The sequence below is a fragment of the Sediminibacterium sp. GW821-FHT12F12 genome, assembly GCF_058806635.1.
In genome coordinates this window covers 57,672-114,912 of the sequence record NZ_JBXAPW010000006.1, presented here as the reverse complement: position 1 = coordinate 114,912, position 57,241 = coordinate 57,672, and the positions used below count along the sequence as shown (strand labels likewise).

The 57,241-nt window shown below is 44.2% G+C and carries 58 protein-coding genes (2 of these 58 only partly in view); 28 read left to right on the top strand and 30 right to left on the bottom strand.

Features of this window, described 5'->3' with window-relative positions; genetic code table 11:
• A protein-coding gene (yajC, locus tag AC1RNB_RS10875) for a preprotein translocase subunit YajC (RefSeq protein WP_493082699.1) crosses the window boundary here: on the bottom strand, positions 1-266 show its 5' portion. 52 nt of this gene lie to the left of the window's left edge; the window shows 266 of its 318 coding nt (coding positions 1-266); the start codon lies at positions 264-266; its stop codon lies beyond the left edge, outside the window.
• A gap of 137 nt (positions 267-403) precedes the next feature.
• Positions 404-1,327 (bottom strand): transcription antitermination factor NusB, encoded by a 924-nt coding sequence (nusB, locus tag AC1RNB_RS10870; protein WP_493082698.1) that lies wholly within the window; start codon positions 1,325-1,327, stop codon positions 404-406.
• Positions 1,328-1,646: 319 nt separating this feature from the next.
• Here nusB and AC1RNB_RS10865 point away from each other — a divergent pair, with 319 nt between their 5' ends.
• From AC1RNB_RS10865 to groL, 4 genes are all read left to right on the top strand, one after another.
• Positions 1,647-2,075: a hypothetical protein gene (locus tag AC1RNB_RS10865; RefSeq protein WP_493082697.1), complete on the top strand. Its 429-nt coding sequence runs from the start codon at positions 1,647-1,649 to the stop codon at positions 2,073-2,075.
• Positions 2,076-2,098: 23 nt separating this feature from the next.
• Positions 2,099-2,602: a globin family protein gene (locus AC1RNB_RS10860; protein WP_493082696.1), complete on the top strand. Its 504-nt coding sequence runs from the start codon at positions 2,099-2,101 to the stop codon at positions 2,600-2,602.
• A gap of 366 nt (positions 2,603-2,968) precedes the next feature.
• On the top strand, positions 2,969-3,250 hold the full coding sequence (locus AC1RNB_RS10855; protein WP_490836091.1) for a co-chaperone GroES: 282 nt from the start codon (positions 2,969-2,971) through the stop codon (positions 3,248-3,250).
• 90 nt (positions 3,251-3,340) lie between these two features.
• On the top strand, positions 3,341-4,975 hold the full coding sequence (gene groL, locus AC1RNB_RS10850; RefSeq protein ID WP_493082695.1) for a chaperonin GroEL: 1,635 nt from the start codon (positions 3,341-3,343) through the stop codon (positions 4,973-4,975).
• A 72-nt stretch (positions 4,976-5,047) separates the two neighbouring features.
• Here the strand turns inward: groL and AC1RNB_RS10845 are convergent, their stop codons facing one another.
• The 3 genes from AC1RNB_RS10845 to AC1RNB_RS10835 form a co-directional block, all read right to left on the bottom strand.
• The gene (locus AC1RNB_RS10845; RefSeq protein WP_493082694.1) at positions 5,048-5,755 is read right to left on the bottom strand and encodes a lysoplasmalogenase family protein; all 708 of its coding nucleotides are present in this window, start codon (positions 5,753-5,755) and stop codon (positions 5,048-5,050) included.
• Between the two features lie 6 nt (positions 5,756-5,761).
• On the bottom strand, positions 5,762-6,445 hold the full coding sequence (locus tag AC1RNB_RS10840; protein WP_493082693.1) for a lysoplasmalogenase family protein: 684 nt from the start codon (positions 6,443-6,445) through the stop codon (positions 5,762-5,764).
• A gap of 67 nt (positions 6,446-6,512) precedes the next feature.
• On the bottom strand, positions 6,513-7,199 hold the full coding sequence (locus AC1RNB_RS10835) for a lysoplasmalogenase (RefSeq protein ID WP_493082692.1): 687 nt from the start codon (positions 7,197-7,199) through the stop codon (positions 6,513-6,515).
• Positions 7,200-7,307: 108 nt separating this feature from the next.
• Here AC1RNB_RS10835 and AC1RNB_RS10830 point away from each other — a divergent pair, with 108 nt between their 5' ends.
• The 3 genes from AC1RNB_RS10830 (at position 7,308) to secDF (ending at position 11,392) form a co-directional block, all read left to right on the top strand.
• Positions 7,308-7,643 carry a hypothetical protein gene (locus AC1RNB_RS10830; RefSeq protein ID WP_493082691.1) on the top strand — a complete coding sequence of 112 codons (336 nt, stop codon included), beginning with the start codon at positions 7,308-7,310 and terminating at the stop codon, positions 7,641-7,643.
• 267 nt (positions 7,644-7,910) lie between these two features.
• On the top strand, positions 7,911-8,150 hold the full coding sequence (locus AC1RNB_RS10825) for an FKBP-type peptidyl-prolyl cis-trans isomerase (RefSeq protein WP_493082801.1): 240 nt from the start codon (positions 7,911-7,913) through the stop codon (positions 8,148-8,150).
• 143 nt (positions 8,151-8,293) lie between these two features.
• Positions 8,294-11,392 carry a protein translocase subunit SecDF gene (gene secDF / locus AC1RNB_RS10820; protein WP_493082690.1) on the top strand — a complete coding sequence of 1,033 codons (3,099 nt, stop codon included), beginning with the start codon at positions 8,294-8,296 and terminating at the stop codon, positions 11,390-11,392.
• 151 nt (positions 11,393-11,543) lie between these two features.
• Here secDF and AC1RNB_RS10815 read toward each other — a convergent pair whose 3' ends face one another.
• Positions 11,544-11,891: a HesB/IscA family protein gene (locus AC1RNB_RS10815; protein WP_493082689.1), complete on the bottom strand. Its 348-nt coding sequence runs from the start codon at positions 11,889-11,891 to the stop codon at positions 11,544-11,546.
• Positions 11,892-12,040: 149 nt separating this feature from the next.
• On the opposite strand from AC1RNB_RS10815, the gene AC1RNB_RS10810 reads away from it, so the two are divergent.
• Both AC1RNB_RS10810 and AC1RNB_RS10805 read left to right on the top strand, forming a co-directional pair.
• Positions 12,041-12,550, top strand: a complete 510-nt coding sequence (locus AC1RNB_RS10810) for a DUF7935 family protein (protein WP_493082688.1) — start codon at positions 12,041-12,043, stop codon at positions 12,548-12,550.
• 70 nt (positions 12,551-12,620) lie between these two features.
• The gene (locus AC1RNB_RS10805; protein ID WP_493082687.1) at positions 12,621-14,186 is read left to right on the top strand and encodes an acyl-CoA mutase large subunit family protein; all 1,566 of its coding nucleotides are present in this window, start codon (positions 12,621-12,623) and stop codon (positions 14,184-14,186) included.
• Positions 14,187-14,290: 104 nt separating this feature from the next.
• Here AC1RNB_RS10805 and AC1RNB_RS10800 read toward each other — a convergent pair whose 3' ends face one another.
• Positions 14,291-14,722, bottom strand: a complete 432-nt coding sequence (locus AC1RNB_RS10800; RefSeq protein WP_493082686.1) for a YqaE/Pmp3 family membrane protein — start codon at positions 14,720-14,722, stop codon at positions 14,291-14,293.
• 215 nt (positions 14,723-14,937) lie between these two features.
• Here AC1RNB_RS10800 and AC1RNB_RS10795 point away from each other — a divergent pair, with 215 nt between their 5' ends.
• From AC1RNB_RS10795 to AC1RNB_RS10785, 3 genes are read left to right on the top strand one after another with little or no spacing between them, the layout of a single operon-like run.
• On the top strand, positions 14,938-16,455 hold the full coding sequence (locus AC1RNB_RS10795; RefSeq protein ID WP_493082685.1) for a serine hydrolase: 1,518 nt from the start codon (positions 14,938-14,940) through the stop codon (positions 16,453-16,455).
• A gap of 30 nt (positions 16,456-16,485) precedes the next feature.
• Entirely contained in the window at positions 16,486-17,769 is a 1,284-nt protein-coding gene (locus AC1RNB_RS10790; RefSeq protein ID WP_493082684.1) for an amidohydrolase, read from the top strand.
• A 46-nt stretch (positions 17,770-17,815) separates the two neighbouring features.
• Positions 17,816-19,738, top strand: coding sequence for a S9 family peptidase (locus tag AC1RNB_RS10785; protein ID WP_493082683.1), 1,923 nt, complete (start codon positions 17,816-17,818; stop codon positions 19,736-19,738).
• A 692-nt stretch (positions 19,739-20,430) separates the two neighbouring features.
• Here the strand turns inward: AC1RNB_RS10785 and AC1RNB_RS10780 are convergent.
• From AC1RNB_RS10780 to AC1RNB_RS10770, 3 genes are all read right to left on the bottom strand, one after another.
• A complete protein-coding gene (locus tag AC1RNB_RS10780) occupies positions 20,431-21,105 on the bottom strand; it encodes a YggS family pyridoxal phosphate-dependent enzyme (protein WP_493082682.1) in 675 nt (224 codons plus the stop codon).
• A gap of 102 nt (positions 21,106-21,207) precedes the next feature.
• Positions 21,208-22,311, bottom strand: coding sequence for a hypothetical protein (locus tag AC1RNB_RS10775; RefSeq protein ID WP_493082681.1), 1,104 nt, complete (start codon positions 22,309-22,311; stop codon positions 21,208-21,210).
• A 229-nt stretch (positions 22,312-22,540) separates the two neighbouring features.
• Positions 22,541-23,695, bottom strand: a complete 1,155-nt coding sequence (locus AC1RNB_RS10770; RefSeq protein ID WP_493082680.1) for an acyl-CoA dehydrogenase — start codon at positions 23,693-23,695, stop codon at positions 22,541-22,543.
• A gap of 277 nt (positions 23,696-23,972) precedes the next feature.
• On the opposite strand from AC1RNB_RS10770, the gene AC1RNB_RS10765 reads away from it, so the two are divergent.
• From AC1RNB_RS10765 to AC1RNB_RS10735, 7 genes are all read left to right on the top strand, one after another.
• A complete protein-coding gene (locus tag AC1RNB_RS10765; protein WP_493082679.1) occupies positions 23,973-24,758 on the top strand; it encodes a carboxylesterase family protein in 786 nt (261 codons plus the stop codon).
• A 30-nt stretch (positions 24,759-24,788) separates the two neighbouring features.
• A complete protein-coding gene (locus AC1RNB_RS10760) occupies positions 24,789-25,373 on the top strand; it encodes a hypothetical protein (RefSeq protein WP_493082678.1) in 585 nt (194 codons plus the stop codon).
• Positions 25,374-25,508: 135 nt separating this feature from the next.
• Positions 25,509-25,934: a hypothetical protein gene (locus AC1RNB_RS10755; protein ID WP_493082677.1), complete on the top strand. Its 426-nt coding sequence runs from the start codon at positions 25,509-25,511 to the stop codon at positions 25,932-25,934.
• A gap of 260 nt (positions 25,935-26,194) precedes the next feature.
• Positions 26,195-26,731, top strand: coding sequence for a GNAT family N-acetyltransferase (locus AC1RNB_RS10750; RefSeq protein WP_493082676.1), 537 nt, complete (start codon positions 26,195-26,197; stop codon positions 26,729-26,731).
• A 205-nt stretch (positions 26,732-26,936) separates the two neighbouring features.
• Positions 26,937-27,332 (top strand): hypothetical protein, encoded by a 396-nt coding sequence (locus AC1RNB_RS10745; RefSeq protein ID WP_493082675.1) that lies wholly within the window; start codon positions 26,937-26,939, stop codon positions 27,330-27,332.
• 533 nt (positions 27,333-27,865) lie between these two features.
• A complete protein-coding gene (locus AC1RNB_RS10740; protein WP_493082674.1) occupies positions 27,866-28,393 on the top strand; it encodes a hypothetical protein in 528 nt (175 codons plus the stop codon).
• Between the two features lie 249 nt (positions 28,394-28,642).
• Positions 28,643-29,197: a hypothetical protein gene (locus AC1RNB_RS10735; protein WP_493082673.1), complete on the top strand. Its 555-nt coding sequence runs from the start codon at positions 28,643-28,645 to the stop codon at positions 29,195-29,197.
• A gap of 184 nt (positions 29,198-29,381) precedes the next feature.
• On the opposite strand, the gene AC1RNB_RS10730 is transcribed toward AC1RNB_RS10735, so the two are convergent.
• Entirely contained in the window at positions 29,382-29,777 is a 396-nt protein-coding gene (locus tag AC1RNB_RS10730) for a hypothetical protein (RefSeq protein ID WP_493082672.1), read from the bottom strand.
• A 115-nt stretch (positions 29,778-29,892) separates the two neighbouring features.
• Between AC1RNB_RS10730 and AC1RNB_RS10725 the strand changes: the two genes are divergently transcribed.
• The 3 genes from AC1RNB_RS10725 to AC1RNB_RS10715 all read left to right on the top strand — a co-directional run bounded on the left by AC1RNB_RS10725 (position 29,893) and on the right by AC1RNB_RS10715 (position 32,526).
• Positions 29,893-30,975, top strand: coding sequence for an acyltransferase family protein (locus AC1RNB_RS10725; RefSeq protein ID WP_493082671.1), 1,083 nt, complete (start codon positions 29,893-29,895; stop codon positions 30,973-30,975).
• Between the two features lie 80 nt (positions 30,976-31,055).
• Entirely contained in the window at positions 31,056-31,460 is a 405-nt protein-coding gene (locus AC1RNB_RS10720; RefSeq protein WP_493082670.1) for a Dabb family protein, read from the top strand.
• Positions 31,461-31,503: 43 nt separating this feature from the next.
• Positions 31,504-32,526, top strand: coding sequence for a sugar phosphate isomerase/epimerase family protein (locus AC1RNB_RS10715; protein ID WP_493082669.1), 1,023 nt, complete (start codon positions 31,504-31,506; stop codon positions 32,524-32,526).
• 22 nt (positions 32,527-32,548) lie between these two features.
• Here AC1RNB_RS10715 and AC1RNB_RS10710 read toward each other — a convergent pair whose 3' ends face one another.
• From AC1RNB_RS10710 to AC1RNB_RS10690, 5 genes are all read right to left on the bottom strand, one after another.
• Positions 32,549-33,211, bottom strand: a complete 663-nt coding sequence (locus AC1RNB_RS10710) for a LamG domain-containing protein (protein ID WP_493082668.1) — start codon at positions 33,209-33,211, stop codon at positions 32,549-32,551.
• 157 nt (positions 33,212-33,368) lie between these two features.
• Positions 33,369-34,313: a DUF5777 family beta-barrel protein gene (locus AC1RNB_RS10705; RefSeq protein ID WP_493082667.1), complete on the bottom strand. Its 945-nt coding sequence runs from the start codon at positions 34,311-34,313 to the stop codon at positions 33,369-33,371.
• 18 nt (positions 34,314-34,331) lie between these two features.
• On the bottom strand, positions 34,332-34,886 hold the full coding sequence (locus tag AC1RNB_RS10700; RefSeq protein WP_493082666.1) for a YceI family protein: 555 nt from the start codon (positions 34,884-34,886) through the stop codon (positions 34,332-34,334).
• Positions 34,887-34,922: 36 nt separating this feature from the next.
• Complete coding sequence (locus AC1RNB_RS10695; protein WP_493082665.1) at positions 34,923-35,543, bottom strand: hypothetical protein; 621 nt, start codon at positions 35,541-35,543, stop codon at positions 34,923-34,925.
• Between the two features lie 24 nt (positions 35,544-35,567).
• Positions 35,568-36,752 carry a hypothetical protein gene (locus tag AC1RNB_RS10690; RefSeq protein ID WP_493082664.1) on the bottom strand — a complete coding sequence of 395 codons (1,185 nt, stop codon included), beginning with the start codon at positions 36,750-36,752 and terminating at the stop codon, positions 35,568-35,570.
• A gap of 232 nt (positions 36,753-36,984) precedes the next feature.
• On the opposite strand from AC1RNB_RS10690, the gene AC1RNB_RS10685 reads away from it, so the two are divergent.
• Complete coding sequence (locus AC1RNB_RS10685) at positions 36,985-37,422, top strand: OB-fold protein (protein ID WP_493082663.1); 438 nt, start codon at positions 36,985-36,987, stop codon at positions 37,420-37,422.
• 70 nt (positions 37,423-37,492) lie between these two features.
• On the opposite strand, the gene AC1RNB_RS10680 is transcribed toward AC1RNB_RS10685, so the two are convergent.
• Positions 37,493-39,847 carry a M1 family metallopeptidase gene (locus AC1RNB_RS10680; RefSeq protein ID WP_493082662.1) on the bottom strand — a complete coding sequence of 785 codons (2,355 nt, stop codon included), beginning with the start codon at positions 39,845-39,847 and terminating at the stop codon, positions 37,493-37,495.
• A 194-nt stretch (positions 39,848-40,041) separates the two neighbouring features.
• On the opposite strand from AC1RNB_RS10680, the gene AC1RNB_RS10675 reads away from it, so the two are divergent.
• Positions 40,042-41,322, top strand: coding sequence for an acetyl-CoA hydrolase/transferase family protein (locus tag AC1RNB_RS10675; RefSeq protein ID WP_493082661.1), 1,281 nt, complete (start codon positions 40,042-40,044; stop codon positions 41,320-41,322).
• 131 nt (positions 41,323-41,453) lie between these two features.
• On the opposite strand, the gene AC1RNB_RS10670 is transcribed toward AC1RNB_RS10675, so the two are convergent.
• The 4 genes from AC1RNB_RS10670 to AC1RNB_RS10655 form a co-directional block, all read right to left on the bottom strand.
• Complete coding sequence (locus AC1RNB_RS10670; protein ID WP_493082660.1) at positions 41,454-41,921, bottom strand: hypothetical protein; 468 nt, start codon at positions 41,919-41,921, stop codon at positions 41,454-41,456.
• Between the two features lie 139 nt (positions 41,922-42,060).
• On the bottom strand, positions 42,061-42,849 hold the full coding sequence (locus tag AC1RNB_RS10665; protein WP_493082659.1) for a hypothetical protein: 789 nt from the start codon (positions 42,847-42,849) through the stop codon (positions 42,061-42,063).
• The gene (locus AC1RNB_RS10660) at positions 42,821-44,155 is read right to left on the bottom strand and encodes a C10 family peptidase (protein ID WP_493082658.1); all 1,335 of its coding nucleotides are present in this window, start codon (positions 44,153-44,155) and stop codon (positions 42,821-42,823) included. The genes AC1RNB_RS10665 and AC1RNB_RS10660 overlap by 29 nt, the downstream gene beginning before the upstream one ends.
• A gap of 439 nt (positions 44,156-44,594) precedes the next feature.
• Complete coding sequence (locus AC1RNB_RS10655; protein WP_493082657.1) at positions 44,595-45,389, bottom strand: N-acetylmuramoyl-L-alanine amidase; 795 nt, start codon at positions 45,387-45,389, stop codon at positions 44,595-44,597.
• Positions 45,390-45,507: 118 nt separating this feature from the next.
• Between AC1RNB_RS10655 and AC1RNB_RS10650 the strand changes: the two genes are divergently transcribed.
• From AC1RNB_RS10650 to AC1RNB_RS10635, 4 genes are read left to right on the top strand one after another with little or no spacing between them, the layout of a single operon-like run.
• Positions 45,508-46,116, top strand: coding sequence for an HD domain-containing protein (locus tag AC1RNB_RS10650; protein WP_493082656.1), 609 nt, complete (start codon positions 45,508-45,510; stop codon positions 46,114-46,116).
• A 10-nt stretch (positions 46,117-46,126) separates the two neighbouring features.
• Complete coding sequence (locus AC1RNB_RS10645; protein WP_493082655.1) at positions 46,127-47,470, top strand: M24 family metallopeptidase; 1,344 nt, start codon at positions 46,127-46,129, stop codon at positions 47,468-47,470.
• Positions 47,471-47,490: 20 nt separating this feature from the next.
• Complete coding sequence (locus AC1RNB_RS10640; RefSeq protein WP_493082654.1) at positions 47,491-48,084, top strand: methyltransferase domain-containing protein; 594 nt, start codon at positions 47,491-47,493, stop codon at positions 48,082-48,084.
• 37 nt (positions 48,085-48,121) lie between these two features.
• Positions 48,122-48,559, top strand: a complete 438-nt coding sequence (locus AC1RNB_RS10635; RefSeq protein WP_493082653.1) for a QcrA and Rieske domain-containing protein — start codon at positions 48,122-48,124, stop codon at positions 48,557-48,559.
• A gap of 34 nt (positions 48,560-48,593) precedes the next feature.
• Here AC1RNB_RS10635 and AC1RNB_RS10630 read toward each other — a convergent pair whose 3' ends face one another.
• The 9 genes from AC1RNB_RS10630 to AC1RNB_RS10590 form a co-directional block, all read right to left on the bottom strand.
• A complete protein-coding gene (locus tag AC1RNB_RS10630; RefSeq protein WP_493082652.1) occupies positions 48,594-49,634 on the bottom strand; it encodes an agmatine deiminase family protein in 1,041 nt (346 codons plus the stop codon).
• Between the two features lie 100 nt (positions 49,635-49,734).
• Positions 49,735-50,610: a carbon-nitrogen hydrolase gene (locus tag AC1RNB_RS10625; protein ID WP_493082651.1), complete on the bottom strand. Its 876-nt coding sequence runs from the start codon at positions 50,608-50,610 to the stop codon at positions 49,735-49,737.
• Positions 50,611-50,639: 29 nt separating this feature from the next.
• Positions 50,640-51,368, bottom strand: coding sequence for a bacillithiol biosynthesis deacetylase BshB1 (gene bshB1 / locus AC1RNB_RS10620; protein ID WP_493082650.1), 729 nt, complete (start codon positions 51,366-51,368; stop codon positions 50,640-50,642).
• A gap of 108 nt (positions 51,369-51,476) precedes the next feature.
• Positions 51,477-52,268: a hypothetical protein gene (locus AC1RNB_RS10615; RefSeq protein WP_493082649.1), complete on the bottom strand. Its 792-nt coding sequence runs from the start codon at positions 52,266-52,268 to the stop codon at positions 51,477-51,479.
• 149 nt (positions 52,269-52,417) lie between these two features.
• A complete protein-coding gene (locus AC1RNB_RS10610; RefSeq protein WP_493082648.1) occupies positions 52,418-52,669 on the bottom strand; it encodes a type B 50S ribosomal protein L31 in 252 nt (83 codons plus the stop codon).
• Positions 52,670-52,796: 127 nt separating this feature from the next.
• Positions 52,797-53,288 carry a YajQ family cyclic di-GMP-binding protein gene (locus AC1RNB_RS10605; RefSeq protein ID WP_493082647.1) on the bottom strand — a complete coding sequence of 164 codons (492 nt, stop codon included), beginning with the start codon at positions 53,286-53,288 and terminating at the stop codon, positions 52,797-52,799.
• Between the two features lie 262 nt (positions 53,289-53,550).
• On the bottom strand, positions 53,551-56,016 hold the full coding sequence (locus tag AC1RNB_RS10600; protein ID WP_493082646.1) for a TonB-dependent receptor domain-containing protein: 2,466 nt from the start codon (positions 56,014-56,016) through the stop codon (positions 53,551-53,553).
• A gap of 284 nt (positions 56,017-56,300) precedes the next feature.
• Complete coding sequence (locus AC1RNB_RS10595; RefSeq protein ID WP_493082645.1) at positions 56,301-57,029, bottom strand: TylF/MycF/NovP-related O-methyltransferase; 729 nt, start codon at positions 57,027-57,029, stop codon at positions 56,301-56,303.
• A 43-nt stretch (positions 57,030-57,072) separates the two neighbouring features.
• A protein-coding gene (locus AC1RNB_RS10590; RefSeq protein WP_493082644.1) for a prolipoprotein diacylglyceryl transferase crosses the window boundary here: on the bottom strand, positions 57,073-57,241 show its final stretch. Its footprint extends 992 nt past the window's final position; only the last 169 of its 1,161 coding nucleotides appear in the window; its start codon lies off the right edge, out of view; it ends in the stop codon at positions 57,073-57,075.

Genomic DNA, 57,241 nt, shown 5'->3' with positions numbered 1-57,241 from the left:
TTCAGGTAACTGCCCGGACTTACTTCCAGCTGCATGGTATTGTCTTCGTTGATCTTGTTGATCGTTCCGTGAATACCGGCAATGGTTACCACTTTATCACCTTTCTGCATATTCTCTACAAATTTTTTCTGCTCTTTTGCCTTTTTAGCCTGTGGACGGATCATAAATAACCAGAATACCAGGATGATACCACCCATCAGAACCAGTTGCACCATTCCGCCACCGCTACCGGCAGCCTGCAGTAAAACAAAATTTAAATTAGTCATTACAGTTGTTTTTTAATGTTTGAAACGAAGCCTGCATTATAAAAGTGTTGACTTTTCCGGCAGGAACGTAAAGATAAGTGTATGATCAGTTTGATTGTATGATTTTCTCGTAACAAAATGTAAAATCGGGGTACTGCCTATTTTTTGAAGCTGATCTTATGGATTTTACCGGCTTCCATCATTTCTTTATGGATATTGTCCAGGATCCCGTTCACAAACTGTCCGCTTTGCGGGGTACTGTAATCCTTGGCCAGGTCTATGTATTCGTTGATGGTTACTTTGGTAGGGATGGTCTCAAAATACAGCAATTCGCAAACCCCCATCCGCATCAGCACCATGTCCAGCTGGGCAATCCGTTCAGCGTCCCAGTTCTTCAGTTTGGGTTTGATGAGCTCGGCACAATATTCTTTTTTCTCCAGGGTAGTGGTTAACAGCGAGCGGGCAAACTGCCATTTCTCCGGACTCAGCATTTCCTGCAGGTTATAACTGCCGGGTTTCTGGATATAGTTCTGCATCAGCTGGTCCATCATATCCGCATCATCGTCCCAGTTATTAAACAGTTCTTCCAGGTGAGCAATAAAGGCTTCATTGGGCAGCATCAGCTGGGTAAAAATCAGTTTGATGATCTCTTTCTCTTTGGCTTTATCCCTGCTTTGCTGAGAGATATATTCTTTGTATTTGTCTGTATGTGTCAGGTCTTCATAGATCTTTTTCAGGAGGTCCTTATCAAGCAGTTTTTCGGGAAGATCCGTTTCAACGGCTTTTTGGAAAGAAGGATTTTCAAGGATCTGCCACAAAAATTCGTTACCTGCTATCTTGATATTTACATTCAGGTCTTCTTCTGAGGGAAGGTTGCGGGAAGCCCTTTTCTGTGCACTGGTTTCAGCATAACGGGCCACTTCTGTCAGAAAATACAACAGGTACACAAACAGTTCCCTGCTTTTATCCAATTGTTTCTGTAATTCTTCTACGGGTTTCTTAAAGGCGATCGGGCTATCGGCGGCTTCGATCATATACAGTAACTGCATCACTTTCACACGTATATTTCTTCTACTGATCATCTGATAAGAACTTATTTGAGGGAGGCAAAGATATTGTTTTCGGCGGCTGGTACAAAATGAAAATACCCGTCCGTTCCCGGACGGGTCTCAACCTTGATACAACCTTACACAAAGCCATAGGCTTCCGGAAATCATATCATATTGAGTATATGCAGTATAAACGGGATGATATCCTGATCTATCTGTACTTACGTTGAACCCGCAACATCGGATTGCAGCCGGAAAATTTCCATCGCAAAAATAATTTCTGCCAAAGCCAATCCGAACATCGCCTGCCCTCGTTTATCTATCACATCATTCACAACTGAAATCCTTTTTTATGAAAAGAAAACTGATCACAAAGGTTCTTGTGTACAGCGGGGCAACGCTGCTGCTGTTAACCGGGGTATTGGCGATACATGTCTACCTCGTTACACGCCCCAAAGCACCAGATGCCGGTACCCGCATCATGGCAAGGATCGATATCCGGAAAGATATCAATGCAGCAGAAGCTGCACGTGTTACAACCTGGTTGTACCAGCAGCCCGGAGTAGACAGGGTATTGTGTAACGAAGCTTCTGACATTGTTGTATTTACTTACTCTCCCCTGCAAACCAATGCCGACCGGCTTACCGGCGATCTGGGCAGGAAACTGCAATTACCGGTAGAAAGGATAAAACCTTCTGCGGCAGAAATGAAATCAGGTTGTCCTGTGCCCAATGGTTCGCGCGGTTACAGGCTGATGGCTTACCTGAAACAGGTTTTTTAATCGTCACACATAAAATCAAATACATGAAAAAAGCAAGCATGCTAACACTGGGTCTTATTGCGATAATGACCAGTTTTATCCTCAGCTCCTGTAGCAAAAATGAGGATGCCATGACCGTAGTGAAAGCCACCCTTTATGATTCGCTGGGTGGTACTACGATGGTAACAGATCCCGCCAACAATTCCACCAAAATTGAACAGGGGCGTCTGGGCATCCGTTCGGTAGTAGACAGTACCATTTTTGTGATCGCCGCCGATCCGAAACTGAACGGATTTTTTAAGGTATTGCTGGCTGAGGTAACGGCAGGCAATACCAGTGGTTTTGCCGCTCTGAGCAAGGACCTGACAGACTTTTTCTGTGTAGCCACCGGAGCCAAAAATTTCACTTACAGCGGATTGGATATGATAGCCGCCCATGATCCTGCCAAAAACAGCCGCATGAACGGGAAGTCATCCAGCGCCGATTTTGACCAGTTTATTGCCACCTGGTGGTGGGAGCCAATAAAAACAAGTTGCCATCTAACCTGATCAATTCTGTTGGTGCACTGGTGAATACACTGCGTTCGCAGGTGGTGCAGCGTTAACCGATACTGGTACTATTTTAACTGCCAGGCCATCATCCCGCATGGATGATGGCTTTTTATGGGTATCTGCTACCCTACCTGCGGCACAATATGGGAAGGGGCATAGCAGGATACCGACTACAGGAACCATGCAATTTTGACACAGGATGTCAGAAACTTACCCCATCTTTGCCGCCGTTTCTGACAGTCTTTACGAGTGCCACCCCGGTTTGAGCCCGGATGCTGAAAATTTGACCTGAATTACCCGCATGGCACAATAATCGATGACAGGACGGTATTATTACTCAAATAAATTAAAAACCCATAACGTATGGCAAAAAAACTCAACGTTACTCCTCTGCACGACAGAGTAATTGTTAAGCCTGCCGCTGCTGAAGAAAAAACTGCAGGCGGAATCATTATCCCTGATACTGCAAAAGAGAAACCACAACGTGGTACCATTGTAGCAGCCGGTGCCGGTAAAAAAGATGAGCCCGTAACTGTAAAAGTTGGCGATACTGTATTGTATGGTAAATACGCCGGAACTGAGATCCAGATCGAAGGTCAGGACCTGCTGATCATGAGAGAGAGCGATATCCTCGCGATCGTTTAATTGAACAATTTGTACCCGGCTGTTCCTTAACTGAACCAGCCAATCAGATTTTCAAATTCTCAAATTCACAAATTTTCAAATTCTAATACAATGGCTAAACAGATTTTCTTCGATATCGAAGCAAGAAATAAGATGAAAAAAGGCGTTGACACTTTAGCCAACGCAGTAAAAGTAACCCTCGGACCCAAAGGACGTAACGTGGTTATTGAAAAGAAATTCGGTGCACCCCAGGTAACCAAAGATGGTGTAACTGTAGCAAAAGAAATTGAACTGGAAGATCCAATTGAAAACATGGGTGCCCAGATGGTGAAAGAAGTAGCTTCCAAAACTGCTGATATAGCTGGTGATGGTACTACTACTGCTACCGTTCTGGCCCAGGCCATTATTGGCGAAGGACTGAAAAACGTTGCTGCCGGCGCCAATCCAATGGATCTGAAGCGTGGTATCGACAAAGCGGTTGCCAAAGTGATTGACAGCCTGAAAGCACAATCACAGACCATTGGCAACGATTCCAAGAAAATTGAGCAGGTAGCTACCATCTCTGCCAACAGCGACAGTGAGATCGGCAAACTGATTGCCACCGCTATGAGCAAAGTAGGTAAAGAAGGTGTGATTACTGTAGAAGAAGCCAAAGGAACTGATACCACCGTTGACGTGGTAGAAGGTATGCAGTTTGACCGCGGTTATATCTCTCCTTATTTCGTTACCAACAGCGAAAAAATGGAAGTGGAACTGCAGAACCCTTACATCCTGATCTACGACAAGAAGATCAGCGCTATGAAAGACATTCTCCATATCCTGGAGAAAGTGGCCCAGAGCGGTCGTCCGTTGCTGATTATTGCCGAAGACCTGGAAGGTGAAGCACTGGCTACACTGGTAGTAAACAAATTACGTGGTACCCTGAAAGTAGCTGCTGTAAAAGCACCTGGTTTTGGCGACCGCAGAAAAGAAATGCTGACCGATATCGCGATCCTGACAGCAGGTACCGTGGTTAGCGAAGAACAAGGTTTCAAATTAGAGAATGCTGACCTGAGTTACTTAGGACAGGCGGCTTCTGTAACCATTGATAAAGACAACACGATCGTAGTAGGCGGAAAAGGTAAAAAAGCAGACATTGTTGCCCGTGTAAACCAGATCAAAGCCCAGATCGAAAACACTACTTCTGATTATGACCGCGAAAAATTACAGGAGCGTCTTGCTAAATTAAGCGGTGGTGTGGCTGTACTGTACGTAGGTGCTGCTACAGAAGTGGAAATGAAAGAGAAAAAAGACCGTGTTGACGATGCACTGCACGCAACAAGGGCGGCTGTTGAAGAAGGTATTGTACCAGGTGGTGGTGTTGCCTATATCCGCGCTGTAGAGAGCCTGGAGAAACTGAAAGGTGCCAACGAAGACGAAACTACCGGTATCCAGATCGTGAAAAGAGCGATCGAAGAGCCACTGCGCCAGATCGTGGTAAACAGCGGTATCGAAGGTTCTATCGTGGTACAGAAGATCAAAGAAGGTAAAGCCGACTTTGGTTTCAATGCCCGCACAGAAGTGTACGAGAACCTGTTCAAAGCAGGTGTAATTGACCCAACCAAAGTGAGCCGTGTAGCATTGGAAAATGCAGCATCTATCGCCGCCATGTTGTTAACAACTGAGTGTGTGATTGCTGACAAACCAAAGCCTGAAGCACCGCATACACATGGCGCGCCTGATATGGGCGGCATGGGTGGATATTAATCCCGCTTTGCGTAAAAATACAATCCCCGCTTCTTGCAAAAGAGCGGGGATTTTTTATTGTTATTATCGGTTTCAGAGATATGCTTTCTCCATTCCCTTAACCATCAGGAACTGTGCTATTGCATATGCTATACTACTGTAGATAAACCCATCCGAAGGCCCACCCAAGTGAAACAGATTGAGGGCAAAAATGATATTCTGTATGATGAAAATGATGGTGCCGGGCAGCAGGTATTTCACTGCTATCCGATAATAATGCTCACTGCCGGCAGCATGTATGGCAAAAGCTGTCATCATAATTAAAGTAGACATATACAGGATTAACGGTAGTTTATACGCACCTATCTCTGCTTCAAGAATGCTTACAAAAGCATATCCCATAACGGCCAGTACAACAATGGCAGCCAGAAAAGCCAGCGGCTTTTTCAGCCCCCCCCTGTTCAGGTTGTAAAAAGAGATACTGTAGCAGGTATTCATCAGCATAAAAGCCACCAGGCTGCAGGTAAAAAAGAGTTCATTATTGACCACTATCTGCAGCACATCGCCAAAAAAGGCAAAGAGAAGGCCTATGTAAAAGACAAATTTCCCCGCCGGTGAATTGATGTGCGGGTCTTTGAGAAAAAGATACAATAGCAACAAAGGCGCCGGCAAAGAACTCGTAATGGCCACATAAGGAAGATCGTAATAGAGAAACAGGCAATTGACGAAGATGGCCAGAAAATAAAACAGGATTACATATTTGCGAAGCCCCCACATTATATTCTGTCTGGTTCTGTTCATGAAGGATCAAAGATATATTTTCTGCATTCCCTTTACGATGAGGTATTGGGCCAGCCCATAGGTTAACATCACAATCACGAAAATATCTTTATCGCGGTCGTAGTGAAATTTATTGACAGCAACCAGTACATTCTCCACCAGAAAAACCAGTACCCCCGGAATCAGGTAACTGATGGCTGCTCTCCGGTAGCGCATATTTCCGGCCACGTTTACGGCAAAAGCTACCATTACAGAGAGGGTGAACATATAGGCAAGCACAGGAATTTTATAGCTACCCATCTCAGCTTCGAGAAACTGATAAAAAGCATGTGCAATAAAAGCCAGAAAAGCCAGCGTAATAGTCAGTGGCAGGATACTGCTTTTGCTTAACCGGTTCATTTGCAAAAAAGAGAAACTGTATAACAGATTCATCAGCATAAAGGCGATCATACCACTTAAAAAGAAGGTATCGTTGATAAGTATCAGCATCACATCTCCGAAAAAAGCCAGGATCAGTCCTACATAATAAATAAACTTGCCTTTGGGATAACCGATATTATTGTCGTGAAGCAGCAGGTGTAAAAAAAGTAAAGGCGTGAGCATGGGTTTGGTAACCGCTACGTAGGGCAGCTGTAAATACTGGAATACGCAATGCAAAAGCAAAACGAGCCAGAAAATGGTCAATGTTCTTTTTTCGAAAAAAGCCTGCATAATGAATACCTCTTACCCGGATAATATATGAAAATAACCAGAATGTGTGAATTTTCCACGCATCTGTTTATGGAGCTGAGACGGTATTCTCATTTTTTACTGCCACAAAACCCTTCACCAGCAGGTATTGGGCCATGCCATAGGTAAGCATCACGGCGATATCGATAGTGCCGGTATGCAGCAGAAACTTGTTTAGTGCCAGTAATCCGTCTGAGAGTACAAACAGGGCCGCACCTGGGATAAAACAGCGGATAGATGTTTGGATCAAACCCGGATGTACCAGCGTTTGCGTGGCCATTACCGCCATCAGGCTGATGATGGCCATATATACGAGGATCGGGATCCGGAAACTACCCAGTTGATCGGCCAGCAGAAAATATACCCCTCCGGAAATAACCGCCAATACTACCAGGGCCAATACCAGGCTCACCGGTTTGCCGGGATGACCTGTTTGGAGTCGGTAGAAGAAAAGGATATTACAGACATGTGTTCCGATAAAAGCCAGCATCCCCAGTAAAAAAAAGATTTCGCCGGAACGGGTCAGCAACAGATCGCCCATAAATGAGCAGAATAGTCCAATGTATACCACCACACTGGTTTTACCGGGTTCTGCGGCAAGATAAAGGATCAGTAGCGGAAGCAATAAAAGTTTAGTTATCAGTCTGGGGGTACTCATTCCCAAATAGATACAAACCAAATGCAGAAACAGTATCAGGAGGAAAACCGGCAGGCCATATTTCTTGATCAGTACCATAGTTTGCACTTTCAGGGTAAGTATACAGATACGTTTTATCAAACGTATTTACTGACTGATTTATTACCCTCCTCAACATTATAATACCGGAAGGATTACTTTTGCCGCATGTTGAGTCCGGAAAATGAAGCGTTTCTGCGCTGGTGGAGCGAACATGGCGAAATGGAGAAAACCAGCCTCCGTCCCTTCCTGGTGGGCTTATCCATCGGTTTTTCTATAGGTGTGGGGGTAATCCTGCTCATGGAAAGCGGCTGGTATACCCGGGCCAATATGGAGGCTAATTCACGCTTAAGTTCGGTTGTTTTTGTGCTGGCTATCATGATCCTCTCAGTTTTCATGGCTTTTGTATACCGGAAATTCAGGTGGGAAATGCAGGAACAACGCTACCAGGAGTTACTCATTTTAAAAAATAAAGCCGAAAAAGAGGTGCAGAAGCAGCCTTAAGGCCTGAAATCAAGTCTATTAAAAAAAATGTGCATGAAAAAAATTGTTCTCTCGGTTCTGGTTCTTTCTTTAGTGTTGCTGAATTATTCCTGTGGTAAAAATGATACCAGCGGCTGCCAGCCGGCCACCATCGCTTCTGAAAAAGCGCAGATGGTGGCGTATTGTACCGCCAACAATATCAATTATAGTGAACATAGCAGTGGATTATTATACGAGATCGTTAGTCCAGGCAGTGGCCTTGCCCCCATCAGCACTTCTGTGGTGGCGGTGGTATATACCGGTAAATTATTGAATGGCACCACTTTTGATGCAACTGCCAACCCGATTTCCCTTTCGCTCCAGAATGTGATTGATGGCTGGAAAATCGGAATCCCTCTGATCAAAAAGGGTGGCCGCATCAAGCTGATCATCCCTTCCGCACTGGCGTATAGCTGTACAGGTTCCGGTAATGCCATCCCTCCCAACGCCCCTTTGTTTTTTGATGTGACATTGCAAGACGTTAGATAAAGATCATCCTCATATCATGAAAAAAGGCCGGTAGTCTGCTACCAGCCTTTTTTGTGAAAAACCAATCTCAGCAACGGATAGTATATTTCATTCCCATTCCCCTATCTTTGCCGCTCTAAAAAAATTTGTAAACCGTTACTAATATGCAACTGAAAGGTTTAGTGCGATTTTTTGCGATTGCCTTGATACTCATCTGTCTGTATCAATTGTCATTCACCTGGTTTGTCAAAAACCATGAAAGTGAAATGGAAAAAAAGGCCGATTCCTGGCTGAGAACTTTCCCCACTCCTGCTGCCAAATACCCCGGTAACAAAGAGTTACAGGCTGCTTATGCAGACACACTGAGTGATCTGAAAAAAGACAGGCTAAAGCGCTTGCTGGATAGTACCAAGGACGCAAAACTGGCTTTTGGCCTCACTACCTACCGTAGTGCCAAAGAGAAAGAACTGATGCTGGGTCTTGACCTACAGGGCGGTATGAGTGTAACTATGGAAGTTGGGCTGGATGGCCTGATCAAATCCCTGGCCAACTATACCAAGGATCCTATGTTCAACAAAGCCCTGGAACAGGCAGTTGCCCGTAAAGCCAATACCAGTGCCGATCTGATCTCCCTTTTCCGTGAGGAAATGACGAAAGTGAAGCCCGGCGCCAAACTGGCCCCTTATTTTGCGGCCCGTAGCGGAACACCTCCCAAAGTAAAAATAGACGACAGCGATGATAAAGTAGCTTCTTATCTGAAAGACCAGGCCAATATCGCTTTCAATACTACATACCGTATCCTGCGTACAAGGATCGACCGTTTTGGTGTGGCTTCGCCCAATATCAACCCCGATCCGGTAAAAGGGTATATCAATATTGAACTGGCCGGTGTAAATGATAAAGAAAGGGTTCGTGCCTTCCTGCAATCAACTGCCAACCTCCAGTTCTTTGAAGTATATACTTTCGAAAGCAAAGAATTGCAGAACGGTATCCTGGCTGCTGACAAAGCAGTAGAAGACTACCTGAACGGTGTAAAAACAACCGATACTACCAAAGCAGTTGTTGATACAGCTAAAACGACTACCACAGCGGCTAAAACCGATACCGGTAAAACAGCTACCCTGTCTGCCATTGCCGGTAATACCAAACCTGCTGCCAAAGCCGATTCGGCCAAGATCAACGCCAATAAAAACCCAATTGGTCGCCTGATTCAGTTCAGCCAGCCTTATGCCGGTCAGGATGGTAAAGCGGTATACCCTGCTTCTATCGGTTATATCCCTTCTAAGGATACCGGTACCCTGAATGATTACCTACGCCTGGATGTGGTGAAGAACAAGTTCCCTTCCAACCTCGTATTCATGTACGGTAAAGCGGAACTGGATGATCCTAAATTGAAAGATATCCTGACCTTATATGCCATCAAGACCCTGGACAACGGCCAGGCAGAACTGGGTGGTGAAGGCATCAGTGCTTCTCAGGATTATGACGAGAGAGGCCGTATTGCCATTAAAATGAATATGGACAAAGCCGGTACTGCCGGTTGGGCAAGAATGACCACCCGCAATGTGGGTAAACCCATTGCTGTTGTACTGGATAATTTTGTGTACTCAGCTCCGAATGTAAACGAGCCCATCACTACCGGTAATTCACAGATTGCCGGTAGTTATACCATTAAAGAAGCACAGGATCTGGCCGAAATCCTCGAAAGCGGTAAACTGCCTGCTCCTGCCAAAATCATCCAGGAACAACAGGTAGGACCTACTCTCGGTAAAGAATCGATCAAAGGTGGAGCGATGTCGTTCCTGGTATCCTTTATCGTGATCTTTGCGCTGATGCTGTTGTACTTTAACACAGGTGGATGGGTAGCAAATATCGCACTGATCCTCAACCTGCTGTTTACCATCGGTATCCTGAGTGCCTTAGGCTTTACGCTGACGGCCCCCGGTATTGCGGGTCTGGTACTGACCATCGGTCTGGCGGTAGATACCAACGTAATTATTTTTGAGCGTATCAAAGAAGAACTTACCAAAGGGAAAAGCTACCAGAATGCCGTTAACGATGGTTACAGACGTTCACTGTCTCCTGTATTGGATGCACACGTTACTACCCTTTTAACAGCGATCATCCTGGCTTATTTCGGATTAGGACCTGTACTTGGATTTGCTACCACGCAGATCATTGGTATCCTGTTGTCTTTGTTCTGCGGTATCCTGGTATCAAGACTGATCACCGACTGGTACATGAACAAGAACCGTCACTTTGAATATTTTACTGGTCTGTCCAAAAAGATCTTCAAACACGCAGCTTTCAAATTCATTGAATACAGAAAGTATGCTTACGGTATTTCTGTGATCATCTTCTTACTGGGTCTGAGTACGCTGATTCGAAAAGACGCATTTGATGAGGGTGTAGAATTCTCCGGTGGACGTAGTTATACCATCAAGTTCGATAAACCGGTGAATGAAGACCAGATCCGGGATGAACTGAAAACGGAGTTCGGCGAAGCGGTGATCATCAAAACCGTGGATGTAAAGAACCAGATCAATATCACTACTTCTTACAAGATCAAAGAAACCGGTACCAATATTGACTCACTGGTGGAGAAGAAACTGTATACCGGATTAAAGAACCACCTGCCAGCAGGTCTGAGCTTCATTGATTTTGAAAAAACATACAAACAGAGTTCACAAACCGTATTACCTACAATCTCTGACGATCTGAAGAAAGGTGCAACCAAAGCGGTGATCTTCGGTATCATCGTGATCTGTCTGTATATCTTTATCCGTTTCCGCGACTGGCGTTATTCACTGGGAACGATCTTCTCTTTGTTACATGATGTATTTGTAACCCTGATCGTATTCAGTTATGCACGTACCATTGTTCCTTTCCCATTAGAGATTGACCAGCATTTTATTGCGGCGATATTGACGGTGATCGGTTTCTCAATGAACGATACGGTGATCGTATACGACAGGATCCGGGAAGACAGCAGCCTGATGAAAGGCTCGGATAATGCAGCCGTGATTAACCGTGCGATCAATGAAACACTGAGTCGTACCATCATGACTTCCTTAACCGTATTTCTGACCATCCTGATCCTCTTCATCTTTGGTGGAGAAGTAACCCGCGGTTTCGCTTTCGCGATGCTGATTGGTGTGGTAACAGGTACCTACTCTTCCATTTTTGTAGCGGCGCCTGTACTGGTAGATTTTGCCAAACACCGTCCGCTGGGAAGAAAGTCTTCGGTAGAAAACAAGAAGTAAGATCCCTCTTATATAAAAAAGCCCGCAATCACATTGCGGGCTTTTTGTTTGAGGATTATTCATGCACGTGTAGCCGGTGGTTATACTATCTATAACAAAAGCCCCGCAAAGCAGGGCTTTTAAAAAGTTCTTACAGCTAATCTACCAGTAATTATACAGCGAAACTGGTGCCACAGCCACAGGTTTTGCTCGCATTGGGATTATTGAAGGTAAAACCACGGCTGTTTAATCCACCCTGCCAGTCTATTTCCATGCCGTAGAGGTACAATCCATGGCTCTTATTCATCACACAGGCAATTCCTTCAATCTCAAATGTCTGGTCTTCGGGTTCGGGTTTGTCAAAACCCAGCACATAGGTCATACCGCTGCAACCACCACCCTTTACGCCCACACGAAGGCACTGGGTGGTATCAAATCCATCCTCGTTCATTAAACGCCTGAGCTCGGTTATGGCACTGGCCGTTAGGCTTACCGGGGTTAATTGGGTCATCGTTTCCATGGGCTTCATTTGTACAGCAAAGTTACGGATAAATGCAGGTGTGCCCACAGCGCCCGTTTTCGATAGCGGAAAATTCCCTCCGGTCGGATAGTCCTTAAAACAAAGAGGCGCTGCCGCTGTTTACCTTATTTTTGTAAAAAATCGGTAGCATGGATTCTAAGTACCTGGTATTGGCGGGCGTTGTAGCAGTGGGTTGTCTTGCTTATTTCTATTTTCTCAGGCCCAAACCGGCTGATACGCATACTGCGGAAAAACTACCTAAAACAAATACAGGTTCCGTTGCGCTTCAATTACAGGCCTATGAAAGGCTTACGCTGCTGGTAGACAGGATCGCGATTCCCCAGCTGGTGAGCCGGATCAGTTATGAGGGTTTATCTGCCCGCGATATGCAACTGGTACTCACCCGTTCCATCAGGGATGAGTTCGATTATAATATTACCCAGCAGATCTATGTAACACCCGAAACCTGGAACGCGGTAAGAAGCCTGAAAGAAAAAAACCTGCTCATCATTAACCAGGTAGCCGCTTTGTTACCTCCTACTGCTTCAGGATTGGAGCTGAACCGGGCTTTACTGGAATACCTGATGCACGATGACAAAGCGAATATGCATGAACTGGTGAGTGAGGCTTTGAGTTTTGAAGCCAAGAAGTTATTGTAGGGAGTTGTTTACTTGTTTATGGGTTTACTGGGTCACCACATTTTTTGTTGCTTAATTTAACGATTGCCGGATGAGTGAAAAAAAAGTATTTACCGATAGTGGGATAGAGATCAGGAAAGTGTATTATGCCCAGCCACCAACAACAACTGCCGCACCGGAACAGCCGGGGCAGTTTCCATACACAAGAGGTGTACAGCCTGATATGTATCGGGGCAAACGCTGGACGATGCGCCAGTACGCCGGATTTTCTACCGCGGAAGAAAGCAATAAACGGTATCATTATCTGTTATCGCAGGGCGTGATGGGGTTGAGTGTGGCTTTTGATCTGCCCACACAGATCGGGTACGATAGCGACCATGCACTGGCAGAGGGAGAAGTGGGTAAAGTAGGTGTAGCCATTGATAGTCTGGAAGACATGGAGTTGTTGTTCAAAGATATTAAACTGGAAGACGTAAGCACTTCCATGACCATTAATGCCACGGGTTTTATCCTGCTGGCTTTTTATGTGGCCCTTGCCAAAAAACAGGGGGCTGATCTTTCGAAGATCAACGGTACCATCCAGAACGATATTTTAAAGGAATACGCAGCCAGAGGAACGTATATCTACCCACCCAAACCATCGATGCGGATCATCACAGATATTTTTGAATGGTGCAGCAAAGAATTACCCAAATGGAATACCATTTCCATCTCCGGTTACCATATCCGCGAAGCGGGCAGTACGGCGGTACAGGAAATTGCTTTTACGCTGAGCAATGGAAAGGCCTATGTGCAGGCCGCTCTGGCAAAAGGATTAGACATCAATGTTTTCGGCAAACGTCTCTCCTTTTTCTTCAATGCGCATAATAACTTATTTGAGGAAGTGGCCAAGTTCCGTGCTGCCAGGCGTATGTGGGCCACCATGATGAAGGAACTGGGTGCTACCGATGAGAAAGCCATGATGCTGCGCTTTCACACACAAACGGGTGGTGCTACTTTAACGGCACAACAACCGCTCAACAATATCTCCCGTGTTACCATACAAACCCTGGCGGCTGTATTGGGTGGTACGCAGAGTCTGCATACCAACGGATACGACGAAGCGCTGAGTCTGCCTACCGAAGAAGCGGCCCGGATCGCTTTACGTACTCAACAGATAGTTGCTTTTGAGAGCGGTGCCCCTGATACGGTTGATCCGCTCGCAGGAAGTTATTTCATTGAATCACTGACGAATGAAGTGGAGCAGAAAGCCCGGGAACTGGTAAACAGGATTGATGCCATGGGTGGTAGTGTAAGTGCGATTGAATCCGGTTTTATGCAGGATGAAATTGCACGCAGTGCCTACGAATACCAACGGGCCATTGAAAGCGGGGAAAAGATCATTGTGGGTGTCAACAAATTCACCATTGATAAAGAAAGCCCGATACCCGGCTTTAAGATAGACGACAGTATCAGAACCCTTCAATCGGAAAAACTACAGCAATTGCGGGCCAAACGCTCTGCAGCAAAGGCAGAAAACTGCCTGGAGAAAATTGCCCTCGCCGCCAAAGAAGGAACCAACCTGATGCCCCCCGTAATCGAAGCTGTAGAAAATTACTGCACTCTCGGCGAGATCGCAGATGTACTGCGGAAAGTATTTGGAGAATACAGAGGATAATTAACAATTAAAAATTAGCAATTAAAATTACTTCGAGGAAATACCTATTACAGTTCACCTTAGTATTTTTAATTGCTAATTTTTAATTGTTAATTGCTAATTACTTAGGTTAATACTACGAACAAGGCATAGATCACACCCGGTAACCAGAACAGTAAGGTTAATAACAGACTGAGCCAGAATTTACCATTAATCGTTCCTTCATGCAGGTAAACGGCCAGCGGTGGTAACAGGATGGCCAGAATAACCAGTAAGATGGTGCTGGTACTGGGTTCGGCGGCGGCTGTACCGGCTTTTTTCGCGGCTTTATATTCTTTGAGTACTTTTTTCACTTCGGCCATCCGCATTTTCTTCTCTACCCTTGATAAACTCCTGAATTCACGCAGCGCATCGGTAGCCACCACATCATCCAGCATCATTTCCTTGATCACGGAAGAGTCGGCCTTGCTTTTAACAACAGGTTCTGTAATAGAAGCTTTCAGCGACATAGTACCGAACAATCCGAGTGACAGCAGCAGTAAAGTAATTTTTCTCATAAATGTTTTTTTGATAGGGTTAAAACCGGGTAATTTAACGTACCCACAACATAAAGGTCATGGGAAAAGAGCAGTTACACTTACAGTACGCTGCCTATTACTTACATAAATTACATATCAGCTAAAAACAGGTGTAAAACAAGGTATAAATATATGCATACCGGCTGTAAATCAATATCACCAAATTAGTACCTTCCCTATTCAAACTACTGCTCATGAAAATGTTTTTTTCCGTTTGCTGCCTGGTGATGCTGTTAACAACCGCGGGTCATACACAAAATAACCCGTTTGTGAGTGATAGTCTCACCGCGTATATCGAAAAAGGGATGAAAGACTGGCAGATCCCCGGTTTGGCCATTGCCATCGTAAAAGACGGAAAAGTAGTGTTGATGAAAGGTTTTGGCGAAAGGAATATACAAACCCATGAAAAAGTGGATGAGAACACTCTATTCATGATTGCGAGTAACAGCAAACTGTTTACCGGTACGGCCCTTTCTCAATTGGCCTACAACAAAAAACTCACGCTTAACGACAAGATCACCCGGTATTTCCCGGATTTTCAATTGTATGACAAGAATGCAACGGAGCAGGTTACTATCAAAGACATGCTAAGTCACCATATCGGCACCAAAACCTTCCAGGGTGATTTTACTTTCTGGGATGGCAATCTGAGCCGAAGCCAGATCATTGACCGGATGAGGTTACTTAAGCCTACCGGTTTGTTCCGCCAGGATTTTGGGTATTGTAACAGTTGTTTTCTTACTGCGGGAGAGATCATCCCCAAAGTAAGTGGCAAACCCTGGGAAGTGTATGTGTACGACAGTATTGTACTGCCGCTGGGCATGAAGAACACTCATATGCTCACTTCCGGTATGCCGCAACGGGCCAATGTTTCCAAACCTTATTCAACTTCTTTTACCGGCGAACTGCATGAACTGCCCTACGACCAGGTAGATAACCTGGGGCCGGCCGGCAGTATGATCAGTAATGTAAAAGACATGGCACGCTGGTTACAGCTGCAACTGGATAGCGGCAGATATGAAGGCAAACGCATCCTGCCCTGGCCCGTGATCAGGGCCACCAGGGATATGACAACGGTTATCTCCAGTCGTAAAAGCGGCTCCTTCCCTACCCATTATACCGGTTATGGCCTCGGCGTATTTATGACCGATTATAACGGCAAACAGGTATTCTGGCACACAGGCGGTGCCTTTGGTTTTGTAACCAATACCTGTTTTGTGCCAGAAGAGAACCTCGGTATCACCATTCTTACCAATAACGATAACCAGAACTTTTTTGAGGCATTACGCTACCAGATCCTGGATGCCTATCTGGGTGTGCCGTATGTGAACAGGAGTTTGCAGCAGCTGCCGGGTCATATCAAAGAAACGGCAGAAGCCGTAAAAACTCTGGCAGCTATGCAGGCACGGGTCAGGGGAACTGCACCGGAACAGGCTATTGCTGCGTATACAGGCAGTTATGTAAATGAGGTATATGGAAACATCGACATTACATCAATGGGCGATGAGTTACAGATCAAATTCAACAGTCATAATAATTTAACTGCCTTTATGCGTTATATGGATAAGGGTGAATGGATGTTGGTATACAGCAACCCTGCCTTTGGCGTGTTCCCTGCAAAATTCCGCATCGAAAACAAAAAAGTAATTTCTGTGGATATCAAAGCCAGCGATTTTGTGGAGTTTGATTCCTATGTGTTTACCAAAAAATAATTTTCGTTTTATTTATACCAATCAAGAAACATGAAAAAATTGATCCCATTTTGTTTGCTCTTCACGGTGGCAGCATCGGCACAGAACCTGCCAGCCAATTACGAACAACTGGTAAAAGAACAATCGCCCAAAGTTGTAGAATGGCGCAGGTATTTTCACCAGTTTCCGGAACTCTCGAACAGAGAATTCAATACCGCCAAAAAGATCGAAGCTACCCTGAAACAACTCGGCATCGAAACACGGATAGCAGCACGTACAGGTGTTGTAGGTGTGTTAAAAGGCGGTAAACCCGGGCCGGTAGTGGCATTACGTGCCGATACAGATGGACTGCCCGTAACAGAAAGAAACCCACTTCCTTTTAAATCCAATGCCACCGCAGAATATAACGGACAACAAGTAGGTGTGATGCATGCCTGCGGACACGACTCGCACATTGCCATGTTATTAGGTGCTGCAGAGATCCTGTCGAAGATGAAAAAAGATATCCCGGGTACAGTTGTCTTCCTGTTTCAGCCTGCCGAAGAAGGTCCTCCCGGTACGGAAGAAGGTGGTGCACCTTTGATGGTTAAGGAAGGGGCACTCGATAATCCGAAAGTAGATGCAGTATTTGGTATGCATATTGAGGCCGGTCTGGATCTCGGTAAAATCTATTACAAACCGGAAGCTTTTATGGCTTCTTCCGACTGGTTCACCATCAAAGTAAAAGGCAGGCAAACGCATGGCGCCAATCCCTGGCTGGGCATTGATCCGATTGTGGTAAGTTCGGCGATTGTGCAGAATTTGCAGACCATCGTCAGCCGCCAGTCTGAACTGCCCAAAGCACCCGTAATTCTGACCGTAGGCAAAATACATGCCGGTGTGCGTCCCAATATTATTCCGGAAGAAGCCATCATGGAAGGAACCATCCGCACACTGGACAGTAAAATGCAGAAAGAGGTGCACGACCGCATACGCAAAATGGCAAAGAGCATTGCAGAAGCGTATGGTGCCACTGCCGAAGTAAGTATTGATACCAAAACACTGGTTACCTATAACGATCCCAAACTGGTAGCCCAAACCCTGCCCTCTTTACAAAAAGCTGCCGGCGAAGGCAATGTAGTATTACACCGTTGGGAAACCGGTGCAGAAGATTTTTCTTATTATGGACAGAAAGCACCGTCCTTCTTTTTCTATCTAGGTGCCCGCGATGCCAGGTTCACCGCAGAAAATGCCCCCGGCCATCACACCCCCGATTTTCTCATCGACGACAGCAAACTGGACATAGGCGTAAAAGCCTTCTGCCAACTTGTTTTCGACTATGCAAAAACCAAATAAAATATTCTATCATTCTATCATGCTATCATTCACTCATTTTATTCATATGAAACGCATCATAACCATCTTCCTGCTAAGCTCTATCGTAACCGCAGCGCTCGCCCAAACCTCCCCCCTCTCTCCCGAACAACTCTGGAAACTGGGGCGTGTTACCGGCTTAGGTATTTCCAAAGACGATCAGTATATCATTTACCAGGTAAGTACGCCCAATGCTACGGAGAATAAAAGTTCGCGTAAATTTTTTGCAGTGGCTACCAGTGGTGGTGAATCTTTTGAGATCCCCAATACAGACAGTTTTCTGGTAAACAGCAAAATCTCTTCCAACAAAAAATTCCTGGCGGAAACGAGAAATGTGGAAGTGACGAAAGTAACGGGGGCTGCCTTACATCCCGATCTGAAAAAATCGAATGTATATATTTATAACTCGCTCAACTACCGTCACTGGGATACCTGGGAAGATGGGAAATTTGACCATGTATTTGTGGCACCCATTATTAACGGAAAACCCGATCTGAAAAAAGCCAGTGATATCCAGTTCAATGAGCCTTTTGATTGTCCTACCAAACCCTTTGGCGGCGACGAGGATTTTGTATGGAACCCGGATGGCAGACACCTGGTATATGTAGCCAAGAAAAAAGCCGGGACAGAATATGCCCTCAGCACTAATACAGACCTGTACGAATATGATGCCCAGACCGGCAAAACCCGCAACCTTACCGAAAGTAATAAAGGATATGATGTGAGTCCGGCATTTAACAGCAAAGGACAACTGGCCTGGCTGCAGATGAAAAGGGATGGTTACGAAGCTGATAAACAGGACATCATTGTATCTGATGGCAAAACACAGGTAAACCTGACCGCCCAGCGCGATGATATTCATGTAGAAAGTTTTCTCTGGAGCCGCAGAGGAGATAGTATTTATTTTATTGCACCTGTTAATGGAACGTTGCAGCTGTTTCGCGTAAATGATGCGCTGGTAACAAAAACTTCTCCTGTTATTACACAGTTAACCAACGGTGATTTTGATGTGAGTGCCATTATTGCCGAAACGGAGAATGCATTGATTGTGGCACGTAATGATATGAACCGGGCTACTGAACTGTATCAACTGAAACTGACCAGTGGCAAAATGGTACAGTTTACCCATGTAAATGATGCTGCGTATGCCAAAATAAAAAAAGTAAAAACGGAGCGCAGGTTTGTAACTACTACCGACAATAAACAGATGCTGGTATGGGTGGTATATCCTCCGGGATTTGATCCGGCAAAAAAATACCCTACCCTGCTCTATTGCCAGGGTGGCCCGCAATCGCCTTTAACACAATCCTATTCTTTCCGCTGGAATTTTCAGTTGATGGCTTCGCAGGGATACATTATTGTTGCACCAGCACGGCGGGGTATGCCGGGTTTTGGCACAGAATGGAATGAACAGGTGAGTAAAGACTGGGGTGGACAGGTGATCCAGGATTACCTCAGCGCCATTGATGCTGTTGCCAAAGAACCCTTTGTAAATAAGGATCGTTTAGGGGCCATTGGTGCCAGCTTCGGCGGTTTCTCTGTATTTGCCCTGGCCAGCCAGCACGAGGGCCGTTTTAAGACCTTTATTTCGCACGATGGGGTATTTGATTTCAAAAGCATGTACGGCACCACCGACGAAATGTTTTTCGAGAACTGGGAAAAGGGTGGAAACTATTGGGATAAGAACAATGCCGTTGCGCAACGCTCTTTTGCACAATCGCCCAGCAATTTTGTAGAAAAATGGAATACGCCTATCCTCATCATACAAGGCGGCCGCGATTACAGGGTACCCATTGAGCAGGGCCAGCAGGCATTCCAGGCAGCACAGTTAAAAGGGATCAAAAGCCGTTTTCTATATATTCCCGACGAAAACCATTGGGTCTTAAGTGCCCAAAATGCACTGGTATGGCAAAGGGAGTTTTATAAATGGCTGGATGAAACGTTGAAATAATTTGAAAATGTGTTAATTTTAAAATGGGTCTTCCTTTTCAAATTAACACATTTTTACATGCTGTATTTCGCTGCATCAAAAGCAAGTGGAAGCAAGGCATGTACCTCCTAAGCTGAAAGTATTTTATTGTAAAAGCTAAAATCATGTATCGATTTCTTCTCTTTTTCAGTTTATACCTTCTCGGTTCCTGTTCAAAAGACAGTACAGAGTTATCTAAGGCAGATACAAAGTTGTCAATAGTTTTATACAACAAACCACTTGATACTATTACGTCATATGTAAATGGGAAATGGCAGCTACGTTATTATTCGGGAGGGTGGCTCTCAGGCTATATTGTACAGCGTGACAGATATGAGGAGCTTTGGACATTTAGCAACGGGAAAATAATTCAATCCTTACATAATCGCATTGTTGTTGATGCAACTATTTCCTGGTACCGGACGAAAGATGTGTTTGGCGATAGCACTTATCTTCTGAATTTCGATGACAGTAATGGTCAAGGGAACACATATGTTGTAGATAGAATCTTTAATGACACGCTTATCTTATTTGACAATGCTACTGATCCTTTCAAATACCGGTTTACAAGAATCAACTAACCAAATAAATACAATATGAACGTATTTTAAAAAGTTATAGAACCGAATGGCATTTATCTCGCCCCAAAACCTCATTTTCAAATTAACACATTTTCAAATTCCTTTCTCTTTATATGATCGGGCACCGAACAAAAGACTACCAATCCTTACCATCGTGCTCCCCTCTTCCATCGCTATAGTATAATCTCCGCTCATCCCCATACTCAAAATTGCCCACTCACCACTCACTACTGACCACTCACGACACTTATTAAACAATCCTTTCAAAAATCGGAACTCAGCTCTCACTTTCTCCAGATCATCACTGAAAGAAGCCATCCCCATCAAACCACAGACCCGCACATTGGGTAAAGCTGCGGCACCAGCCAGCGCTTCTTCCAGTTCGGTTTCATTCATGCCGAATTTGGTTTCTTCCTGTGCAATATGTACCTGCAGCAGGCAATCAATGATCCGGTTCTGTTTAGCCGCCTGTTTGTTGATCTCCTGTAGCAGTTTAAAACTATCCACCCCATGTATCAGGTACACAAAAGGTGCGATGTATTTCACTTTATTGCTCTGCAGGTGACCGATAAAATGCCAGCGGATATCTTTCGGCAAAGCCGCTTCCTTATCCACCAGTTCCTGCACATAATTCTCCCCAAAATCACGCTGACCCAGCGCATAGAGTTCCTGTATGTCTTCGTTGGGTTTGGTTTTGCTAACGGCTACGAGGGTGGTTGTGCCGAGTTCTTTTTTTATTTCATTATATTTTTCCAGATTCACTGACATAGCTATTTTTTGATTTGCGGATGACGGATTAGCGGATTTATTTCCGGAAAGTTAGAAGCAGAAGTTTCGCAGAGAAACGAGTGTATTGCTATCTCAAATCCGCTAATCCGTCATCCGAAAATCCGTTAATCGTTTCTTCCAAACCAGGTATTCGAGCACCAACAGATTATTATACGCATCACAATCATAATAAAATTTTCCGATTCCAGATTGTACCAACCAATGCTTATAAGGTTCGGGCAGCATAGACCCCATATTGGCGATGAAAAAATAATAAGGTTTTTCTTCAATCAGCTCTTCGATACCATCGGCTTTGTAGATTGGCGTAAATGTCGGTATCACCCCCCATTTCAGTAAGGCCGTACTAAGAATTACAGCATCCATAAAATGAACAGATTCCTTTAATTCTTTCTCAGCCTCCTGAATCAACTGACTCCTGAATAATTCCAGAGAAGGAATCTTTTTTACCGACATTAATCTTGCGAGGTGATAAAGTATCAACGGTGATCTGCCATATTGTGGTGCAACATACAGCGGTGAATTCAAATGGGCTTTGGTCTCCAGTACTTTTTCGATCAATTGCAGGCTGGCACTGTCAGCACCTGTCCAGGGTAGATGATACTGTTGGGTAAAGTAAAGAATGTTCGACAAAACGCATATATCAAACTCTACCGGCACATTTTTACCAAACCAGGTAGAGTAAGCAAAAATATCCCTGTAAGCTTTCGAATTATTGTTTACATGTTTACCCGTTTTGTTCGTGTAAGCCTGCATCAGATCGTGAATTTTTTTCGCGGTTGAATCAGGTGCACCCATTGCCAGAAGTATCATTACCGTATCATCCATATCATCTGGTAATGCCTGGCGTTTGTCGAACCAATTCATCCAATCGCCATGAGGAAAAATCTGGGGTGTATCTGTTGCCCAGAAATTATAGGTACCCCGTCCTGTTCTGTTTTCATATTTTTTGAAAGAAGGTATTGCTTTTTCAACAACCCCGTCCACAACCTTTTGTTGCGTAACGGTAAGTCGGGGTTTGATATCTTTCAGTGTCATGACAATCAACGATGTATAGAAAGGGTTCATGTCGGCCTTCTCTCTTAACTTATTCAATGCATAGGTACGGTAAGAAGCAAAAGCCCCTTTCGGAAAAACACCATGCTCTTTCACCTGTAATTGCTCTATACGATTTAGCAACTGTGTCATCAATGCAGTATCCTGGGCGTATAGGTGACTGGTCAGTAACCACAAAAGTAAAAACGGTATAAGCCTTCGTATAATCATGCATTGTAAAATTAACGGATTGGCGGATTACGGATTCACGGATTAAAAAATAAAAACGCTGGCACTGTTTTACAAAAAACAGCAACCAGCGTTCAACACTTATACAGAACAGCATCGGCACTCAATCCGCCATCCGCTGATTCGTTAATCCCTATTTAAGAATACTTCTCGAAATCACGATCCGCTGCACTTCACTGGTACCCTCATAAATCTGGGTAATCTTCGCATCGCGCATCAGGCGTTCTACATGGTATTCTTTTACAAAACCATAACCACCATGTATCTGTACCGCTTCTGTGGTAACCCACATAGCTGCTTCAGAGGCAAATACTTTGGCCATGGAAGAACTGAGGGTATAATCCAAGCCGTTATCTTTTTCCCAGGCGGCTTTCAGACAAAGCAGGCGGGCCGCTTCTATTTTAGTAGCCATATCGGCCAGTTTGAACTGGATGGCCTGGTGATGCATGATTTCCTTGCCAAAGGCTTTCCGCTGTTTGCTGTACGCCAATGCCAGCTCATAAGCGCCACTGGCAATACCGAGGGCCTGCGAGGCAATCCCGATACGGCCACCGGCCAGGGTCTTCATCGCAAACTTGAAGCCGAAACCATCTTCGCCAATCCGGTTCTCTTTCGGAACCTTCACATCGCTGAACATGATGCTGTGCGTATCGCTTCCGCGGATGCCAAGTTTGTTTTCCTTGGCGGCTACCACAATACCCGGACTGTTTTTCTCTACAATAAACGCATTAATACCCCGGCTTCCCTTGGCAGGATCGGTCTGGGCAATCACGAGGTAAACAGAGGCCGATGAACCATTGGTGATCCAGTTCTTGGTACCATTGATCAGGTAATGATCGCCCTTGTCTTCAGCAGTGGTCTGCTGACTGGTGGCATCGCTACCGGCTTCGGGCTCGCTCAATAAAAATGCACCAATATAAAGCTCCCCGTCTTTCCGGCCCTGCGCCAGCGGGGTCAGGTATTTTTTCTTTTGTTCTTCGTTACCAAAGGCTTCCAGTCCCCAGCAAACCAGGCTATTGTTCACACTCATACTCACACTGGTGCTGGCATCCACTTTACTGATCTCTTCCATGGCCAGCACATAACTGAGTGTGTCCATACCGGAACCACCATAATCCGGGCTCACCATCATACCCATAAAACCGAGCTCGGCCAGTTTCAGTACCTGCTCGCGTGGAAATTTCTGGTGTTCATCACGTTCAATTACGCCGGGTAAACATTCGGTGCGGGCAAAATCGCGGGCCGCTTTCTGGATCATCAGGTGCTCTTCGCTCAGTTCAAAATGCATGGATTTATCTGTTTTATGGCGCAAATTTAGGCTAACGGTCGTTAGGATTGACAATCACACGCAATTTTTTATGGATTGTTTTTGTAACCGGCCTGGAGGCTTTGGGCAGCGGGGTTGCGTCGCACACTTGTACGGTTAGCTAACTGGCAGCTGAAAAATACGGGGAAAACACCATTGGCTGGCAAACAATGAAACCTTAGCTTTATGGAAGAGGGATTTGTTTTGTGTATGATGAAGAACTACCAAATTCCTTATCTGAAACTTTCAATTACCCGTTATGATATCATCCAACGCCACACGTCATTTTACATGGATTCTCCTGTTGTCATTTACGGTGATATCCAACCTCACCGCTCAAACCAACCGTTTTGCTGCCCGTAAACATATAGTGGCGGGCGATACACTGGGGTATCGCTTATTGGTACCTGATTACGATACTATGCGCAAATACCCGCTGGTCGTGTTTCTCCATGGCTCTGGCGAAAGGGGAACCGATAATGAAGCACAGTTAAAATGGGGCGCTATGAATTTTGCCACAGACCAGGCCATGGCTGCCCACCAGGCCATTGTGTTGGCGCCGCAATGTCCGCCCGGAGCCCGCTGGGATAATTTCGAAAGAGCCGGTAGTGGAAGCCGCAAACTGACATTAAAAGCCGAGCCCTCCAGACAGGTAGCCGTTTTGATCGATCTGATCCGGCAACTTACCAAACAAATGGCCATTGATACCAACCGTATTTATATCACAGGTTTATCCATGGGTGGCTTTGGTACTTTCGATATCATTCAACGATACCCTTCCCTTTTTGCAGCAGCGGTACCGGTTTGTGGCGGAGGAGATAGTGCAAGAGCAGCTACCATCGCTCATTTACCCATCTGGGTTTTTCATGGCGCAGAAGATCCTTCTGTTGATGTAAAAATGTCGGATGATATGGTAAATGCCTTAACAGCTGCCGGAGCACATCCCGGTTACACCCGCCTGCCCGAAACCGGACATTTTGCCTGGCTGGCAGCTTATACAGATTCGCTGATGATGGAGTGGTTGTTCCGGCAAAGGAAAAAATAAACAGGAACCGGTAAGGATTGTCAGACAACAATGCAAACAGTATCTAAGCCAATAACGCATAGATGGAATCACCTGCGTTTCTGTAAAATATCTTTTATGCCCATACCCCGATTATCCAGCCCGGCATTATTCTGCCCATTGTTCGTAGGCACCCTTTCATCGCTGCAAGCACAGATCCCAAACGGCAGATACATCGGATACGAAAATAACCCCATTCATTTTTTACCGCCCGCATTGGGGCTGGCACCTTCAAAAGAAGAAAAATTAGTCAGAAATGAGCGTTACATCGAGGTAACCATAACCATTTCAGACAGCGCCATAACGATCACTAAAATACCGGTAACATTCATGAATACCCGGTTAACGAAAAAAAGGATAGATAGCACAGCGGGTGGTTACTACCACTACAGAGCAGAAATGGCGAAGAACCCATTTGGGACATTCATTAGTGGTTTTTTAACCACCTGTAAATATTGTGAACGGTTTGGCGATGCAATTCCGCTGTATAATTATGCTGATTATAGTGTAATACAAGAGGGAAAGAACCTGTTGTTAAGTACAGAACGTGAAAAGAATATTTTATTTAAAAAACAAAAAAGAGGATTTTTTCGATAACAGCATCAAGTAACAGAAAGTAAAGATGAATGTACTATTTCACCTGACCTCTGCCATTGGTCTGACAGTTTTACTGACAGATACGAAATCGCTTACCCAATCGCAAAAGGTTAGTCCCGTACTTGTAACAGGATATTGGGATTTTTTGCCGGCATTATTTCACATGGTGCATTAGACTATATTCCTCATTGTTATCCTGTTAACTCCAAAGCAGATGCAGTTACAGGTCTGTTACTTATGTTATTCTTAACAGTAAAAACAAACAAGAAGTTTCGTTTTATAACAGTTGCAACGCTGCTGGGCTCCGTATTTCCAGACCTGGTAGACCTGGCTCCCGCTATTCTTAATAAACAAGTACATCTGAACCTGCCCATTTTTGAAAAAGTGTTTCCCTGGCATTGGAAGGAATATTCCGGCTCTGTGTATCAAAATAGCTGCGATATTTCAACGCTCAATCATTTGCTTTTATTCACAACCATAATCATTATCGGCTGGTGCAGACGGGCAGATTTACAGGTAATGATAAAGGGAACCCGGCAGGTAAATTCTTCAAACTCGTAAGACTTAAAGAGCTAAAGGCCGGAATAATACATTCTTGCTGTCCCATGCTAACGCATGGGGTTACAATTTCAGCCTTTTCAAAATCCAGCAAATAATACTCATTCCGATCATTGCAGCGAAAGGTTTTGGTTTATCCATCTATCCAAAATCACTCTGATGTAATTTTTGTACACCCTTTCTATCCGTCGTCAACCTATCCCACCATTCACATAAAACAAAAATACGGCGCTTGCTATTGGCATAAGTTCGCGAAAAGACTTATGGACAATATAACGCCCCAGGAGATCAGGATAGAAAACAGTACCCTCGCAGATATCACAGAGATTTATCGTCTGTACCGGCTTGCTGCCGAATACCAACGGTCTAAAAAAAAGGTTGTTGTCTGGCCAGAGTTTGCCAGAGAGTTAGTAGAAACAGAAATTAAAGAGAACCGGCAATGGAAAATGCTGATCAACAACCAGATTGCCTGCAGTTGGGTAACCACTTTCAGCGATGAACAGATCTGGGAAGAAAGAAATGCAGATCCTTCCGTTTATATCCATCGTATAGCCACCAATCCGATGTTCAGAGGTAACAACTTTGTATTCAGGATCGTACCCTGGGCAAAAATGTATGCCCAAGCCAATGGTAAACAATATGTCAGACTGGATACGCTGGATAACAATACCCGCCTCATCCGTCATTACCAGGATGCTGGTTTCCAATTTCTGGGTATGTTCGATCTGAAAAATACCGATGGATTACCGGATCATTACCACAATGTGCCTGCCTGCCTCTTCCAGATCAAAGTGGATTGAAGAATTCTTTCGATGATCGATGGATTGACCTTAGGTCTTTACCATCAGGCTTTTATAACAGATGGTAAACTGGAGCGCATCTGTTCAAATAATACGGGAAATTTCCCCTATTTCAGACTGACGGGTTGATGTAGTTTTACCCTGGATATGGAATGATATCTATCATGCCCCCTGTACCCGGTAAACGCATAAACAGGTCATTCTTATGAAACCGTTGCTACTGATAAAGCTTGTTGCCTTGTTGTTAGTTGTCATTTTGATCATGATGATCAGCGGCACTTATTTCTATTATTCTTCTGCCAGATCTGCCAGCCCTACAACACTTTACGATGAGGAAGCCGGTATCAGACAGGCCGAAGCAACTGATTATGAAAATTGTATTGTTCTCCGGGAAAATGAAATCATCAGAATGTCAGGGCAGGATCGGGTTCCGCTCTCCTATCACCAGATGGCAACGGTGCTTAGAACCGATACCGCCCGTATCCGGGAAGCTTCTTTTAGAATCATTATTACCAGAGAAATTGATTACCAGCAACTCTCTGATGTTCTCTTACTAATGCCACAACTGAATAGTCAGCAATACGAGGTACTGAAACAATGATCCCTTTATTTTTTTTTATAAAAATCAATCCAACATTAACGTCTTGTGCTATTGGATCATTCAAGGTTTATTTGATTAGTAGAAAAAAAATTACCCTCACAGGGTGTTCGATGAAAAATTTATAGTCAGTCCCTGTAAACGGGCCTCTTTTTGTTCGGTGCCGAGCGAAGGCGAGGGCAGACAAAATGATGCGTAGCATCCCGCTAAAAGCGGGAGCAGAAGAAAAAACAGTCCCGCCATCGGCGGGACCGTGAGCGACAAATGTTTTCGAGTTGCCGGGTGTTTGATTTTTAATACAACACGTACAACATTACTTCTTTACCCGCTCCATTTTCAGACAAATTCATTTCCGCCGAATTACACAACTGGTCTGAATTACCCATCAGCGGCAAAGCACATCACATAAATATGTGAGCGCTTTACTTCATTCGCAAAACTTATGTGAAATCAATACTGTATTGCATTTCAGAGCATCTGGCTTGTTAAATTTGTTGTCTGTAAATCGAATTATCAACCCAAAACGAAACCATTTTATGAAAACATTTCTTGTAGCATTGGCAGTTAGTATCAGCACAATGGCATTCTCACAAGCAGACAAATTGTATCTCCACAACGGCAAAACGGTTGAAGGCAGTGTGGTACGTAATACAGAATTTACCGTAATCTATAAATATGTAAATGAAGATGCAGAACAAACCATCAGCAAATACGCAGTAGAAAAAATCGTGTATGGTAAAAGCGGCCGTACAGAAACGGTTAGTCCTAAAATCACCATCAATTCTGAAGATGACTGGGCCAACGTAATGATACTGGAAGACAATGCGGCTTCTGCCGGTCTTACCAAAATTGGCGAAATACGAGGCAAAACCAGTCTTATCAATTACCGAACTGCTGCCGGCAGTGATAAAAAAGCGGAAGAAAAATTAAAAAAGGAAGCGGCCAAACAGGGATGCCAGTTTGTGATCATGACTTCTGATAAAGACGCAGGTCTGCAATCCAACGGTAGCAGAAGCTGGGGAGGTATCCAGTCGATCAAAAAAGGGATCGGGTATAAATATTAATCTGTATCAGAGATTATAGGAAACTATCATTGATTATCCTTCTTTCTCTGTTTGCACTATCTGCACGGCTGATGCCAAAACAGAAATAGAATTAATCGCTCATAAGCCTAAGCAGGTTTTATACGCATCTGTATTTACGTCTCTGTAGCTTCCCTTTTCCATGTATCAAAAGGAGCTACAGAGATTTTTTACTGTCGCTACCTGACCGAAATCATGTTCTATCTACCAAAAACTGGGTAGCTTAGCCATATGAAAAGATGGTTTCTGTTCGTGGCATTACTCTGTTTCCTGCAGACCCATGCGCAAAACAGTTCCGACACAGCCACCGGCGATTGGCAGGCGGGGATGGAACTGGATGTGCTGCCCTTTGCGCTGGGTGGCTATTTTGGTGCCAGCTGGATCGGGAGAGACCAGGTTCGGTTCCGGCTCTTAACGGCAAAAGTGAACAAACCGGATTTTACTACAAACAGCGCTTTTACCCATCACCAGCTGAATGCATATGCGCTGGTAGCCGATTATTTTCTTAAACCCGGCTGGCGGGGCTGGTGGGTTGGTGCAGGACCTGTTTTCTGGCAAAGCTCCATCATCAGTAAAAGCAGTGGTACAGAGGCTTCTTTCTTTAACTGGCTGTTCAACGGAAGCGTTGGGTATCAATACCGGATCAAAAAACGGATCTATATTTCTCCCTGGGCAGGACTCAGTTTACGTTTTGCAGGTAATAAAAACGTCCTGGTGGGAACTGAATACTATACTTTACCTCTCTTTAACCCGGAAGTTTCTGTAAAATTCGGATTCATATTATAGATGCTGTTCGCAAACCCTGTTTCAGTTATTTCTCCAATACTGTTTTCTCTTATAACAGATTGATCTATTTAAATAATGAATGGGGCTGGATAATAGGCCTCTGCCGCTACGCCGGAATCAATTTCTTTTCGGGAGGAGGAAAATAGGCAGTTTCAAATAACCCATGCGATTAAAGACAATAGGATCAAAATTCTTTGGGTGTCTGCACAACACCCAGCAGAATGGTACCGAGACTGATGGGCAATAACAGCAGATGTATCCAGGTAAATCCACCGTACAGAATATGGGTTAGTGTAAGAAAAGAGGCAAAAATGCCCAGCATAATGACCAGGTAAGGGAACAGTCTGTTTTGGGTGTAGATACAACGTAAGGTAATCAATCCAAAAACACCGAGCATGCAGAAAAGAATCCAGCCTAAAACGGTATAATTGCTGAATAAGGAACCAGAGATCATTTCTTCCGGAAAAGGGAAAAGAATATTCAACTTGTTTTGCGGAACAATCATCCGGAGACCACGCACAAGGCCAACGATGCTGATAATACTGACTAACAGTACGGAAAGTATCCGGTCTCTTTTCATAGGATGGCTAAATCTATTTAAAGTTTTGATTATTGCAAAATCTTAAACAATACGGCTTACACTGTAAAGGTTATTTGTATATTCAGATAGTATTTATCTAACCAAATTGTCTGCCTTGAAAAGATTACTATCCCTGGATTTTATGCGGGGACTCATCATGGTACTGCTGGTATTGGAGAGTGCCGGCTTATATGAAAGCCTGTTGGCCGCTACTGAAAATTCTATTCTTTATAGCCTGGTACAACAGTTCTTTCATCATCCCTGGAACGGACTCCGGTTCTGGGATCTGGTGCAACCCGCATTCATGTTTATGGCGGGGGTATCGATGGCCTATTCTTTAACACGGCAGAAAGAAGCCGGGCTGGATTGGGTGCATCGTTTCCGCAAAACCCTGAAACGCTGTGGCTGGTTATTCTTCTGGGGGGTATTGGATTATGCTGTTCGGAAAACCGGCCTCTCTTTTGAATTATGGGATGTATTAACCCAGCTCTCTTTTACTACACTGGTAGCATTTCTGATTTTTGAATGCAAAACTGTAACACAGATCCTGGTATGTGCCGGGTTACTGTTGCTGACAGAAGTTTTGTATCGCTGTACCCATATTCCCGGTTTTGACCAACCCTTTACTGACCAGCATAATTTTGGTAATTATGTAGACTGGTTACTGATGCATAAGATCAATCAAGGCGGTTGGGTAGCTATCAATTGTATACCCACAGCGGTGCATACGGTTGCCGGTGCCCTGGTTGGAAAAATGCTGCTGCAAAACAGTAATAAAATGATCCGCAACCTACTGATATGGTCTGCACTATGCCTCGCAGCTGGTTTCGCATTGGATGCGGCTGGTATCACACCCATCATTAAACGGATTGCCACCAGTTCATTTGTGCTGGCATCACTGGGTTGGTGTCTGGCCGGACTGGCAGCCTGTTATTGGTGGATCGATATACAGGATCATCGCAAATACCTTCTTTTTTTTACCGTTGTAGGCATGAACTCATTGTTTATTTATCTTTTTATAGAGATCGTGGCCAACCGCTGGTTCACCGGGTATATCAGCGCTATCAGTAATGGTGTATTATCCTGGGTATCTACCCCCGAATCGGTTAGCCATATCCTGTCGGCGCTCTGTGTATTCTCCCTCGAATGGGGACTCTGTTATTTCCTTTACCGGAAAAAGATCTTCTTAAAGATCTAACACCTTCCGTATTGTGGAATAACCAGTAAAATTCGGTTGCCTGACAGGGGCTTTGTATATTAGGATTCTAATCAACACTTATGAAAACATCCAGCAGAAGAAAATTCCTGGCCACCACTACCCTACTCGGTACCGGATTGGCGGCAACTGCATTACCGGTAACAGCGGCAGCCAACAAACAATTGGTTCATCATGTTTTTTTCTGGTTAAAGAATCCCGAGTCTAAAGAAGACCGCGATAAACTGGTGGAGGGATTACATACCCTTGCCAAAATTGAGACAATCCGTAAGCTGCATGTAGGTGTACTGGCCAGTACCGAAAAACGCGATGTGGTAGATACCAGCTGGCAGGTTTCTGAACTGATGTTTTTTGATGATCTGGCCGGACAGGCAACCTACCAATCTCATCCGTTGCATCTTGCCTTTATTAAAAACTACAGTCACCTATGGGCCAAGGTAGTGGTGTACGATGCCATGGAAGCCTGATCTAACACATACTAAACTTTATCTATCATTTAAACCATCTAATATGTCTTCAATTCCATCACATACAGCTGATCAAACACGCCGCCGCTTTTTACAGCAATCCGCTTTTACCACCTTGGGTATCCTGTTAGCAGGGCGCAACGCTTTTGCAGGCAATATTACAGTACCATTTACCTCTGGTACCATACAGGGTGTTCAGGTGGGCGTAATTACCTACTCCTTCCGCAGTCTGCCGGGCAGTGCTGAGCAGATTTTGAAATATTGCCAGGAAGCAGGTGTAACGGCAATAGAGTTGATGGGCGACTCGATCGAAGACTATGCAGGCAAACCTGCCAACCCGGTTAAGTTTCCACCCAGGGTGCCCGGGCAACCTATGAAACTGACTGATGAACAAAAAGCTCAACTGGCGGCTTACCAGCAACAGGTAGCCGAATGGCGGGCAAGTGTACCGATGGATAAGTTCAGGGAGATCCGTAAAATGTACCAGCAAGCCGGCATCAGTATCTACGCATTCAAACCCAATGCTTTGAACAGCAATAATACAGATGCGGAAATCAGCTATGCCTTACGTGCAGCCAAAGCGCTGGGTGCCAACTCTGTAACGGTTGAATTACCTGCCGATCCCGCACATTCAAAAAGGTTGGGCGATATTGCTGCCAAAGAAAAAGTATATATCGGCTACCACGCCCATACACAGGCCACAGATACGGCATGGGATACAGCACTGGCACAATCACACTACAATTCCATGAACCTTGACTGCGGGCACTATATTGCCGCCGGTGGTAACAATACCAAAGAGAGTCTGTTGAAACTGATTGAAGACAAACATGACAGGATTACCAGTATGCACCTCAAAGACAGAAAAACCAAAGCCAACGGTGGTGCCAATGTTGCCTGGGGAAATGGAGATACACCCATCCGTGAGATTCTGCAACTGCTGAAAGAAAAAAAATACAAAATACCGGTTACCATCGAACTGGAATATGATATTCCCGTGGGTTCAGATGCCATCAAAGAAACAGCTATCTGTTTGGCATATGCTAAAAAAATACTGGAAGGTTAATCCTTCCGGCACCGTTTTCTTTTTATTCTTTTGTAATCCTGAGGGTACGGAAATAAGCTTCCGTACCCACGCCAATCCACAATGCTACTGCACCCGTGCTGACACCTTTTTTAAGATCAGTCACAATAAGGCATGGCTCTGACGCATCATTTACATACAGGCGCGCATAACGATCTTTTACAACAATTTTCACTTTTGTCCATTCACCTGGCACCAGATCAACATAAGATTCATATACACCGGGATTTTCTTTGCGCAAACGCTGCCAGGTATATTCCGGCTCAGATATATATTGTGTGCTATGATTACGTCTCAGTTGATCTTCTGCCCTGCCATTGGCGGGACGGAGGTAAAAGCAGTCAAACCTCCTGAGACTATCCGATCCTTCTACCCGAAAAGCAATGCCTACAAACCCGCGGTTACTGGTATCAGTATCAGGCAACCGGTCGCCCGACAGTTCCACCTCAATGGTTCCATTGGTGAATGAACTGTTTTGCAGAATTGCCAGTTCATGCGTGTATCTTGTTTTTTTCAATCCGGTCATGCGGATAGCGTCTTTGCCTTTATAGGTTACTGCCTGCAGGTTCACTGAAACAGGTTGCAATTGCTTCAGCAATAAAGAGGATTCCTGCGCAAAGAGTTGACCGGTAATCAGACAGGATATAAAACATATAATTCTTTTCATGAAATCATCATTTGTAATATTAAAAATAGCCCGGTTTTTTGTGGTTGTTTATTCGCTGTACGTGTATTTGACGAATGGGCATTTTCCGCTGTCTGCGGCAAAAAATACGCCCCGGGGAACCGGGGCGTCTGTTTGTACTACAACCATTACTCACACCTTAGTGTGACTGTACCACTTTCTTGATACCGTAGCTTCGGTTAATGGTGAAGCCCAGTGAAAAATTTCCTTTTTTAAAGTCGTTTTGATTGGCAGATAACTGTGTTGAGTTCAGTGAACTGGTGGTACTGGTGAGATAAAACTGGAAGATGTGGCCGCCTGTATCCCAGTCTAAACCAAGTGATACCAGATCTGGTACATAGTTCACAGCCGATGCACCTTCATCCAGCAGGTTTTTATATCCGTTCAATTGTCTGGAATACTCAAATGTGAGTGCAGTTTTAGCGGATAATTTGTACCGTCCGCCCATCCCTATATTGAAAATATTATTGGTATTCCTGATACCATAGGGTATATGGTTATAATGGATCAGAGATGGGATCAGTTGCAGCGATAATTTATCGTTGAACTTACGTCCGATCAGCAACTGGTGAACATAGGAAAAACGGTTCCAGGTAAGATCATCCGGACTGGGGCCATCAGATGCATCCACGCTTGCGAGGGCAAAATAATCGACGGTAACCGGGATATTCCTTTTTCCGGTTTGCTGGCGCATCAGGCGGAATTTACCCCAAGTCTCATACCTTGAATTACCTGTCATGGCAAAACCAACATTCATCCAATCCAGAAAAGAATAATCAAAAGACAGATACGTAGTGGCTACACCCGAGTTAAAACCAAACATCTGTGCCAGGTTCTGCCAGCCTTTTCCCTCATTCCAGAAATTGGGGAAGTGGTGACTAATCATGAACTGGAGATTGCCTTTCCCTGTCATCTCTATGCTCTGCATATTGATAATGCGGGTAGATTTGAAAGTTGCAGTAGTGAAATTTTGTTTCACTTTAGATGCATCTTCTTGTATGAGACCTCCCAGCAGGTCATCCTGAGCATTAGCCGTCAGAAACAGACTGCAGGCTATCAGTAGGAAGGATACTATTTTTTTCATAATCGTTTATTTTGGAGGTCAATTTAATGGGAACGAAATGTTAGCCACCAGCGGGGTTTCATCTGCCAGTTTGGGTTTTACCAGACCAGGAATATCAATATTGTATTCTTCTGCTTTGATCTTGAATACACAGTTGAATATGGCAGTTTTACCTTTTACTTCCAGTTTAACCGGTGAGGAGAAATTTTTGGTAACACCATGCAGGGTGATCTGTCCGTCGGAAGAGATATTGTACACCCCGTCTTTGGTCAGCATATCTTTATTAAACCCAATCAATTTACCCTTATATGTAGCGTTCGGAAATTTATCTGAATGCAGGTAGTTATCATTAAAATGCTCTTCCAGCAAGGCATTGTTAAAATGGAAGGTTTTCATAGGCACCAGTAAGGCTACTTCGCTGGTTTCTGCTTTCAGCACAGCCGTAGCTTCTTTACTATTGGATGCGTAGTCTTTTTTGCTCTGGTCCTTATTCGGGTTAAAGAAAATATTTCCGTCTCTTGTTTTATAGGTCTGGGCGTTGGTAAATCCTGCTGCACAGCATATCACGAAAAGTAGCAGTGTTATTTTTTTCATCTTGTAAAGTTTAATTGTGTTGAGTAATGGGTTGAATTATTGTGGTAGTCCTTGTGCGATCCAGGCAAGGAAAGTAGCGGTAGTGGTTCCATCCAGGCTCATAGCGCCGCCTTTATGTCCACTGGCGCCTGCACTGGCCATGATCTTGCTCAGATCTGCTTTTGTTTTGGCCATATAGGCATAGTCCAGTGTGGGGCCGAGACCACCATGGCAGGAACTTCCTTTACAAACTGTTTTGTATATGGGAACAATATTCACAGCGTAAGAAACCGGGCCGGTAATGGGTGGGGGAACATAATTGTCTTTACCCCCCTGTGCAATCCAGGCTTTGATCAGCGCTGTTTGTGAAGCACTGAAATAAATACTGCCTTCTCCGGGGTGTTCTTTACCCCCTGCCATATCGGCAAATACACCTGACCTCGCAAGAATAGCTCCATAGTAGATAGTGTCTTTCACAGAGAACTGGATAGCCCGTGTGGTACCATTGTTGTGGCAGCCACAGGCACCGGAAGTAACAATCGGCACAATATCATCCCTGAAAGAAACATTGGTCAGGGATTGGGCCGTTGGCTGTGAAATGTCTTTTTTATTATTGTAACAGGCAGTGAACAGTAAGATCCCGCCCAGCACTGATAGTATTAAAATTCGTTTATTCATAACCTTTGTTTTTGTGGTGGAGGTTTATTTTTTTACTATGTTTCCTGATTTCCTGTATTTAAAAATACCTGTACCGTCGGCACCCCATTTCCATACATCCGGAATATTGGGATCGGCAAAATACCAGCCGCGGATAATGGCGATCTCTGATGGTTTTAAACCTCCATCGCCATAAGCCATATCGCCCTGATGGTTGGCAGCAAACACTTTGGTTCTGGGGTTAGCCAGTACTATGGTTGAATCTATCCGTGACAGCAATGAGCTGGTTGCATTCAGGTAATCGCCTTTCACATAATAGTTTTTACCGCCTGATGTAAATACAACAGAAGAATTGGATCTTACCGATTTAGGATACACGGCATCAAGCAGGATATCGTCATAACTGTTCAGTGGTCCACGGGTACTGCTGGCAGAAACCGGTGTAGCAAATATTTTATAAGGTCGGAAACTGGCATTGGCCAAAGTATCTGCATAAAACTTACGTACACTGTCTTTATAAGCACCCCATACCTGTGATAGTTTGGGTTCTTTCAATTGTGCATATAAAGTAATGGCACCAGTAGCAGGGTTAATATAACTATAGGTACTGGTATCTGCAGACGTAACGGCCAATAAACCCTTTCTTGCCCAGGCACCTGTAGCGGTGGCCTGGTTATGGCAGTTGGCAGAACCACATCCGATCGTAATTAAGGGAATCGCCGCAGTGCGGTAATCAACCAGGGTGGGTTTTTCCATGGCTCCGTTTTTGATCCAGTTATAGATGATCGATTTTTCCGAAACAGTCAGATCAACCCCATAATTTACAGGAGGCATCGCTTTCTGAAAATCACTGGTGGTAATCAGTTGGTATAGCTGACTGGCTTCCGGATTACCGGGAACTACCATACTTAACACACTGGCATAATCGTTCAGATAGGGTTTTACACCAGTTCCACCATGACAACTGGCAGATACACAGTTGTTATTGATAATGGTCTGTACACTTTTGCTAACCACCACATCGTTCACATCCGGCTTAGTGTCTGCATAAGGCACAATATTGGTTTCGTAGAAGGGTGAAAAAATGGTTGAATCGGGCGTGTTTACCAATGCCCGCGAAACCGTAACCGCATTGGCTCCTTCTTTCTTACACTGTACCAGCAAAACCGCCAGTAGCAGCAGACCGAGTAGGCTGAGTAAGTTGTTGGGTTTGAAAATCTTTCTTTTCATATTCGCTGTTTTAGTAGATGGGTGGGAAATAAACCGGAGATTGTCCGTTTACCGTGGGAAATCTTGTATTTCGAGTGTAAAACTATCTGCATCTGCATGACAAAAACATGACAGTAGGCATTTTGATTTATGATTTAAATCATAAAAGCATTTGATAACCGTCATACAAAGCCCGGGTAAGCCGGAAGAACTTTGCTAAGCAAACCTATTATCGTACCTCTACCTGATCATTATGAAAAAGAAAATCTTACTCTCGCTGGCCGCAATCATTATCATCTTTGGTGTTTGGGCTGTTTTTAACCAGGAAAAATTCACCCAGATGGTGGTTGACCTGGGAATGGCCATGACCTCCTCTGTCAAACACCGCAACCCTGCAGATGAAAAAGCCAAATTTGAAATAACGGCTGCCGATTTTTCTGCCGCCTTTAAAACCAATGCCGCCGAAGCAACTACGAAATACATCAACCAGACTGTACTGATCGATGGCGAGATCAGTGCGATTTCCGGCGTAACCGTATCCCTGAATAATATTGCCTGCAATATTGACTCTACACAGGCAGGCAGGATCAAAGACCTGCAGGTAGGATCTAAGATTAAATTACAAGGACTGGTAGTGGGTTATAACGACCTGATGGAAGAGGTATCCATGGCCCAATGCACAATTAAATAAGTGCCGCAAGTAACTGCATAAAAAAAGGAACTTCCACGGAAGTTCCTTTTTTTATGCAAGCTGGTCAGTCTTACTGTTTATTCTGTTTGGCCCGTTGCATAGGATTGGTAGCCGGTGCGGTTGTTTGTCCGGCACCCGGCCCTACAAATCCGATCTGTGTCTGTTTGAACAGCGAGAATTTAGACGGCATTTCTTTCACCGGCCATTGCCCGTTGGCTTCATTGATATCAGCCGTTTCGCGGAATGGATCCAGCTTAATTGCGGCCACTTCTTTATCCTTCACAAATACTTTGGATACTTTCTCTTCATTCAGTAACCAGATACTCACAGGAATCCTGTCTGTTTCCTTACTGCCATCCTTAAAGGTCCACTCTACAATTACCGGCATCACCATACCACCTTTGTTAGAGAACTGCAGTTCGTAGAAATACTTGTCTTTCCATTTGGTCAGGTTCTCATTATCAATCGTGGCCTTGTACGCTGCATCCTTCTGCTGGTTAGCCTGCTGCTGGTTGTAAACTGCATCGGCATTACGGTTGTAATAGTAAAAGTCTCGCAGACTGGTATCCGTATCTACATAAAACTGCATCGATTTATCATCCTTGTTACGCAAACGGTTCAGGTCGTTGAACACGGCGATACCGTTGGGTGTGGTAGACAATGCATCATCTACCTTAAACACTTTTACACTATCAATAGAAATATCCACCGGATCGGTACCGAAATACCAGCCGCGCCAGAACCAGTCAAGGTCTACCCCACTGGCGTCTTCAATGGTGCGGAACAGATCAGATGGTGTAGGATGTTTGAACGCCCAGCGCCTGGCATATTCGCGGAAAGCAAAATCAAAGAGTTCTCTTCCCAGAATGGTCTCACGCAGGATATTCAGCCCCGTAGCGGCTTTGGCATAGGCATTCGGGCCTACTTTACTCACAGCATCCCCCTTGGTCATGATCGGCTCCAGTTCGTTCTTGGGCAAACGCATGTAATCTGTGATCAGGTGCGCCGGTCCCCGTCCGGAAGGATAATCGGCATCAAATTCTCTTTCTGTCAGAAACTGGCAGAAAGTATTCAGTCCCTCATCCATCCACCACCACTGGCGTTCATCGCTGTTCACGATCATGGGAAAGAAATTATGCCCTACTTCGTGAATGGTTACACCAATACAGGAGTATTTAGCCGCTTCTGTATAGGTTCCGTCAGAGGCTGCGCGGCCGGGATTCATGGCCAGCATGGGGTATTCCATACCTATAGCCGCTTCTACAGACTGTGCCACCGGATAGGGATAAGGAACGGTGTATTTTGAATAGGTTTTGATAGTGTGCGCTGTGGCTTTGGTAGAGTATTTACGATAAATCGGATAAGCTTCCTTACCATAGTAACTCATACACATTACTTTCCTGCCATCTATATATACCGGCATGGCATCCCATACCAAACGACGGCTGGTATTAAAAGCTACATCGCGTACATTATCCGCTTTGAAGATCCATGTTTTTTTGGCCGATGATTTTGTTTTGGATTTTTCGAGTGCCTCTGCCAGCGTCACGATCTCCACCACATCTTTGGCCTGCTGCGCTTCCTGCCAGCGCTGGAATTCTTTGGCGCTCATTACCTGCTTGTAATTGAGGCATTCGCCGGTAGCGGCCACCACATGATCGGCAGGTACGGTAATTTTGAGATTGAAATTGCCAAAGTTCAGTGCAAATTCTGCACCGCTTCTGAACTGCAGGTGCTGCCAACCTTTAAAATCGCTGTACACGGCCATCCTGGGATAAAACTGGGCAATGGAGTACAGTATATTACCATCTTCCGCAAAATACTCATAACCACCACGGCCGTAACGGGTTAATTTATCAGGTACTTTGTAATTCCAGTCAATGCTGAATACGATTTTTTGCCCGGGTTTAAGGGGTTCTGCCAGATCTATCCGCATCATGGTTTTTACCAGGGTATATTTCAGGGCTTTACCGGTAGCATCCACCACTTTCGTGAGGTTCAGTCCATATCCATCCAGTCTGCGCCAGGGCTCCAGCGAATTCAGTTGCTGGTCATTCATCCGGTCCTGCATTTTACTTTGATTATCCCTGTTCACATCTGCATCCGGTTTGTGAAAGTTCTCATCCAGCTGCAACCAGAGATAAGTCAGGTTATCGGGAGAGTTATTATAGTAGGTAATTGTTTCCGACCCGGTGATCTTGTTATTGGGTTCGTCCAGTTCTACGGCAATATCATAGTCGGCCCGCTGCTGCCAGTAACGGGGGCCGGGAGCACCGCTGGCGGTTCTGTATTCATTGGGCGATTGTAAGAGATAATCCAGTTCCTCAAACCGGTTGGCATGATTGGAACCCGGATTGTGTTGTAATAACTGAGCCTGACTTTGCATACCCAGCAATAACAGAAAACAAAAAGTAAAAATTCGCATGGTATTGATTTTTTGGGAACTTAAATGTACGGCATGCCCCTATAATTCAGCGGGCTTTTTGTATTTTACAATACCAGTGGGGAAAAACAAGCAGAACGGGTGAAAAACTGATAAAGCTTAGTTTCAAACCTTACGAAAATCATTTTTTGTTAGCATATCGCAACGGAGATTTGCAGTAAATAAAATCGAACAGAATGGTTTCTTATTCAACAGCCGAAGAGGCACTCGGAATTATCGCCAGTAAACAAAGGGTATTTGTACATGGCAGTGCCTGCACCCCCCTGTACCTGATGCGTAAACTGGCCGAGCAGGCCAACAGGTTACGGGATGTAGAATTGGTTTTTATTACGGTACTGGGCGATATTGAAGTACAGAAGCCGCAATACCAGGATAGTTTCCATATCAACTGTATGTTTGTTTCTGCCCCCATCAGAGAGGCCGTTAGCGAAGGCAGGGCCGATTATATTCCCGTTTTCCTGAGCGATATTCCCGATCTCTTTAATAAACGCATCTTAACCATTGATGTGGCACTGGTGCAGGTTTCTCCCCCGGACATTCATGGATACTGTTCTCTGGGTACTTCTGTGGATATTGCCCGTTCTGCGGTGAATATGGCCAAATATGTAGTTGCCCAGGTGAACCCGAAAGTTCCCCGTACACATGGTGATGGATTGATCCATATCTCCCGTTTCTCCAGAATGGTTTACCATGAAGAGGATCTGCCGGAAGTAAATTATGGTGCGAATACCACAGAGAATGAAATGGCTATCGGCAGGCATATCGCCGGTATGATCGAAGATGGTAGTACCCTGCAGATGGGCATCGGAACCATCCCTGATGCGGTGCTCAAATCACTTACCAACCATAAAAACCTTGGCATCCATACAGAAATGCTGAGTGATGGCGTGATCGATCTTTTTGAATCAGGTGTCATCAATAACAGCCTGAAAAAAATTCACCCCCACAAAGCCGTTACCGGTTTTGCTGCCGGCACACGCCGTCTATATGATTATGTGGATGATAATCCCGCCATCAACTTCCTAGATATCGATTATGTCAATAATCCACACGTGATCCGCCGTAACCCCAATATGGTGGCCATCAATAGTGCTATTGAAGTGGATCTGACTGGCCAGGTATGTTCAGACAGTATCGGTTCTTTACAATACAGTGGTATCGGCGGACAAATGGATTTTATGCGTGGCGCCGCACTAAGCGAAGGCGGTAAACCCATTATTGCCTTAACAAGCCGCACCCATAAAGGTGTACCACGAATTGTACCGCATCTGAAAGATTTTGCGGGAGTAGTTACCACCCGCGGACATATACACTATGTGGTTACGGAATTTGGCGTTGCCTATCTGTATGGCAAAAACCTGCGCCAGCGGGCCAAGGCGTTGATCGACATTTCTCATCCAGACGATCAGGAAGAACTGACCAAGGCCTGTTATGAACGTTTCAAAAAATTCTGGTAACCCGGTACACGATATGACAGAAAGCGAGGGAATCTCAAAATAGATTAAACGTGCTGAGAATTGTGTAAATGAGAACTTTCTCCTGCACCTTACCGAATCAAGAAAGCGGTTGTGTTTATCGCTGCATGTGTTTATTTGATTTTTGTGAAGTAATATTTTGCAGGATCTGTGGAATCATCCACTAATACCAGGGAGTCCTTTATTAACCTATCAACCACATAAGCATTGGAAGTGCCGTTTTTTTCGAGAAAGTGTAAAATATAAGTGGAATCTCCCAAAACGGACTTTACGCGATACCAATCTATGACAGTATCCGTTGTTATTACACCTTGAAACTCCTGTACGATTCTTGTATCCCCGTCAAATGTCCAATAATGATGATATTGATCACGCTGGTTGACACACGCTCCACACCCCCCTCCATAGATGTAATGTAATTGCCACTTACCTTGCAAATAAAAGTTTATAATCGGCAGGGACTTATTGCGCAATATCAGCGTATCAGGTCTTTTCTCAGGAATAAAGTCCGGCTCAATTTTGGAGCAGGAAATCATAAGATAAAACAATATGCTGCTCCCTACCAAAATCATCTTTTTCATAAAGCAGTTTTTTTTAAATCATATCTTCTATATAAACTATTGTCAAGTTTAGTTTGCCGCAAATTTGTGAGTAGATTCCCATAAACCATTCACCTACTTTCCACTCACGATTAACTTAACACGATATTAGTTCCTTCATTTAAAAAATTCTCAAACGAATACCTGAGAACAAAAAGCTGGAATACGATTTAGAATAGGCACTTCCCCGCTCATAATTATAAAACCCATGTCTATACCCAAGTTCAATGCCAAATTTTCCGATACAATAACATAGATTTAGCTTTGCCTGAACATCAATAACATCATTTCCGGCATGATAGATATGAGATATAGCAGATTCATATTTATCATTCGTACCGATTACAATTGCAGAAGCCTGTTCTTCAGCACGGCCAACTTGTTTCAACATGACAATTCCGCCATCAATATCAAGTTTATGACGTGTTTTAGGCAAATGGAATCTTTTGCCTATCAACACCCCTAAGAAGATCATATGGTTAGTTAGCTTAGCTGTTCCAACGGATGGTAATATCTGAGTTGACGCAGATTGCAGGTTAATCCACTTCATATCTTTTTGGCTTACTCTTTGCTCAAAACCTGTTTCAAAAGTCCAGATCCTGTTTCGTTTTGAAATTGCCCTATAAGCAAGATTGAACGAGTAGCTAAATGCGACTTTATTACCTCGTGGATTATTTGGGTAAATAGATTCTGGAATATCCAATCTAAATGTGTTTACATTTAACATGCTATAGAATGGTTCTGACTGATTATCGTCCGGGATGTTATGATCATATTTAAAGAGACCGGCATTGACACCAACAAATAGTTGCCTTTCCTGAGAATTACATTCAGCAGCCCCCCCAATTAATATTGGAAGCAATAAGTTTATTTTCATTCCCTTACGGAACGATGTTAATAACATACTCATTAAAGTACCCATATGTTTTATTCAGAGCTGGAATGTTCCAATAATTATATGCATACCATCCGTTGTAGTTGGTTGTAGTCCACAATTCTTGCCATCCCCAATTCATATGAAAAAACAAATATGTTGTACCAGCCAAAGATCCATCCAGGCAGTAGGACATCTGAGATTGTTGATAGCCGTCACACACCCATGCATGGCCTGTACCTGTTGGAATATTCAAAGTAGAATTCCAATCTGAATGTCCCAATAAGATAACGGGCCTATTATTATTCAAATCCGCTACTACATTTAAGTAACTAGATGGTCCATACATCCCATGGGAAGCATTAGAATAACTAAAATAGGCTCCTTTTAGTGCATTTTCAATTTTTTCAGCATCCGATTGTGCACTTAATAGAGTTCCTGCGAACCAAATTTCTATGCCCGGGTATGATCCATCGCAATGGTATTGCATACCGATTGAGTTTCCAGCATCAACCATAAGTTTCCTAACATTTAAGTTACCATAGTTTACTGGCATGGAGGTAAAGTTATAATTCGTACCGAAATCATGGCTAACAGATGGACTTTGATAATATCTAATAACTTGTGCCATAGCAGTAGCAACACATCCTGTAGGAGGATAACCATTGCCATTGGAACAGCTTGCTCCTGAAATCAGTTCGTTATACGAATCCAGTTGTCCCCATTCAACAGGTAAAAAAGGGCCTGCAGTTGTTGTAATAACATTGGAATAATTTGGATTATCTGTACAAGGATCTGTATCTGGATTTATCACATTACTTTTAACTTGCAAGTTTCTTATTTGTTTTTGAACTTCAGGAGAAAGTGTTTTAAAATAGTGCTGCCAGCCAGCCATTGCTTGCTTTAGGTTGTCTACTTTTTTCTTCCTAACCATTTCAAATTGCATGACAGTAGTTCTCAACCATTTCTGAGCACCTACAGGCAGGCTATCTCTAATAAAACTACCTTTAGGGATATAAGCTAAAACAGGCATCATTGCCGAATCAGCTGAAATATAAATATGGCCAAGTTTATTTGCATATGAAAATACATACATTGCAGGCACTCCTTCTTGATCATAAATGATGCATCGAGAGCCAATTTTTTGTTTTTCCACTTCGCTGAAAATCGGCAATTCATTTTTATTAATCGACTTCCCATTGACTTGTTTCAGTACGCTATTTTGACTACCTGCTTTATTTGGGTTAAACATTGACGGAGAAAAATTTTCAGCTATCAATTGGGCAATTTCAACAGAAACAATTCTAGGCTTATAATCTCCTGAGTTATTTACCGCCCGCATTTCCGCCTCTTTTTTTGAACAGGAAATGATTGTTACTAAAATTGTAAAAGCATAGGCCCCTTTTTTAATCCGGAAGTCATATTGAGTTGTTTTGGTGTAATGGTTATGAAAAACAAAGGGGGCTAAAACAGGGGGGACTTGTTTGTGATATTAAAAATAAGAACTTATCTCAAAAGTTGCACATTTTAATATGACATGTCATATTGTCGAGTTGAACATTTGATTTTCAATCTTGTAGCTCGTTAACAAATGGCCCACATTATTGATTATGTACTTTTGAGATAAACTCTGATTTAAGTTGAAATAGCGCAAAACTTCAATTTTCGATACCCAGATACCCATTAAAAACTCAACTCGAACGATATATAAAGAGGGCAGATAATGTTATCATCTGCCCTCTTTATATCCTATTCAAACAGCGTACTACCGTCGCTTACCGCTACATGTATTTTTTCTGGAGGTTATACAACACACTCCTGTCAATATCATTGAGCTGCCGGGTGGTGTCCTGCAGGAAATGCCTTTTAAAGGAGCGTATGGCAGCAGTGGTATCTTTCACATCATATCCCACAATGCGTAAAGCCTGGATCGGATTGAATCCGGCAGGTACTTCTTCCCTGTTCTCATCAAACCATAACCCAAAGCCTTTCTCAGCCAGTTTCTTCCAGGGAAAACGGAAGTTGGGATCATTTTTTCGGGTGGGTGCAATATCTCCATGCCCGATAAAATTAGCGGTAGGGATCGTGTAGTCTTTTTTGAGTTTCGCCAATACGCTGATCAGGCTATTTAACTGTAAACTGTCAAAAGGTTCAAAGCCATTATTATCCAGCTCAATCCCTATCGAAGAGGAATTGATATCAATCAGGTTACCCCAACGGCTCACACCGGCATGCTGTGCGCGCAGATAATCACTTAACATGTGGTGTACTGTTCCATCTTTACAGATCACATAATGCGCACTTACCGCCGTTCTCTTCAGCGTAAAAGTTTGTAAGGTCTGCTCACAGGAATTCTGGGCAGTATGATGTATGATCACAAAATTGGGTTTGCGGATGCCAAAATTGGTAGTACCTACCCAATAAGGCGGTTGCTGGATGGTGTCGTTGAGAGGATTGGAAGGCTCCATCCGCAGTTGTTTGGCAAATGCCCTGGTCTGCTGGCGGTACACTTTATTGGTGGCGCTATAGGGCCTGGGACTGCAACCATCTATCAGCAGCAAAAAAAGCGCTGCCATCGACAAAAAAGTTATTTTTTGATACATAACCGGAACGTAGATTTTGCCTAAAGATATTACTCACTGTCAGATATAAATCAAAACCAGCCGCCTATCTTTGAAATAAACAAAGTTGCACATGTCTTTACATCTAGGCAGAACCAGTTTCGGAAACAGTGCCAATACAGGCAATGTATTAACGCGCGAAGAAGCCCTGGCACTTTTCAGCAATTGGGTATTGAACCCCAAATTACAGGTACACATGCAGCAGGTAGGTTACCTCATGAAATGCTGGGCAGCAGAAAAAGAACAGCTGAACGAAGCCGGCCAGTGGAAATGGGAAATGGCGGGATTGTTGCACGATGCCGACTGGGATCAATGGCCCGACCTGCATTGCAAAAAGATTATTGAAGAACTGGAGAACAGGAATATTGATCCCGAGATCATTCGCGCCATTGCTTCGCATGGACATCTGCATTTTGGCGTAGAACCGATAACGCAAATGGATAAAATGTTATATGCATTTGATGAGTTGTCTGGCCTCATTCATGCATATTCACTCATGCGCCCCGGTGGGTATGAGGGTATGGATGTGAAGGGCGTTAAGAAAAGGCTGAAAGAAAAATCCTTTGCTGCCAATGTATCCAGAGAAGATATCCAGGATGCCTGCACCCGCGCATCCATCGAGCTGGATGAATTGATCGCTTTTATCATTCCCCGTCAGGCTGCGATTACAGCGGCTTTATAAACTTTCAGTCATGAAAAAACAGCTCCTGCTTGTCCTGCTCCTGTCACTATCCGGATTTATTTCCGCGCAGGAAATATTGTCTGTAAAAGAGCAGTCCCGAGTAACAGATGAAATACTGGCCGACAGGCTCAATAACCTGCTGCCGCAACTGATGGAGCGGGAGAAAATTGATATGTGGGTGATCATTTCCCGCGAATACAATGAAGATCCTGTGATCAAAACCTTCCTTCCCGCCACCTGGCTGGCGGCCCGCAGAAGAACCATACTGGTATTTTTCCGCGATACCATTAAAGACAGTTTTGAAAAATTAGCTATCGCGAGATATAATGTAGGCGACCAGATCAAAGCCGCCTGGGATATGGAAAAATATCCTGATCAATGGGATGCGCTGGTAAATATTATCAAAGAAAGAAAACCACAAAAAATTGCCCTAAACTATTCTGTCGATTATGGACATGCAGATGGACTAACTTATACGGAACAGAAACAGTTCACAGAAAAACTGCCTGTTTTGTATAGGCAAAGAATACAGTCGGCCGAAAAATTAGCAGTGGCCTGGCTCGAAACTCGCACCGAACAGGAAATACACTTATACCCGCAACTGGTGCAGCTCACACACGCTATTATTGAAGAAGGTTTTTCAGAAAAAGTGATCATGCCGGGTGTAACCACCACCGATGATGTGGTATGGTGGTTCCGGCAGAAAATCCGTAACCTCGGACTGGATACATGGTTCCACACCTCTGTAGCGGTACAAAGAAAAGATGCGGAAAATTTTGAACACCTGCGTGCTTTCTCCAACCGGCCGAAAGAAGAAGTGATCCTTCCCGGAGATCTGTTACATGTAGATATCGGTATTACTTACCTCCGTCTGAATACTGATGTACAGCAACATGCCTATGTGCTGCTTCCCGGCGAAACAGAAGCGCCCGCTTCTATCCGGCAGGCATTCGCAAAAGCCAACCGGTTACAGGATATCCTCACTTCGCAGTTTGTGTTGCATAAAACAGGCAACCAGATCTTAGCCGATGCATTGGCGCAGGCCGCAAAAGAAAATATAGAAGCCAGCATTTATACCCATCCGATCGGTTTTCATGGCCATGCTGCCGGGCCTACCATTGGCATGTGGGATCAGCAGAAAGGAGTACCTGGTTCCGGCGATTTTCCCTTGCATGCCAATACAGCCTATTCCATCGAGCTAAATGCTGCCTCTACCATTCCTGAATGGAAGAAATCAATCCGGATCATGCTGGAAGAAGATGGAGTGTTTACAGGTAAAGATTTCAGGTATATCAACGGCAGACAAAAAAATCTGCTTCTCATCCCCCGACAGCGAAACACATTGGGAAATTAATCCAGTTACAATCTTTTTCTATGAACACAGACCCGGAATTTCTTTCAGCTGCCTATTGGGATGAACGCTATCGTCAACAGCAAACCGGTTGGGATATCGGTGCGGCTTCCGGTCCAATAAAAACATATATAGACCAACTAACAGATAAAACACAACGCATATTAATACCCGGTGCCGGTAATGCCTACGAAGCGGTTTATCTCGCTGAAAAAGGTTTTACATCCATCACCATCATCGATATATCAACTGTATTGACCAGTCAATTACAGGAAAAGCTGGGCAACCGGTATCCGTCCATTACCATTCTGACAGGTGATTTTTTTGAACTGGAGGGAACATTTGACCTGATTCTCGAACAGACTTTTTTCTGCGCTTTAGATCCCTCTCTCAGGATAGATTATATACGGAAAATGAAATCGCTGCTCTCAGGCAACGGTACACTGGCGGGCCTGCTCTTCAACCGGGAATTTGAACAATCTCCGCCCTTCGGCGGAAATTCTGAAATGTACAGGCAACTATTTTCATCCGCCTTCCGTATGTTATTGCTGGAGCCATGTTACAATTCCATCCCGGCACGTGCGGGTACCGAATTGTTTTTCATAGCCAAGCCATAAAAAACACCCTTATTTCTAACCTTAAACTATCCTGGAAATGGAAAGAAGACAATTTTTGGGTAACCTCTCCGGTCCCGTTTTAGCTGCCTGTGCCGTATGTATGGGCGCCTGTAGTAAAGGTGGAGACTCCTCTACACCCGGCACCGGTGCTGTTGTTACCCCTCCGGCCAATGCGAATATAACCGTAAACCTCGCTACCAATCTTTTATCAGTAGGCTCATCCGTTGTGCAGGATGGCGTGATCATTGTTAGACTGGCAACAGGCAACACCCCTTCTTCTTTCACAGCTGTACAGGTAGCCTGCACACATGAAGGAACTTCCATCAACTTCAATTCAGCTTCCAACCAGTTTGTTTGTCCGAACCACGGATCAACTTTTAATACATCAGGTGGTGTAACACTGGGGCCAGCCGCCAAAGCGTTGAAACAGTATACAGTAAGTATTACCGGATCTACCTTAACAGTAACCGGCTAAACAGTTTTCTTTGCCGGCAGGAACCGGCTATCGTTTATACAAGCGGTTCCTGCTGGCTTAAACAATGGAAACTGCCCAGTCCCCAGATAATATCGGTAGAGTCAATGCCCACCACTTCCCTGTCTTTGAAGCAGCTGGTAATGATTTGTAAGGCCTTGTCATCTTTATTACAATTAAACACAGGCACGATCACATGTTGGTTGCTGATATAGAAATTGGCATAAGAAGCCGGTAAACGCTGGTCTTCATAAATCACTTCATCAGGCATAGGTAATTCAACAATATTCAGCTGTTTGCCATTCAGCAAACGCATCTGTTGTAATTGTTTCAGATTGGTCTGTAACAGGTCGTGATTCTCGTCATTCACATTTTCCTCTACTACAGTGATCACAGTATCCTCGTTTACAAACCGAACAGTATCATCAATATGTCCGTCGGTATCATCCCCCACAATGCCTTCCTCCACCCATAATACCTGCTCTGCTCCGTAATAGTTGCAGAGATATTCTTCGATCTGCCCCTGGTGTAAATGCGGATTCCTGTTTTTATTCAGCAAACAGGCGGTTGATGTTAGTATGGTTCCCTTGCCGTTGAATTCAACAGAACCTCCCTCCATTACAATCCCCGGGTAATACACCGGTATATCAAACTGTTTACCAATCAGGGTTGGAATTACATCATCCAGCTCATACGGAGGATACTTGTTTCCCCAGGCATTGTAGTTCCAGTCTACAATTACCTTCTTCACATCAGCAGCTGGATTGATCAGAAATGCAGGACCGTGATCACGGCACCAGGCATCATTGGTGGGATGCAGAAAAAACTGCACTTTCGTCAGATCCACGCCAGCTTTCAGTAAATGCTGGGTAGCGGCTGTTTTCATCGCTTCATCCACCACATTAATTCTTACCAGCTCACTGGCAGTAAGATATTTTACAAACAGGCTGTAATTCGGATAAATGCTCTCGATTTTCCCGGGCCAGCTGGCTTCCTTATGCGGCCAGCTTAACCAGGTGGCTTCGTGTTTGGCAAATTCAGCAGGGAAATAATATCCGGATTCTTTGGGAGTCTTCATGCGCATGTCTTTTCGATGTGGATAGCTGTATCTCCCTGCTATGGATCACTGTTTCTTTTAACACAGAGACACGGAGTAACAGAGTAGCACAGAAAAATAATTAGTCTTCGTCGATAAATCGTTTGGTGATAGGCTGATAGGAATCGATCCTTCGGTCGCGCAGAAAGGGCCAATGGGTTCTGTAACGGTCCGTTTTGGCAGTATCAATCTCTACTACCATCACTTCTTCCTCCACATGCGAGGCTTTGTACAAAAGGGTCCCGAAGGGGTTACTAACAAAAGAACCTCCCCAGAATTTCATGGCTCCGTTCTGTTCAAAGCCAACCCTGTTCACACTTACCACGTGTACGCCATTGGCAACGGCATGGCTGCGCTGAATGGTTTGCCAGGCATTGTATTGTTCTGTATTGGTGGCTTCATCCTGTGAAGTGGCCCAGCCGATAGCAGTTGGGTAAAACAGGATCTCCGCACCCATCAAAGCCGTGATTCTTGCCGCTTCCGGATACCATTGATCCCAACAGATCAGCACACCCAGTGTGGCATATTTTGTCTTGAAAATTTTATAACCCAGATCGCCCGGCGTAAAATAAAATTTTTCAAAGTAAGCGGGATCATCAGGGATATGCATTTTGCGGTATTTGCCGAGATAGGCTCCATCCGCATCAATCACCGCTGTTGTGTTATGATATAAACCCTGTGTTCGCTTTTCAAACAAAGAAGCAATGATCACCACATTCAGTTCCTTAGCCAAAGCTCCCAATGTATCCGTTGTGGCACCCGGAATAACTTCCGCCAGATTGAAATTTTCATAATCTTCCACATCACAGAAATAAAGGGAAGTGAATAATTCCTGCAAACAAACGATCTGCGCGCCCTTGGCAGCAGCTTCACGTACTTTTTCCATGGCCTTCGCCAGGTTTGCCTTGGGATCGGCAGAACAACTCATCTGTACCAGCCCTGTTTTTACAATTGCCATAGTCTACTATTTCTTTAAATACCTGTTGGTTAGGTTGGATTCTGTATAAATGCGTCAAAGTTTTTCACGCCTACTGTTTTCTCTGTATAAAATCCTTCTGCATAGGCCACTCCTATCCTTTTACCCATCATCAATGCTCTTGCCTTCACGGTTTCGAGGAATTGGGAAGAGGAAATATAGGTTTGCGGTTCATTCAGATCAGGATTGAAAAACTGGGTCGAATAAGCCAGTACCGATTCCATTTTCTGATCCATATACGCAGAAATATCCACCACAAAAGAAGGTTGGATAAAGCGGTCCTGGATATAATGAAATACATAGGACGGTTTCCAGATATCCTGTAATTGACCCTCTTCCAAGGTTTCAATTTTACGGAGTCCGGATAAAAAAGCCGCATCGGCCACCAGTTTGGCACTTCTGCCATGATCCGGGTGCCTGTCTTCAAATGCATTGGCCAAAATAATTTCAGGCCGGTATTTGCGGATAGCGGTTATCACTTTCCGCTGGTTGGTTTCATCGTTCTGGAAAAAACCATCTGCCATACCCAGGTTCTCCCTTATCTGTACCCCAAGAATAGCAGCCGCTTTCGTTGCTTCCTCTTTGCGGGTCTCAATGGTTCCTCTTGTACCCAATTCTCCCCTGGTAAGGTCTATAATACCTACTTTTTTGCCCTCCGCCAAAGCGGCCAGCAAGGTACCGGAGCAGCCCAGTTCCACATCATCGGGGTGTACGCCAAAGGCAAGTATATCCAATTTCATATTTCGTTTTTATCGTTGGCAAAGGTAATGTTTACCACGGTTCTGTCAACAGCAAAGCCGGAACGGCTGTTCCGGCTTTGCTGGATTACTGATTAACCCAACCCAGGATCAGTAATAATATTTGATGGTTTCTTCCACCGGCTGTCCGCCACTCAGATAAGTCATTTTTTTAGTTACAGGGTTGCCTGCATTGTTATAGGTATAGGCAAACGTAAACTCGGTTAATTTACCGCTTCTTTCATCTTTTGTGACCAGCTTACCCACATTCTTTGTTGCCATCGGTACCTGGTACAGGTAAAGAAAGCGGCTGATCGGATCTGTCGGGTTGGCTTTCCCATCGTAATCAAGATGTTCGATCGAAAAATCTTTGATCGGCGCCATGGTCTGGGGGTCAAAGGAATAACTTACTTCCTGTTTCAGGTTGCCATCGGCATAGTAGAAATACTCGAGCTTCGAACTCAGCTGGTAACCTGGTGTATTGATACCAAGGCGGAAATACTCCTCAACCAACGATAATTTACCATTTTGGTATTCGTAAAACCGATAATCCTCTTTCACCCCTCCTTTAAAATGCAGTACTGCCTCTAACCGGCCTGTAATATATTTATATTCATAAGTCTCTCCGTTGTTATCTGTTATACGTGTCACTTTGTTATTGGCATCATATTCAAACTGATGGATCTCATTATAAGGAAAGGGTACCACATAATGGTTAACGATCTTACTGATCAACCCCTGGCTATTATAATAGATCGAATCATACGCGCCATCCTGGTATTCCAGTTTGGTTAATTTTCCGGCAACGGGAGCAGGTTCTATAGGAGTAACAGGATTTTTTCTGCAGGAAACCATGGTCAACAGGAGCATGGAACAGCTCACTAAAACGGTCAATCTTTTCATTGTCTTCATATTAATACTGTAAATAATGCAGACAAAGCTATTATTGGGTCAGGTGCATCATCATCACATCTTTATGTGGTTGGTGACAGACGGCAAAAAAAAGAACCCAACGGTAATCGTTGGGTTCTTTTGGTATGATAAGAAAGGGTTTAGTCTTTCTTGGCGTAACGTTTTTTGAACTTGTCGATACGACCCGCTGTATCTACCAGCATATTCTTTCCGGTATAGAAAGGGTGGGAAGTATTGGAGATCTCCAGCTTGATAACCGGATACTCATTGCCATCTTCAAAAACGATGGTTTCTTTGGTAGCTGCTGTTGAGCGACCCAGGAAAGTGTGACCGTTACTCATGTCTTTGAACACAACAAAACGGTAATTTTCAGGATGGATACCTTGTTTCATATTTATTTTTTTAGGTGGCACGGATTTGGCCGTGCGATTATTTTAGGACTGCAAAATTACGGCTGATTGGGCTTCTAACCAAATAAAAAGGGCATTTTAGCACCAAAAATGAGGGTTTTAGCCTGTTTTAGCTCTTCATATTCACAAACTGGAGCGGAATTCCCAGGTTAGCGGTGCGGCATTCGGCAATCACTTCCTGCAGGTCATCGATCTTTTTGCCGGTTACCCGTACAATATCATCCATGATGGCGGCCTGTACTTTAAAGCCCTTATCCTTGATCATTTTTACAATCTTTTTGGCATCATCCTGCTTCAACCCGTTACGTACTCCCACTTCTTTTTTCACCACTTTGCCACTGGGATAAGCATCCTTGCTGAAATCAAAGGCACCGGCGTCGATACCCTGTTTCAGTGACCGGCTGATGAGTACATCGATCAACTGCTTCATCTTCATATCACTCTCCACTTCCAGCAGGATCTGGTAGTCTTTTTTATTCAGTTCGATGGTAACCGGAGAACCCCGGAAATCGAAACGGGTACTGATTTCTTTTTTAACCGTGTTAACAGCATTATCCAGTACCTGGATATCTACTTCGCTCGCAATATCAAAAGATGGCATAAACAGGGATTTGTACGAAGGTAATCAACCGGTGGGGAATAATGAATAGTGCATCGGAATATTCGTACCAAAAAAATAGGCCCCGATAGACATCGGGGCCGGTTCTATATAATGCACATGAGAAAAAAACGATTTGGTGCACGAATTTGGATGCTTATCCTTTCATACAAATGTCAAAGTAGGATGAGCGGATGAAATTCATTTCAAATGGAAACCCGCGATCATTCCGGTAAAATCTCTTCCGGATCATCGGCTGAGTTTATTAATTACCACCACCCGTACTTACCCGATTCTGTTCTTCACCGGCACCACCTCTTTTACGTTGTGCAGCTGTTTTACCTTTGTTAAAACGATACGTAAAGCTGAGGTTTACCACGCGGCTGTCTCTTGACTGACGGATTGTTACATCCACGTTCTGGTATTTGCTGTAACCGCTGAATACCTGTGTGTAGAATACATCACGAACCACCAGGCGGATAGAGCCTTTGTTTTTCATGATCTGCTTGGACAAGCCGATATTCATCGCCCACATCGGATCAGACACCAACACACCCTGCACGGCAGATGAACGGTAAAAACCACTTAGTTCAGCACCCCATCCTTTGGAAAAACTCAACATGTTGTTGATATTGGCCATAAACGAAGTACCATCTACTTCCACATAACCCCCATTCACCATACCACTGAATTTGTTGTAAAACGCATTGGTATAAATACTGGTTCTCCACCATTTGGTTACCGGTGCATTCAGACTCACTGATAAACCGATATTTTCTCTTTTAGCGATATTGCTTTTCTTCACATAGCTCGTATTGGTACTGTCTACCTGTTCCAGTACATCCTGGATAATATCTTTCGTAGTACTGTAATTCAGCGAAGTGGTCAGCATGCTTTTGAAAGTGTGGTTGAGCTCGATATTATGACTGAACTGCGGATTCAGATAAGGATTACCCACCTGGTAAGTGTATTTATCGAGGAAATTGAAGAAAGGATTCAGATCCTGGTAGTTCGGACGGTCTATCCGGCGACCATAGCTAGCAGAAAACTGGTTTTTATCATTAGGCGTATAACCGATATAGGCTGTTGGAAATAACTGCGTATAATCTCTTTTAAATGTCTGGTTAGTGGTCAACTGGTTACCGCTGAGATTGGTATTTTCCAGACGTAAGCCCAGCTGTGCACTCCATTTTTTGTTCAGTTGTTTACTCAGATTTGCATAAGCAGCATTGATATTTTCCTTGTACAGAAAATGATTGCTGCGAACCTGATCGGTCACATACTGGTTAGTGGCAAAGTCCAGGTTGGCATATTGCGCATCATTGTCGGTCTCTACATAACTGCTTTTCCATCCGGCTTCAAAACGACTTCCCTGTTTCATCGGGTGCGTAAAGTCTATTTTGGCACTGTAGATATTGATATCTGAAGGAATATTCCCCCTCAGCGTCTCATCATTGTTTTTCTTATTACCTGCATTATCAAAGAATTTATTGGCCAGCAATTGCTGCGAGCCGGAAGTATAATTCACATAATCCAGATCAGCGGTAAGTTCATTACCTACGCTGTCAAACACATGACGGAGATTGAAGTTTACACCGATATTTCCGTAGTTCGACTTCACTTCATTGATTGCCTGTGTACGGGTAGTCAACATACCGTTTTTATCCTTGATCAGGGTTGTATTATCTGTAAATTCTGTATTGCGGCTGTCATAGCCTGTTACTACTACACCAAGGGTTGTTTTTTTATTCATGAAATAATCAGCACCTGCTTTATAGCTATACCCTTTGTTGTCACGGGCATTCTTAGCTGTCTGGTCAAAAATAGACAAGAGACTATTGGTTTGCTGATCGCGGAACTTACGCATGATGGTCAGATCACCGAAACCTTCATTGTAGAAATAACTGGCGTTGGCGAAATAGTTGAACTTGTTCTGGCGGTAGTTCAGGTTCGTACTCAGGTTTGCTTTGGGAAAAACACCCTGCGCATAACTGGCCGTTACACTTCCGTTATAGCCTATGGTTTTGGTTTTTTTTGTTTTGATATTGATTACCCCGGAATTACCCGATGCATCAAATTTGGCCGGCGGGTTGGTCATGATCTCGATCTGATCAAGGTTGGCGCTGGGCAGGTTTTTCAGCATATTGGCGAGGTCCTGTCCGCTCAGGTAAGTGGGTTTGCCATCCATCATGATCATCACACCCTGTTTGCCTTTCAGGCTGATATTGCCGTCTTTGTCAACAGAAATACCGGGCGATTTTTCCAGTACATCCATCACGGTAGCACCGGTATTAGAAGGTGTTGCATCTACATTGATCACGGTACGGTCTACTTTCTGCTCTACAAAAGGTCTTTTGGATACAACGGTAACATCATCCAGTTTTTTTGCCGCGGCAGTCAGGGCCACGGTTTTCAGTGTATACTCCGGTTGAGCGGCGGTAATAGTGAAAGACTCACTGTAATATTTGGCATGACCCACAGCCTGGATCACAACAAGGTATTTACCCTCTCCCACTTTTTCTACTTCAAAACGGCCGCTTTTATCAGAGACCCCCAGTTTTACCACCGCAGAGTCTTTGGCACGCAATAAACCTACCGAAGCAGATTCTACTGTTTTCTGGGAAGAAGTAACCGTTCCGTTTACTTTACCGGAAGCTGCGGTTTGTGCATGGCCAACAAAGGAAAATCCCAGAATTCCCAGTGCAGTTAGCGTTGCTACGATTTTTTTCATTTTGGCTGATTTATGCTTGATTATTTAGTTCCAGTTGTTACTGATTACAGGTCAAAACTATGAACTATGTAATGCATAGTACATAGTTTTGTATTTAACGGTAAATAAGCAGGATAAATGGTAGGCGGTGAAGAAAGGGTATATTGGGATGAGGACAGGTCAGATCAGTAACTGGTTCATTATCAATAAAAAAAGCCGGAAATTATTTATTTCCGGCTTTTTTGCTGGCTGACCAGCTCGTTTGTTGTTCAGACTCTAATATATAAAATATCATAATCCGTATACTACGCAACCTCAAATGCCACCTGGTAAAAGTTGTTGATAGCGCCAAGCGGCTTCAGGTTAATGTAAAAATTGCCGGTAAACTCCGTAAAGGCTTTGAACTCGTGCATGGCCACTGAGAACTCATCAAAGAGAATAATATCCCCTTTGTGCAGCAGCGGGTATAATTGGGAAAGCGTATAAATAGTAGCTGAGTAAAGGTCTGCATCCAGCAGGATCACTTTACGGGCGGGCGAGGCAAGCAGGCTCCGATGGGCTTCGATAAATCCGGGCAGACTATCCTGGAATAAACCCTTGATAAATTGTCCGCGCTGATCCGTTTGTTCCGGCATCGCAAATTTCATATCGCCTTTGGCGTAAAAACTGCCCCATTTTTCGGGCAATCCATCAAAGGTATCAAAGCCAAAAAAACGGGAATCAGGATGCGTATTATGCTGCAGCCACCAACGGAAAGATTCACCCGCCGCTACCCCATATTCGAGGTACACCATCGGCTCGGTATTTTTCGACTGGTGATTATTTACAAAATCATACAACTGGTAACGCTTGTTATAATCACGTATCGGCGTGTAATAATCGTTGAAGGCAAATTCGTTTTTATGTTTCCTGATCCAGCTTACCAGTTGGTTAAAATATGCGATGAACAGAAAAGCTTTTGAGAAAGGCTTAACGATAAAAGTAAAGGGAACGAAAAGAAGAAAATCTTTACAGAACTTAACAAGACGCTTCATGCTGCTATTTTAAATACCGTTTAATGGTTAATTTGATGAGTACTTATCCTTCAGTGGTTTTGGAAGAGAACCATTTTTCTGAACGGATCATCAGCACTGCACCCGCCACTACCAGCAGCAGGGCAATCAGTTCTGCCTGTGTGGGTTGAAAAGGGAGTGCTTCGTATTTGGTGTTCACCCGGATCTTTTCGATAAAGAAACGTTCGATGCCG

Bases quoted from the DNA above. Each gene is read 5' to 3' on its own strand.
- nusB (WP_493082698.1), bottom strand. From the start codon at position 1,327: ATGATCAGTAGAAGAAATATACGTGTGAAAGTGATGCAGTTACTGTAT.
- AC1RNB_RS10865 (WP_493082697.1), top strand. From the start codon at position 1,647: ATGAAAAGAAAACTGATCACAAAGGTTCTTGTGTACAGCGGGGCAACG.
- AC1RNB_RS10860 (WP_493082696.1), top strand. From the start codon at position 2,099: ATGAAAAAAGCAAGCATGCTAACACTGGGTCTTATTGCGATAATGACC.
- AC1RNB_RS10855 (WP_490836091.1), top strand. From the start codon at position 2,969: ATGGCAAAAAAACTCAACGTTACTCCTCTGCACGACAGAGTAATTGTT.
- groL (WP_493082695.1), top strand. From the start codon at position 3,341: ATGGCTAAACAGATTTTCTTCGATATCGAAGCAAGAAATAAGATGAAA.
- AC1RNB_RS10845 (WP_493082694.1), bottom strand. From the start codon at position 5,755: ATGAACAGAACCAGACAGAATATAATGTGGGGGCTTCGCAAATATGTA.
- AC1RNB_RS10840 (WP_493082693.1), bottom strand. From the start codon at position 6,445: ATGCAGGCTTTTTTCGAAAAAAGAACATTGACCATTTTCTGGCTCGTT.
- AC1RNB_RS10835 (WP_493082692.1), bottom strand. From the start codon at position 7,199: ATGGTACTGATCAAGAAATATGGCCTGCCGGTTTTCCTCCTGATACTG.
- AC1RNB_RS10830 (WP_493082691.1), top strand. From the start codon at position 7,308: ATGTTGAGTCCGGAAAATGAAGCGTTTCTGCGCTGGTGGAGCGAACAT.
- secDF (WP_493082690.1), top strand. From the start codon at position 8,294: ATGCAACTGAAAGGTTTAGTGCGATTTTTTGCGATTGCCTTGATACTC.
- AC1RNB_RS10815 (WP_493082689.1), bottom strand. From the start codon at position 11,891: ATGGAAACGATGACCCAATTAACCCCGGTAAGCCTAACGGCCAGTGCC.
- AC1RNB_RS10810 (WP_493082688.1), top strand. From the start codon at position 12,041: ATGGATTCTAAGTACCTGGTATTGGCGGGCGTTGTAGCAGTGGGTTGT.
- AC1RNB_RS10805 (WP_493082687.1), top strand. From the start codon at position 12,621: ATGAGTGAAAAAAAAGTATTTACCGATAGTGGGATAGAGATCAGGAAA.
- AC1RNB_RS10800 (WP_493082686.1), bottom strand. From the start codon at position 14,722: ATGAGAAAAATTACTTTACTGCTGCTGTCACTCGGATTGTTCGGTACT.
- AC1RNB_RS10795 (WP_493082685.1), top strand. From the start codon at position 14,938: ATGAAAATGTTTTTTTCCGTTTGCTGCCTGGTGATGCTGTTAACAACC.
- AC1RNB_RS10790 (WP_493082684.1), top strand. From the start codon at position 16,486: ATGAAAAAATTGATCCCATTTTGTTTGCTCTTCACGGTGGCAGCATCG.
- AC1RNB_RS10785 (WP_493082683.1), top strand. From the start codon at position 17,816: ATGAAACGCATCATAACCATCTTCCTGCTAAGCTCTATCGTAACCGCA.
- AC1RNB_RS10780 (WP_493082682.1), bottom strand. From the start codon at position 21,105: ATGTCAGTGAATCTGGAAAAATATAATGAAATAAAAAAAGAACTCGGC.
- AC1RNB_RS10775 (WP_493082681.1), bottom strand. From the start codon at position 22,311: ATGACACAGTTGCTAAATCGTATAGAGCAATTACAGGTGAAAGAGCAT.
- AC1RNB_RS10770 (WP_493082680.1), bottom strand. From the start codon at position 23,695: ATGCATTTTGAACTGAGCGAAGAGCACCTGATGATCCAGAAAGCGGCC.
- AC1RNB_RS10765 (WP_493082679.1), top strand. From the start codon at position 23,973: ATGATATCATCCAACGCCACACGTCATTTTACATGGATTCTCCTGTTG.
- AC1RNB_RS10760 (WP_493082678.1), top strand. From the start codon at position 24,789: ATGCAAACAGTATCTAAGCCAATAACGCATAGATGGAATCACCTGCGT.
- AC1RNB_RS10750 (WP_493082676.1), top strand. From the start codon at position 26,195: ATGGACAATATAACGCCCCAGGAGATCAGGATAGAAAACAGTACCCTC.
- AC1RNB_RS10745 (WP_493082675.1), top strand. From the start codon at position 26,937: ATGAAACCGTTGCTACTGATAAAGCTTGTTGCCTTGTTGTTAGTTGTC.
- AC1RNB_RS10740 (WP_493082674.1), top strand. From the start codon at position 27,866: ATGAAAACATTTCTTGTAGCATTGGCAGTTAGTATCAGCACAATGGCA.
- AC1RNB_RS10735 (WP_493082673.1), top strand. From the start codon at position 28,643: ATGAAAAGATGGTTTCTGTTCGTGGCATTACTCTGTTTCCTGCAGACC.
- AC1RNB_RS10730 (WP_493082672.1), bottom strand. From the start codon at position 29,777: ATGAAAAGAGACCGGATACTTTCCGTACTGTTAGTCAGTATTATCAGC.
- AC1RNB_RS10720 (WP_493082670.1), top strand. From the start codon at position 31,056: ATGAAAACATCCAGCAGAAGAAAATTCCTGGCCACCACTACCCTACTC.
- AC1RNB_RS10715 (WP_493082669.1), top strand. From the start codon at position 31,504: ATGTCTTCAATTCCATCACATACAGCTGATCAAACACGCCGCCGCTTT.
- AC1RNB_RS10710 (WP_493082668.1), bottom strand. From the start codon at position 33,211: ATGAAAAGAATTATATGTTTTATATCCTGTCTGATTACCGGTCAACTC.
- AC1RNB_RS10705 (WP_493082667.1), bottom strand. From the start codon at position 34,313: ATGAAAAAAATAGTATCCTTCCTACTGATAGCCTGCAGTCTGTTTCTG.
- AC1RNB_RS10700 (WP_493082666.1), bottom strand. From the start codon at position 34,886: ATGAAAAAAATAACACTGCTACTTTTCGTGATATGCTGTGCAGCAGGA.
- AC1RNB_RS10695 (WP_493082665.1), bottom strand. From the start codon at position 35,543: ATGAATAAACGAATTTTAATACTATCAGTGCTGGGCGGGATCTTACTG.
- AC1RNB_RS10690 (WP_493082664.1), bottom strand. From the start codon at position 36,752: ATGAAAAGAAAGATTTTCAAACCCAACAACTTACTCAGCCTACTCGGT.
- AC1RNB_RS10685 (WP_493082663.1), top strand. From the start codon at position 36,985: ATGAAAAAGAAAATCTTACTCTCGCTGGCCGCAATCATTATCATCTTT.
- AC1RNB_RS10680 (WP_493082662.1), bottom strand. From the start codon at position 39,847: ATGCGAATTTTTACTTTTTGTTTTCTGTTATTGCTGGGTATGCAAAGT.
- AC1RNB_RS10675 (WP_493082661.1), top strand. From the start codon at position 40,042: ATGGTTTCTTATTCAACAGCCGAAGAGGCACTCGGAATTATCGCCAGT.
- AC1RNB_RS10670 (WP_493082660.1), bottom strand. From the start codon at position 41,921: ATGAAAAAGATGATTTTGGTAGGGAGCAGCATATTGTTTTATCTTATG.
- AC1RNB_RS10665 (WP_493082659.1), bottom strand. From the start codon at position 42,849: ATGAGTATGTTATTAACATCGTTCCGTAAGGGAATGAAAATAAACTTA.
- AC1RNB_RS10660 (WP_493082658.1), bottom strand. From the start codon at position 44,155: ATGCGGGCGGTAAATAACTCAGGAGATTATAAGCCTAGAATTGTTTCT.
- AC1RNB_RS10655 (WP_493082657.1), bottom strand. From the start codon at position 45,389: ATGGCAGCGCTTTTTTTGCTGCTGATAGATGGTTGCAGTCCCAGGCCC.
- AC1RNB_RS10650 (WP_493082656.1), top strand. From the start codon at position 45,508: ATGTCTTTACATCTAGGCAGAACCAGTTTCGGAAACAGTGCCAATACA.
- AC1RNB_RS10645 (WP_493082655.1), top strand. From the start codon at position 46,127: ATGAAAAAACAGCTCCTGCTTGTCCTGCTCCTGTCACTATCCGGATTT.
- AC1RNB_RS10640 (WP_493082654.1), top strand. From the start codon at position 47,491: ATGAACACAGACCCGGAATTTCTTTCAGCTGCCTATTGGGATGAACGC.
- AC1RNB_RS10635 (WP_493082653.1), top strand. From the start codon at position 48,122: ATGGAAAGAAGACAATTTTTGGGTAACCTCTCCGGTCCCGTTTTAGCT.
- AC1RNB_RS10630 (WP_493082652.1), bottom strand. From the start codon at position 49,634: ATGAAGACTCCCAAAGAATCCGGATATTATTTCCCTGCTGAATTTGCC.
- AC1RNB_RS10625 (WP_493082651.1), bottom strand. From the start codon at position 50,610: ATGGCAATTGTAAAAACAGGGCTGGTACAGATGAGTTGTTCTGCCGAT.
- bshB1 (WP_493082650.1), bottom strand. From the start codon at position 51,368: ATGAAATTGGATATACTTGCCTTTGGCGTACACCCCGATGATGTGGAA.
- AC1RNB_RS10615 (WP_493082649.1), bottom strand. From the start codon at position 52,268: ATGAAAAGATTGACCGTTTTAGTGAGCTGTTCCATGCTCCTGTTGACC.
- AC1RNB_RS10610 (WP_493082648.1), bottom strand. From the start codon at position 52,669: ATGAAACAAGGTATCCATCCTGAAAATTACCGTTTTGTTGTGTTCAAA.
- AC1RNB_RS10605 (WP_493082647.1), bottom strand. From the start codon at position 53,288: ATGCCATCTTTTGATATTGCGAGCGAAGTAGATATCCAGGTACTGGAT.
- AC1RNB_RS10600 (WP_493082646.1), bottom strand. From the start codon at position 56,016: ATGAAAAAAATCGTAGCAACGCTAACTGCACTGGGAATTCTGGGATTT.
- AC1RNB_RS10595 (WP_493082645.1), bottom strand. From the start codon at position 57,029: ATGAAGCGTCTTGTTAAGTTCTGTAAAGATTTTCTTCTTTTCGTTCCC.